Source organism: Streptomyces sp. NPDC041129 (assembly GCF_055592265.1).
The window spans coordinates 619,438-675,834 of record NZ_JBVIYV010000002.1; the positions used below are offsets into that span (position 1 = coordinate 619,438).

Sequence of the window (56,397 nt, forward strand, 5' to 3'; positions counted from 1 at the left end):
GCTCCCAGTTCTGAATCAGGTCACGCATGTGATCGCTGAAGAACAGCCACAGCAGATGGCGGTGTGCCGGAGTGGTCGCGGCCGGATCGCCGTACACATCGGCCCGCGCCTGGTTCCAGGCGATAATATTGAACCGGGGGCCGAGAGCGAATGCGGGATAAGGGAGTTGGCTGTCGAGGATGCGCTGGAGCGTCGGCGGCACACCATTCGTGGGTACGGTGGCGCTGGAACGGCCATCCTCGCTCGCCAGGGTCAGAAGATAGTCGTGTTCCTCGCCGTTGAGACGAAGGGCCCCGGCGAGCGAGTTGAGGACATGGTCGGAGACCCTGATGTCCCGGGCCTGCTCGAGTTGGGAGTACCAGCACGAGCTGATACCCGCCAGGTCGGCGACATCTTCGCGGCGCAGCCCGGGGGTTCGCCGCGATGTGCGTGGCGGAAGGCCGACCTCTTCCGGTTGGAGGGCCAGCCGACGCGTTCTGAGGAAGTCCGCGAGCTCCGCTCGCCGTGGGTCGTCATTCATCCGGCGTTCCCTCTGATGGGCTGCTGATGCGGAGGCTTCATAGCCAAATACCCCTACTCGTAGGATAGTCGGTTTCTGTGTTCCGCGCGTGCGAAGTCCCTGCTGGCGGGTGGCGGGTGGCGTCCGGCGATCCGGCCCCGGCCGTGGAACCGCTGCGCGCACGGCTGTCATGAAGGCCGTTATTCGCGGCGGTTGTTGTGGGGCGTTGTGCTTTCGCCGCCCCCGTCGAGCCGGATCGGGGACCGTAGTCACCGATAACCCAGAGTCCTATGATGTCCGGTTTCTTGATGCGGGATATGGCGCGTGTGATCCTGCTGCTGAAAGCGGCGTTCGACCGTTGCGTGGTGCTGATTCACGGGCGCCGGTCATGAACGAGCGACTGTCTTTCGTTCCGCTGGTCGAAGGGAGAAAGGTCATGCGTGGCAAGCGGTACCTCATCCGGCTCAGCCCAGCGCTCATCGCTGCTCTGGCGTTCCCGGCGAGCTTCGCCGGGGAAACGGCCGGTGCTGCACCTCCCGCGGCTGTGGTGGCATCGGCCCACCAGAAGGCGCCCGCGACCACGGACCTCGCTCCGGAGCGCCCGTGCACGCCTAACCGCCAGGGTCGGCAGCAGCAGCAACAGCAGCAGCAACAGCAGCAGCAGCAGCAGCAGCAGCAACAGCAGCAGCAGCAACAGCAGCAGCAGCAACAACAGCAGCAGCAACAGCAACAACAGCAGCAACAGCAGCAGCAGCAACAGCAGCAACAGCAGCAACAGCAGCAACAGCAGCAGCAGCAGCAACAGCAGCAGGGTGGAAAGGGGCAGCAGCAGCAGCAACAGCAGCAACAGCAGCAACAGCAGCAACAGCAGCAGCAGCAGCAACAGCAGCAACAGCAGCAGCAGCAGCAACAGCAACAGCAGCAGCAGCAACAGCAGCAACAGCAGCAGGGCGGCTGAGTCGCCTGGACCAGCTGTCTCGATGCACGAAGAAGGGCCGGGCTCCATCGAGCCCGGCCCTTCCGGCGTTCTCTGCTCGGCGCAGAGCCCGGACTGCGCGTGACAGCTCGGCAGAGGAGGCGGAAACGGGCGACCACGCCGACCGGGGCCGGCCCGGCGGGGCTTAACATGCGCGCAGTCCCATCAGCCCGGGCCTGTCCGCCGGCCCCGCGCTGCCGCCGCCCGAACCAGGAGCACGGTACCGGTGTCCATACCCCCGCCCCCCGGCCCCCCGCAGCCGCACGGGCCCTATCAGCCGCCCCAGCCGCAGCACCCGCAAGGGCCGTACGGGCCGCCGGCGTATCCGCAGGGACCGGGGTACCAGCCGTGGGCGCAGGGCTACAGCCCCTACAACCGGCCCGCCCCTGTCAACGGCCTCGCCATCACCTCCCTGGTGCTCGGCGCGCTGTGCTGTCTGCCGGGCGTGGGGCTGGTGTTCGGGCTGATCGCGCTGCGGCAGATCCGGCGGCGGGGTGAGCGCGGGACGGGGCTTGCGGTGGGCGGCTCGGTGCTGTCCGGGATCGGGCTCGCGCTGTGGGCGCTGATGCTCGCCACGGGCGGCGCGTCCAGCTTCTGGGAGGGAGTGAAGGAAGGGGCGCGTGACGGCGCGAACTCCTCGCTGGTGAAGGGGGAGTGCTTCGACGCGCCCGGCGGAACGCTGAGCGACGGGACCGGCGCCGTGACCGGGGTGCCCTGCTCCGGGGAGCACGACGGCGAGGTGTTCGCCTCGTTCCGGCTGCGGGACGGCGGCTACCCCGGCGAGGACTCGGTGGCCGGCACCGCCGACGAGCGCTGCTACGGACTGCGGGACACCTACGCCATGGACGCCTGGGCCGTCCCCGACGACGTCGACGTCTACTACCGCACGCCCACCGAGCGCGGTTGGTCGGCCGGGGACCGCGAGGTCACCTGCGTCTTCGGCAGCGTGACCGAGGGTGCGAACCTGACCGGCTCGCTGCGCAACGACGCGACCGTCCTCGACACCCACCAGGTCGCCTACCTGAAGGCCGCTCACATCCTGAACGCGGCCGTGGAGTCGGCCCCGGAAGCGGAGTACGTCGAGGACGACCTGCCGGGGCACAAGGCGTGGGCCGGGCGGATCTCCACGGCCCTCGGTGGACAGGCCCGGTCGCTGCGCGGACACGATTGGCCCGGCGGTTCCCGGAAGCCGGTCACCGCCCTGGCCGCCGATCTGGACCGGGTGCGTGCCGAGTGGGCGAAGGCCGCGAAGGCGGAGGACGCCGACGCGTTCTACCAGCACTACGACACCGGCCTGCGGCTGCTCGACCCGAAGGCAGGGGTTCCCGCGCGCAGGGCCCTGGGACTGGCGACCACTCCGCCCGCAGGTGGCGGTCGTGCCAGGGGTGACGCAAGGGACGACGGCTCAGCTGGCGGCAGCGGCATGGCGGTATGAGCCGAACCGCGGCCGTGGTGATCGCTCGGAGGTGTGGCTCCGGCCGCAGCGGGCAGAAAGTGCCTGGGTAGGGCCCTCCCCGGCCCGCTGTCATCACATCGAGTGATTCTCTGGCCTTTGCTTGCACGGGACAACCCACGGTTGCCAGGCTGTTGCTGTCTGTACAACCCGATGGGAGTGGCCAGTGACTTTCGGTGAGCAGCCGGCGTACTTGCGTGTCGCGGGTGATCTCCGCAAGAAGATCGTCGACGGTTCACTGCCTCCCCATACCCGGCTCCCCTCCCAGGCCCGCATCCGCGAGGAGTACGGAGTCTCGGACACCGTCGCGCTGGAGGCCCGCAAGGTCCTGATGGCCGAGGGTCTGGTGGAGGGGCGCTCCGGCTCGGGGACGTACGTGCGCGAGCGGCCGGTGCCCCGGAGTGTGGCCCGCTCCGGCTTCCGCCCCTCCTCGGGTGCCACGCCGTTCCGGCAGGAGCAGGCCGACGCCTCGGTGCGCGGCACCTGGGAGTCCAGCAGCGCGCAGGCCACGGCCGGGGCCGTCATCGCCGAGCGGCTCGGCGTCGAGCCCGGCGCGCGCGTCATGCGCACGAAGTACCTGTTCAGGGAGGCGGGGGAGACCATGATGCTCTCCACCTCCTGGGAACCCCTCGCCGTCACCGGTCGCACCCCGGTGATGCTGCCCGAGGAGGGGCCGCTCGGCGGCATGGGCGTGGTCGAGCGGATGCGGGCCATCGACGTCATCGTGGACAACGTCACCGAGGAGGTCGGCGCCCGGCCCGGCCTCGCCGAGGAACTGCACGTTCTCGGCGGCGTCCCCGGTCATGTCGTCCTCGTCATCCAGCGCACCTACTTCGCCTCCGGCCGTCCGGTGGAGACCGCCGACGTCGTGATCCCGGCCGACCGGTACCGGGCCGCGTACCACCTGCCCGTGAGGTAGCGCACACCCCGGCACGCGCCGCGAGCCGGTGCTCCGCCGCCCACGCTGGCACCCGGTGCCCTACCCGCCGCTGCAATCCGGCCGTTCTCCCAGGTGATCGCCGGTGCGGCCGAAATGCCCCCGGCCCACGGCAACAGCGCAGGGGGCGGCGCGTTCACGGTCGCGCGCCCCCTGCGTTCTGGCTGGTTGCGTACCTCTTTGTGAAAAGACGTATTCGCTCCGTGAAGGTTGGGCGTACGCTCGGGCATATGCGGACTGCGGTTTCCTTGGGCGGGGCTCGGCGGGCGCCCGAGTGCGAGGGAGGGCGGGGCGGTGCGAGAAGGAACGGTGGGGGCCATGAGTGAGGGCACGGGCGTCTCCCTGCCCTGGATCGTGATACGGCAGGACGACAACGGCAATCGCTACCGCGTGGGGCGGTACGCGACCCGGGCCGAGGCCCAGAAGATCGCCGACAGCCTCGACGACCACGGACACAAGCAGCTCTACTGGGTCGAGCGCATCGGTCAGAACGGGAACGGCGCCCACAACTGACCTTCTCCGCCTTCCCGTAGGCTCCACACCATGACGGATCGGCCCATGACGGATCGCCCCACGACAGACCGGATCGTGGTGGTGGGAGCCGCCCTGCTCGACGCCGGCCGACTGCTCGCCGCGCGCCGCAGCGCACCCCCCGAGCTGGCCGGACGCTGGGAACTGCCCGGCGGCAAGGTCGAGCCGGGCGAGCGGCCCGAGGACGCCCTGACGCGTGAACTGGCCGAGGAACTCGGCATCGACGCCGAGCCCGTCGAACGCGTACCGGGGGAGTGGCCGCTGAAGTCCCCGTACGTGCTTCGGGTGTGGACCGTCCGGCTGCGCGACGGCTCCGCCGCCCCCCGGCCCCTCCAGGACCACGACGAACTGCGCTGGCTCACCCCCGACCAGCTCTGGGAGGTGCCCTGGCTCGAGCAGGACGTACCCGCGGTCCGCGAGGTCGCCGCCCGTCTCGGCACGGGAGCGCGCTGAGCGGAGCCCGCGACAGCCGGGCATGGTACGGCGGAGCGCGCCCTACGCCGTTCGCACCACAGTGCGCCGTCCTGCGCGGTACTGCCCCCTGGATACCGGGTATGTGCCCATTAACCCCATGAAAACGGACATGGGTGGGCTCGCTGGCCTGGGAAGTGATCGGCGTGATCGACATCGATGGCGACTGCGCCGAGTGGATTTTCCCCGCGGAGCCGGACGTCGTGCGCACCGCCCGTGGCGCGGTCCGCGGCCAACTGCGCGGCTGGGACCTCGACTGTGTCGCCGACCTCGCGGCGCTGCTGGTGAGCGAGCTGGTGACCAACTCCCTGCGGCACGCCACCGGCCCCATCGGTGTGCGACTGGTGCGCCCCGCGCAGCTCCGCGACACGCTGCTGGTCGAGGTCTCCGACCCGCTCCCCGACCCGCCGCGCGAGCGTGTCGCCCAGCCCGAGGACGAGAGCGGCCGCGGCCTGCAGCTGGTGGCCGGCGCCGCGCGCCGCTGGGGAACGCGGCCCGGCGGTGGCGGAAAGACCGTCTGGTTCGAGCTCGCGGTGCCCGGCTGAGCGCGGTGTACATCCCGGCGTGCGCCGTCCATCCTGCGGGGCCGCCCGGCGACCGGGGCGCAAGTACGTGATTCGAGGCCGTGTTACCTGGTTAGAAGACTGGAAGTGTTGTCGCGGCCCGGTCCGAAAAGCACCTCGACCGAGCTGTGATCGTGAACACCGTGTTGTGCGGCGCCGTAGTGCTGGATACTGCGGGCAGCCGCCCCCGGTGACCGGTACCGGGTGCGGTGAGCTGGAGGGGACGGTTCGCGTGAGCGAGATACCAGCGAAGGCCACGGAGTCCGAGGACCCGTCGGACGGCGCGAGTGACCAGGCCGCACGCAACGCGGGCGGCCCGGGTGACGCCATGTGGCAGAGCAGTCCGCCCGGCTCCATCTACGACTACATCAGGGTCGCGTCCTTCTCCATCGGTCCCGGTGGGCTGGTCGACCAGTGGAGCCTGCGCGCCGAGCAGCTCTTCGGCATCCCCGCCGAACGCGCCGTCGGGATGGACCCGATCGAGGCCTTCGTCGACTACGACCTGCACGAGCGCAGCCAGCGGAAGATGGCCGAGATCCTCGACGGACGGGAGTGGACCGGGGTGGTGCCCTTCCGGATGCCGGACGGGTCGGACGGGGCCCCCGGCGAGGAGGGTCTCGCCGAGGTCTACGTCATGCCCACCCGGACCGCCGAGGGCGAGCGGGCCGCCGTCTGCATCGTGGTGGACGTCCGCACCCTGCGCAGCATCGAGACGGACCTCGCCGCCTCGCAGGCGATATTCGGTCAATCCCCGTTCGGATTCCTGTTGATCGACACCGATCTGAGGGTCCGTCGGGCGAACATGCGTTTCGCCTCCATCTTCGGCGGGACCCCGGACGACCACCGTGGCAAGGGAGTTCACGACTACCTGCCGCGCGCCGAGGCGGATCGGGTTTCGGCCACGCTGCGGCGGGTGCTGGAGACCGGTGACTCCATCACCGACATGCATGTGACCGGGTTCGTCCCGGGCTCCGAGGAGCGCCGGCACTGGTCCGTCAACCTCTACCGGGTGCACAGCGGAAGCGGCCGCCCCATCGGCGTCGCGTGGCTGGGTACCGACATCACCGCCCGCCGCGCGGCCGCCCGGGAGGCGGCGGCGGCCCGGCGCAACCTCGCCCTGCTCAACGAGGCCGGCGCCCGCATAGGAAACTCCCTCGACCTGGAGACCACGGCCCGCGAACTCCTCGACGTCGTCGTCCCCGGCTTCTGCGACCTCGCCACCGTCGACCTCTACCAGGGGCTCCTCATCGGCGACGAGACCCCACCCGGCCTCGCCGACGGCAGCGCCGAACTGCGCCGCGTCGCCTTCGCCAGCGCCGTCTCCGACGCGCCACTCAGCGGCTCCGGTGACACCGTCGCGGTCGGCGCGGTCCACCACTTCCCCTTCAACTCGCCCTGTGCGGACGCCCTGCGCACCGCCCGGCCGCAGCATGTGCCGCCGGAGGACGGGGGACTCGTGCAGTCCACGCTGGCGGTGCCGATGGTCGCCCACGACACCGTCGTCGGACTCGCGCGGTTCGCCCGTACGAAGGGCAGCGAGCCGTTCGGCGACCGGGACCGGGACCTCGCGGTCGAACTGGCCGCGCGCGCCGCCGTCTGTATCGACAACGCCCGCCTGTACCGGCGTGAGCACGAACGGGCGCTGATACTCCAGCGCTCCCTGCTCCCGCCCGGCGACCCGGAGGCCTCCGGGCTCGACATCGCCTGCCGCTACCTGCCCGGGAACGCGGCCACCGAGGTCGGCGGCGACTGGTTCGACGTCATAGAACTCCCCGGTCACCGCACCGCCCTGGTCGTCGGCGACGTCATGGGGCGCGGGCTGCGCGCGGCGGTCGCGATGGGCGAACTGCGCACGGCCGTACGCACCCTGGCGCTGCTGGACCTCGAACCTGCCGAAGTGCTCTCCGCGCTGGACGAGATCGCCCGCGGCCTCGGCACCCCCGGGGGCGTCCAGCAGGCCACCCGCGCCGCGCGCCAGCCCCGCGACGCCGACCTCTCCGAGGTCTACCTCGCGACCTGTGTGTACGCCGTCTACGACTCCGTCACCAGGCGCTGTACGTTCGCCAACGCCGGGCACCTGCCGCCGGTGCTGGTGGAGCCCGGCGAGGCGGCCCTGATGCTCGACGTGCCGCCCGGGATGCCGCTCGGTGTGGGCGGCGAGCCGTTCGAGGAGGTCGAGGTCGAACTGCCGGAGGGCGCACTGCTCGCCCTCTACACGGACGGCCTGGTCGAGTCCCGCGACCACCCCCTGGACGAGGGTCTCCAGGCCTTCGTGGGCGCGCTCACCGACCCCGCCCGGCCCCTGGAGGACGTCTGCGACCACGTCCTGAACACCCTCGACACCCATCACGGCGAGGACGACATCGCGCTGCTGATGGCCCGGGTCCAGGGGCTGCCCGCAGAGTCCGTCGGCGACTGGACGCTGCCGCGCGAGCCGCGCAGCGTGGGGCGGGCCCGTGAGTACGCCCGGGCCCAGCTGGTCGGCTGGGGACTTGAACCGCTGGTCGACACCACGGAGCTGCTGGTCAGCGAGCTGGTGACGAACGCGCTGCGCTACGGGGAGGGTGAGATCAGGCTGCGGCTGCTGCTGGACCGGACCCTGGTGTGCGAGGTGTGGGACTCCGGTCTCGTGCAGCCGCGCCGACGCCGGGCCCGGGACACCGACGAGGGCGGCCGCGGTCTGCAACTCGTCGGGCTGCTCAGCGCGGCCTGGGGTTCGCGGCGCACGCCACGCGGCAAGACGGTGTGGTTCGAACTCCCCCTCCCCGGCGGCGAAACCGGCCTGACCGACCCGGCCGAGGCTCTGCTCAGCCTGTTCTGAGAACCCGGCGCGTCACGGCAGGTGGCGGCGGGAGCGGGTGCGGGGGCCGCCGAAGCTCGCCGGGGGGCCGCCGTCCGGGTCCTCGGCCAGCAGGATGCCGCCGAGGACGGCGCCGGTGACGCCGGTGGCGTGGCCGTCGGCGAACGGGTTCCCGTGGGTGCGCACGTCCCGCTCGGCCAGTTCCCGGGCCTGCCCGGCGAGCACGTCCGCCTCGGTGCCCGAGCCCAGGGCCCGCACCGCCTGCGCCAGCCGGGCCCGCGCCGGTGCGCCCACCGCCCCCCGGTGCACGGCGACGAAGTCCTCCGTGGCGTCGACCGAGGCGCGCGAGACGAGCAGCGCGGCGGCCTCCAGCACTCCGGAACGCCCCGCCTCCAGGTGTTCCACGGCCCGGGTGATCCGCCGCAGCGCGTCCAGCGGGTCGTACGGGCCGCCGATCAGCTCGGCGCGCACAGCGGCCGGCGCCGCGTCGGCGTGCGCGAGCCGGGCCCGCAGCTCCCCGCCGGTCAGTGAGGTGCGCCCGCCCTCCTTCCGCACCCCGGCGATCTCCGCCTCCGCGCCGGTCAGCGCGGCCGGCACCAGCGCGGCCGCCTCCCGCAGCCGGGCCGCGAGCCGTTCCACCCCGCCCACCAGGACACCGGCCTGGGTGACACCGCCCTCGGCGGCGCGCAGCTGCCGGGCGGCCCGTGACTGCTCGCCCGAATCGGCCGCCTGCCGGGCCTCGTTGAGCCGCTCGGTGGCGAACACCAGCCGATCCTTTGCCTGTTCGACAAACCCGGTGACCGGTGCGCTCGCCGAGGGTGCGTACCGCTCCCGCAGTCCCGCCGCCGTCGCCTGCGCCGCCGCCGTCCGCGCGGCCAGTTCACGGAACCGCGCCTCCGCGAGCTCCAGGGCCGCGGTCGTCCCCTGTTCCAGCCCGCGCAGACGGTCCAGCTCCGCCGCCTCGGCGTCCAGCCGCCGGCCCGCCTCCGCGCACCGTCCGACCACCCCCACCAGTGCCTGCCGCCGGGCCGTCGCGTCCCCCGGAACCCCCTCCTCGTAGCGCCGCCACATCGCGAACGCGGCCGACAACTCGGTCTCCGCGGCCCGTAGGGCGGGCGCGAACGGCTCGACCGCCTCCGCCCCGAACAGCGCCTCGACGTAGGAGAGTTCCTCCCGACTGCCACGCACGCAGTCGTCGGCCAGTACCAGCGCGGCGCGGGCCTGCCGCTCGCTCTCGGCCGGAGTGGGCACGGGCGGCGCCGCCGGCACCACGCCCGGTGTGGTGCGGCTCCGGGCCCGCCGGGTGCGCCGCAGATACCCGTAACCGGCGAGCACCCCGGCCGCGCCCAGGGCGGCGAGCGGCAGCACGAGGTCGGTCGTGGAGGTCTCGTCCTGCCCCGGTGCGGCGGAGCCGGCGACCGGTCCGGCCGGGGCGGCGGGAACCGGATCACCGCTCCCCGCCGTCATCACCGGCAACACCAGCCACCCGGTTCCCACCAGCGCACCGGCCGCGGCGAGCGCCAGGCGCACCCGTATGGGCGCGCGGGTGCGCCTGGGCCGGCCGCGGATCGGGGAGGACGTCACATTTCGGAGCGTATGGGCAGGTGGACGCCCGCGCGAGTGGGGCGGACGCGGCCGGGGGAACGCGATGACAGGGGGTCGGGATGGACACGGAACGGCACGACGGGGAGACGGGACCGGACCAGGAGGCACCGCAAGGCCGGGCCTCCGAGGCGCCGCCCGCTCCCGCCGCCGACCAGCCGGCACCCGGCGACGGCGGAAAGCCCAGGCGCCGCCGTCTGCGCCGCGTCCTGCTCGCGGTCCTCCTGGCCCTGACCCTGCCCCTTCTCACCGCCGAGACGGCCCTCCGCCTCAACTACACCGGCACCCCGGCCCCCGGCACCCTCACCCGCCACAAGGACGCCCTCTGGCTGGGCCACGCCTGGGTGGACGGCCGCAAGACCGACGCGGACGTCAAGGCCCTCGCCGACCGCCTCCGGGGTACCGGAATCCGTGACCTGTACGTCCACTCCGGCCCCCTGGAGCACGACGGCACACTCCCGAAGTCAGCCTACAGAAGGGCGGGTTGGCTCACCGCGGCCGTGCACCGGGAACTCCCCGGCGTCCGGGTCCAGGCCTGGCTCGGCGACGTGCTGGCCAGCGAGGGCCCCTCCGGCCTGCACCTGGAGCGCGCCGCCACCCGCGAGGCGATCGTCGAATCGACCCGCGGCGTCCTCGCCGCCGGCTTCGAGGGCGCCCACTTCGACCTGGAGCCCCTCCACTCCGGCGACCGCGACTACCTCTCCCTCCTCGACGACCTGCGCGCCCTCACCCGCGACCGTCACGCCCTGCTCTCCGTCGCCGCCCACCAGATCGACCCGCTGCCCGGCTTCCACTCCTTCTGGGGCACGACCACCGGCCACCCCAAGTGGTGGTCGCAGGCCTACTTCGGGCAGGTGGCCCGCCGAGTGGACCAGATCGCCGTGATGTCGTACGACACCATGCAGCCGCTGCAGAGCCTGTACGGCGGCTATGTGGCCCAGCAAACCAGCCTCGCCCTGGAGGTCACGCCCAGGACCACCGACCTGCTGATGGGCCTGCCCTTCTACCACGAGAACCGCTTCGGCCACTGGGCCCACGCCGAGACGGTCCCGGCCGCCGTCCGCGGCGTCCGCCTCGGCCTGTCCCGCACCGACGCCGGCCGCACCCGCTTCGGCGTCGCCCTGTACGTCGACTTCGCGGCCACCGAGGACGACTGGACCGCCTATCGGAAGGACTGGGTGCGGGGGTAGTGCCGCCCGCTACCGGGAACGTCTCCTGATCTTCGATCCCAGCCAGACCAGCGGGTCGTACTTGCGGTCGACGGCGCGTTCCTTCAACGGGATCAGGGCGTTGTCCGTGATCCGGATGCCCTCCGGGCAGACCTCCGTGCAGCACTTGGTGATGTTGCAGTAGCCGAGGCCGTGCTCGTCCTGGGCCGTGCGCCCCCGGTCCAGGCCCTTCTCGGCGGCCGCGTCCAGCGGGTGCATGTCCAGCTCCGCGATGCGCATCAGGAACCGCGGGCCGGCGTACGCCCGCTTGTTCTCCTCGTGGTCGCGCACGACGTGACAGACGTCCTGGCACAGGAAGCACTCGATGCACTTGCGGAACTCCTGCGAGCGTTCCACGTCCTCCTGCGACATCCGGTACTCGCCCGGGCCGAGACCGGCCGGCGGCACGAACGCCGGGATCTCCCTGGCCTTGCGGTAGTTGTAGCCGACGTCCGTCACCAGGTCCCGGACCACCGGGAAGGCCCGCAGCGGGGTGATGGTGACCGTCTCGTCCCGGTCGAACACCGACATGCGGGTCATGCACAGCAGCCGGGGCCGTCCGTTGATCTCCGCCGAGCAGGAACCGCACTTGCCCGCCTTGCAGTTCCAGCGCACCGCGAGATCGGGGGCCTGGGTGGCCTGGAGGCGGTGCACGATGTCGAGCACCACCTCACCGTCGTTGACCTCGACCGTGAAGTCCGCCAGGCCACCGCCGCTGACATCGCCCCGCCACACCTTGAAGCGGGCCTCGTAGCTGCTCACTCGTACAGCTCCTCTTCGGCGAGGTACTTGACCAGCTCCTCCTTCTCGAAGAGGGCGAGCAGGTCCGGGCGGACGGGTTCGGTGGTCTCCCGGGTGAGCCGGATCTGGCCCCGGGCGGGATCGGTACCGGCGAGGGTGCCGCCGGGGTCGGCGAGCGCGCACAGCAGGTTCACGTTGCGCCAGCCGCGGTCCATGGCGGGGTGGTCCTCCCGGGTGTGCCCGCCGCGCGACTCGGTGCGCTCCAGCGCGGCCCGCGCCACGCACTCGCTGACCAGCAGCATGTTCCTGAGGTCGAGGGCCAGGTGCCAGCCCGGGTTGAACTGGCGGTGCCCCTCGACACCGGCCCGCCGGGCCCGTACCCGCAGCTCGGCCAGCTTGTGCAGGGCCTGCTCCATCTCGCCCTCCCGGCGGATGATGCCCACCAGGTCGTTCATCGTCTGCTGGAGCTCCTGGTGCAGGGTGTACGGGTTCTCCGGCGGTCCCGCCTCGCCCTCCGTCTGCGCGGAGAACGGGCGCAGGGCCTCCGCGGACGCCGTGTTGACCTGGGCGTCGTCGACCCGCGGACGCCGGTCCGCCAGTTCCCGCGCGTACTCCGCCGCGTGCCAGCCCGCCCGGCGCCCGAACACCAGCAGGTCGGAGAGCGAGTTGCCGCCGAGCCGGTTGGACCCGTGCATGCCGCCGGCCACCTCACCGGCCGCGAACAGCCCCGGCACCCCGCGCGCCGCCGCCGTGTCGGACTCGACGGCGATGCCGCCCATCACGTAGTGACAGGTCGGCCCGACCTCCATCGCCTCCGCCGTGATGTCGACGTCCGCCAGCTCCTTGAACTGGTGGTACATCGACGGCAGCCGGCGCCGGACGACCTCGGCGGGCATCCGGGTGGACACGTCCAGGAAGACCCCGCCGTGGGGCGAGCCGCGGCCCTCCTTCACCTCGGAGTTGATCGCCCGGGCCACCTCGTCGCGGGGCAGCAGCTCGGGAGGCCGGCGGTTGTGGTCGGGGTCGTCGTACCACCGGTCGGCCTCCTCCTCCGACTCGGCGTACTTCTCCTTGAACACGTCCGGGATGTAGTCGAACATGAACCGCTTGTTCTCGGAGTTGCGCAGCACACCGCCGTCGCCGCGCACCGACTCGGTGACGAGGATGCCCTTGACCGACGGCGGCCAGACCATTCCCGTCGGGTGGAACTGCACGAACTCCATGTTCAGCAGCGGCGCCCCGGCCAGCAGCGCGAGGGCGTGCCCGTCACCGGTGTACTCCCACGAGTTCGAGGTGACCTTGAACGACTTGCCGATCCCGCCGGTCGCGACGACCACGGCGGGGGCCTCGAGGACGAAGAACCGTCCGGTCTCGCGCTCGTAGCCGAAGACGCCGCCGACCTGATCGCCGTCCTTGAGGATCCGCGTGACCGTGCACTCCTGGAACACCTTCAGCCGTGACTCGTGGTCCCCGGTCTCCCTGGCGTCCTCCTGCTGGAGCGAGACGATCTTCTGCTGGAGGGTGCGGATCAGCTCCAGTCCCGTACGGTCGCCGACGTGCGCGAGCCGCGGGTACTCGTGGCCGCCGAAGTTGCGCTGCGAGATCCGTCCGTCCTTCGTCCGGTCGAACAGCGCGCCCCAGGTCTCCAGCTCCCACACCCGGTCCGGAGCCTCCCGGGCGTGCAGTTCGGCCATCCGCCACTGGTTGAGGAACTTCCCGCCGCGCATGGTGTCGCGGAAGTGGACCTGCCAGGTGTCGTGCTCGTTGGCGTTGGCCATCGCCGCCGCGATGCCGCCCTCGGCCATCACCGTGTGCGCCTTGCCGAACAGCGACTTGCAGATCACCGCCGTACGGGCGCCCCGCTCGCGCGCCTCGATCGCGGCGCGCAGCCCGGCGCCCCCGGCACCGACCACGACGACGTCCCACTCCTGCCGGTCGACCACGGACATCAATCAGTCCCTCACTGGAGTCACTAGAAGAAGCGCGGATCGTCGAAGACGCCGGACGCGACGAGATAGACGTAGAAGTCGGCGAGCGCCACGCTCACCAGGGACGCCCAGGCGAGCAGCATGTGACGGGCGTTCAGCCGCCCGACGAACTGCCACGCGCGGTAGCGCACGGGATGCCGGGAGAAGTGCTTGAGCTTGCCGCCGACGATGTGCCGGCAGGAGTGGCAGGAGATCGTGTACGCCCAGATCAGCACGATGTTGGCCAGGAACACCAGGGTGCCGAGGCCCATGTGGCCCCAGCGGTAGTGCGGGTCCCGGAAGGACAGCACGGTGTCGTAGGTCAGCACGCAGGCGACCAGCAGGGCGGCGTAGAAGAAGTAGCGGTGGATGTTCTGCAGGATCAGCGGGAAGCGGGTCTCGCCGGTGTACCCGCGGTGCGGCTCGGCCACCGCGCAGGCGGGCGGGGAGGCCCAGAAGCTGCGGTAGTACGCCTTGCGGTAGTAGTAGCAGGTCAGGCGGAAGCCGAGCGGGAAGATCAGGATGATGATCGCCGGTGAGACGCCCCACCAGCTCCCGAAGATCTCGGCGTTCGGCCCGGCGCGCATGGTGTGGCAGTTCTCCGCCAGGCAGGGCGAGTAGAACGGCGAGACGTACGGCGCCGCGTAGTAGTGCGCGTTGGCGAACGCCCGCCAGGTCGAGTAGACGACGAAGGCGAGCAGACCGGCCGCGGTGACGCCGGGCGCCAGCCACCAGCGGTCGGTCCGCAGATGCGGTGCGGCGATGGCGGCGCGGGTACCGCCGCGCACGCCACCGCTGTCCGGTTGGGATTCCGTACCAGTAGCCAAGACGGGACTCCGGTCGGTTCGGGGTTCAGGGGGCGTGCCGGTCGCGGGCGCCCAGACCCTCGTCGTCCGAGTCCGTCCACAGGCTGATGTCGTACGGCGTGTCGGAGATGGTGACGAGGTCGGGCCGGCTCGGGGCGGCCGGTTGGCTCGCCGCCTCGCGCAGCAGCCGCAGGCTGTCGCGCAGATGGTCGGCGTCCATCCGGACCCGGCGCATCTCCAGGCCACCGCTGCCGAGCTGCTGCTCCAGGCGTCCGATCGACCGGTGCAGGTCGTCCAGACAGCGTTGGACGGATGTCAGTTCGTCGTGCACGGACATGACTTGCCCTCACTTCCGCGGGTCTGCGGGCCTTGGGCGGCGACGTTCATGCGCCTTGGAGTGTTGCGCGTCACACCTGGTGCTGTGAAGAGATGTGCACCGATTGGCCGAGGCGTACGGATGCACTTTCGGTGTGTTGCGCCGCACGGGTGGGGTTCGTGTCCGTTGCCGCCGTGTCGCCCGCTGTTGCCGGATCCTTTCCTCTTCAGTGGGTGCATAGATCTGATCAGCTCCATATACCGCCAAAAGTGATCATAACGCCCGCGGCTTCCCGGAGGTAGCAGAGATGTCCCACCACGGCGTCGGCCTGCGCGCGGTCCTGCGCCCGGCCGCCATCCTCACCGCGGGTGCCCTAGCGGTGCCGCTCCTGGCCGGCTGCGGCTCCGACGAGGAGGCGAGCCGACCCCTGGCCGGACAGGACATCGGCCTCGTCGCCCGCGACAAGGTCACCGAGGGCGGCACGCTTAAGTGGGCCGTGGACGCCGTGCCGGAGACCCTGAACACCTACCAGGCCGACGCCGACGCGGGCACCACCCGCGTCGCGCAGGCGGTGCTGCCGTCGATGTTCCGGTCCGACGCGAACGGCCGGCCGGTGGCGAACCCCGCCTACCTGGAGTCCGCCAAGGTCATCGAGACCGAACCGCGCCAGGTCGTGCTGTACAAGCTGAACCAGCAGGCGGTGTGGAGCGACGGCCGGGAGATCGGCGCCGCCGACTTCGCCGCCCAGTGGCGCGCCCTGTCCGGCAAGGACAGCGCCTACTGGACCGCCCGCAACGCCGGCTACGACCGCATCGAGAAGATCGAGCGCGGCTCCGGCGACCTCCAGGTCCGGGTCACCTTCTCCCGCCCCTACGCCGACTGGAAGTCGCTGTTCTCCCCGCTGTACCCGAAGGACGTCATGGGCACCCCGGACGCCTTCAACGACGGCGCCCGCCGGAAGCTGAACGTCACCGCGGGCCCCTTCAAGGTGGAGAAGGTCGACACGGCCAAGAAGGACGTCGTCCTCACCCGCAATCCGCGCTGGTGGGGCAGCCCCACCAAGCTGAACGAGCTGGTGCTGCACGCGGTGGACCGCGACAAGCGGGTGTCCGCGCTCGCCGACGGAACCGTGCAGATCGCCGACATCGACTCCGCCGACGCCGAGCGGATCAAGGCGGCCTCCGGCTCGGGCGGCTCCCCGCTGCGGGGCGGCGGCAAGACCTCCGCGAGCAGGCTGCGGTCCTGGGCGCTGGCGCACGGCTTCGAAGCCGAGCAGGTGAAGGTCGGCAGGAAGAAGCTGCGCAAGGCGATCACCCGGTACCTGGAACAGCAGCAGGAACTGCGCGCCTTCGGCGTCCGCAAGTCGCTGGAGCCCGCCTACACCCAGCTCGCCCTCAACGGTGCCGGGGGCATGCTCGCCGACGAGCGGGTCCGCCGGGCCGTCGCGCGGGCCCTCGACCGCGAGGAGCTGGCCAAGGTCGTGCTGACCCCGCTCGGCCTGCCCGCCGTGCCGGTCGGCAGCCACCTCGCCCTGTCCGGGCAGGACGCGTACGCCGACGGCAGCGGCGCCCTGGGCGGCCCGGACGTCAAGGAGGCGCAGGCGCTGCTCACGGACGCCGGCTGGGTGGCCGGCGGCCCGGTGAAGGAGCAGAAGCAGGCCGAGAAGGCGGCCGGCGCCGAGCGCGGCAAGGGCGACAAGGAAAAGAAGTCCGACGGCGGCAAGGACGGCGAGTACATCGTCGGCGAGGACGACAAGGCCAAGCAGCACGAGTCGGCCGAGGAGCGGCGGGAGAAGGGCGACGAGGGCGGCAAGCACCTCGCCCAGGACGGCAGGCAGTACTCCGGCAAGGACCTGAAGCAGGGCGGTGCGCCGGGCGCCTACGCCCCGCGGGGCACCGCCGCCCCGGCCGGCGCCGTGACCGCGCCGCTGGCCAAGGACGGCAAGGCGCTCGACCTGCGCTTCGTGCTCCCCTCGGGGCCGGGATCCGAGACGCTGGACACCGTCGCCGCCCGAATCTCGGCGATGCTGACGAAGGTCGGCATCCGCACGACGATCACCAAGGTCTCGGACGAGAGCTACTTCAAGGACCACATCGCCTCCGGCGACTACGACCTCGCCCTGTACTCGTGGCCGTCCTCCGCCTTCCCCGCCACCGACGCCCGGCCGATCTACGGCAAGCCGATCCCGGCCGCCGACGGCTCGGTGAACATCGAGCAGAACTACACCCGGGTCGGCACCGACCAGGTCGACCAGCTCTTCGACCAGGCCGCGGCGACGCTGGACGAGGACGAGGCGCGCGACCTGATCCGCAAGGCTGACTCCCGTATCTGGGCCGCGGCCGCCTCCATCCCGCTCTACCAGCGGCCCGAGCTGGTGGGCGTGCGCAAGGACGTGGTCAACGCGGGCGCGTTCGGCTTCCGGACGCCGGTCTACGAGGACATGGGTTTCCTGAAGAAGGGCGCGAAGATCGCACCCGGCCCGACCGCCACGAAGTGAGGCCCGGCCTGTCCGGGCGGTGAACCGGAGACCGTCCGGAATGTGAACCCGAGCCGTCCGGCACCCGACCCCGTGGCCCTGCGGAGGCCTTCACCCGCAGGGCCACGTACCATGGGGTGAGGCCGTGGCGTGTCCAGCCCGGCAGGGCCCGCGCATCAGCAAGACGTCCGCGCAGGGCAATCCTCATACTCCGGGAGTACGCCGCACCATGGCTGTGACTGCAACGCGTCACGACATCCGCAACGTCGCCATCGTCGCCCACGTCGACCACGGCAAGACGACCATCGTCGACGGCATGCTGAAGCAGGCCGGCGCGTTCGCCGCCCACCAGCTCGAAGGCGTCGACGACCGCATGATGGACTCGAACGACCTGGAGCGTGAGAAGGGCATCACGATCCTCGCCAAGAACACGGCGGTCAAGTACCACCCGAAGGACGGTGGGGAGCCGATCACGATCAACATCATCGACACCCCCGGCCACGCCGACTTCGGTGGTGAGGTCGAGCGCGGTCTGTCGATGGTCGACGGCGTGGTGCTCCTCGTCGACGCCTCTGAAGGCCCCCTGCCGCAGACCCGCTTCGTGCTGCGCAAGGCCCTCCAGCAGCGCCTGCCCGTCATCCTGTGCATCAACAAGACGGACCGCCCGGACTCCCGGATCGACGAGGTCGTCAACGAGACGTACGACCTCTTCCTGGACCTGGACGCGGACGAGGACCAGATCGAGTTCCCGATCGTCTACGCCTGCGGCCGTGACGGCGTCGCCTCGCTGACCAAGCCGGAGGACGGCACGGTCCCGGCCGACAGCGACAGCCTGGAGCCCTTCTTCTCCACGATCCTGGAGCACATCCCGGCCCCCACGTACGACGAGGAGGCCCCGCTCCAGGCCCACGTCACCAACCTCGACGCCGACAACTTCCTCGGCCGCATCGCGCTGCTCCGCGTCGAGCAGGGCGAGCTGCGCAAGGGCCAGACGGTCGCCTGGATCAAGCGCGACGGGTCCATCAGCAACGTCCGCATCACCGAGCTGATGATGACCGAGGCGCTCACCCGCAAGCCCGCCGAGAAGGCCGGACCGGGTGACATCTGCGCCGTGGCCGGCATCCCGGAGATCATGATCGGCGAGACCCTCGCCGACACCGAGAACCCGGTCCCGCTCCCGCTGATCACGGTGGACGAGCCGGCCATCTCCATGGTGATCGGCACCAACACCTCCCCGCTGGTCGGCCGCGGCGGCACCGGCAAGGGCGCCGACGCGAAGGCGGCGGTCAAGGACCGCAAGGTCACCGCCCGCCAGGTCAAGGACCGCCTGGACCGCGAGCTGATCGGTAACGTCTCGCTGCGCGTCCTGGACACCGAGCGTCCGGACGCCTGGGAGGTCCAGGGCCGTGGTGAGCTGGCGCTCGCCATCCTGGTCGAGCAGATGCGCCGCGAGGGCTTCGAGCTGACCATCGGCAAGCCCCAGGTCGTCACCAAGGACGTCGACGGCAAGACCTACGAGCCGGTCGAGCGCATGACGATCGACGTGCCCGAGGAGCACATGGGCGCCGTCACCCAGCTCATGGGTGTCCGCAAGGGCCGGATGGACAACATGTCCAACCACGGCTCGGGGTGGGTCCGCATGGAGTTCGTGGTGCCCTCCCGCGGTCTCATCGGGTTCCGGACCGAGTTCCTGACCCAGACCCGCGGTACGGGTATCGGACACTCCATCCACGAGGGCTTCGAGCCGTGGTTCGGCACCCTGCAGACCCGTAACAACGGCTCGCTGGTCGCCGACCGCTCCGGTGCCGTCACCGCCTTCGCGATGACGAACCTCCAGGAGCGCGGCGTGCTGTTCACGGAGCCGGGCACCGAGGTGTACGAGGGCATGATCGTCGGTGAGAACTCGCGCTCCGACGACATGGACGTGAACATCACCAAGGAGAAGAAGCTCACGAATATGCGGTCCTCGTCAGCCGACTCGTTCGAGGCGATCGTGCCGCCGCGCAAGCTGTCGCTGGAGCAGTCCCTGGAGTTCTGCCGCGACGACGAGTGCGTCGAGGTGACCCCGGAGGCGGTTCGCATCCGCAAGGTGAACCTGGACGCCCGCGAGCGCGCCCGCGCCGCGAGCCGCGCCAAGCACGGCTGACGCCGGCGCTCCAAGCCCGTAGAACCCGGTCCTCCGCCGTCAGGAGGGCCGGGCTTTCGGCATGTATGTCCGGACCCCGCACGGGTAGCGACTCCGTGACCGGTTCGCCCGGACAGCCGCCGGTACCGAGTGTTCGGATACCGGGGACAAGCGCGTCAAGTTTCGGACATGTAACGAAAAAAAAGTAATGAGCTGTCCGATTTGCCGAGAACGCTTTGGGCGTGTCAAGCGCGCACAGGTGTCGATCTCTGCAATTTTTGCTCAAAATAATGACGGTAGGGAGATCCCTATGTCTTCCGCCCTTGACGCGCGTTGAACGCATTGGCGAAAGTTCCCCCAAACCGCAGAACTCTCCGGTATCTGCGCTGCGCTCAGCTCTCCAACCCCCCGGGGGAAGAACTCACATGTCCAGTCCTGCCAAGGCTGAAGGCTCCGGGCCGTCGGTTGCCCTGGAGCCCGAACTCGAGCCGGCTCCTGCGCCCGCCAAGGGCGAGACCAAGCTCGAGGGTCGCTCTCCCGGCCAGTTGATGTGGCAGCGCTTCAAGCGTGACCGTACCGGTGTCATCTGTGCGGTGATAGTGATTTTGTACTTCGTCATCGGTCTGGCCGCGCCGCTGCTGACGAAGCTCAGCGGGACGGACCCGTACACCCTGTACGGCCAGGACCCGACGTACCAGGACAACCCGGTCCTCGACGAGTTCGGTCTGCCGCTCGGCTACTTCGGCGGTCTGTCCGGGTCGCACTGGTTCGGCGTCGAGCCGCAGTACGGCCGCGACGTGTTCGCGATGCTGGTGTACGGCATGCGCACCTCGCTGTTCATGGCGGTGGGCATCACGGTCCTGATGATGGTGACCGGTGTCATCCTCGGTCTGATCGGCGGCTACTTCGGCGGCCGGACCGACTACTGGATCGGCCGGGTCACCGACTTCTTCCTCGCCTTCCCGCAGCAGCTGTTCTTCATCGCCTTCATGCCCGTGGTGACCGCGTTCTTCGTGGACCCGCGCGAGGAGACCCCCACGTACCTCCGTGCCGTGGCGATGCTGATCGTGCTCTGGCTCCTCGGCTGGATGGGCATGGCGCGCCTGGTGCGCTCGACCGTGCTGTCCCTGCGTGAGCGGGAGTTCGTGGAGGCCGCCAAGGTCTCCGGCGCCTCGCCCTGGCGGATCGTCCGCAAGGAGATCCTTCCGAACGTGGTGACGCCCATCCTGGTGCAGTTCACGTACACGCTGCCCAGCACCATCCTCACCATCGCGTTCCTGTCCTTCGCCGGTGTCGGCTTCGTCGAGCCGACACCGGACTGGGGAAAGCTGTTCGCCAACGGTGCCAAGTACACCGAGCAGGACCCGGCGTTCCTCTTCTTCCCCGGTCTCGCCTTGGTGATCTTCGTCCTTGCCTTCAACCTCCTCGGAGACTCGGTACGGGACGCGTTCGACCCCAAGTCCGGGCGGTAGATCGTCCACTTGTGGGGGGATGACTGCCACCCCCGGAGTCGGCCTACCAGCCGCGTAAGGCAGTACTTCAGGAATATCAACCGACAGGTAGGTGCATTCGCCTCATGAAGTCGTTCAGCTCGCGCAGAGCGCAGGCCATCGTCGTCGCGATAGCGGCCGGCTCCCTCGCGCTCACCGGGTGCTCCGAGAACAAGGGGGGCAACACCGGGCAGGACTCGAAGAAGGACCAGGAGCAGGCCTCGGTCCAGTCCAAGGCGGTCACCTACGCCGACGCCGCCGGCTCGACCGGTCCGGCCGAGGACGTCGCCGGTGCCCAGAGCGGCGGCACCATCACGGTCTACCAGGAGGCGGGCCTCTCGCACCTGGACCCGGGCCAGATCTACGTCTCCGACGCCGGTCAGGTCGCCAACCTGCTGTTTCGTCGCCTGACGCAGTTCAAGGAGGACGGCAAGGGCGGCGTCTCGGTCGTGGGTGACCTCGCCACCGACGCGGGCAAGATGTCCGACGGCGGCAAGACCTGGACGTTCACCCTCAAGGACGGCGTCAAGGACTCCAAGGGCAACGCCATCACGTCCGACGACGTCCGCCACACCGTCGAGCGCCAGTTCGCCAAGTTCATCTTCGACGGCCCGCCCTACCTGCACGACTGGCTGGCCGGCAAGAAGTACACGGGCAAGTACCGCGAGCTGCTGCCCGGCGGCGGCTTCGACGGCAAGCACCTGCCGAAGTCCGTCCTGGACACCCCGGACGACAAGACCGTCGTCTTCCACTTCGACCAGGCCCGCCCGGACCTGCCCCAGACGCTGGCCATGGCCGGCTACGGGATCGTCCCCAAGAAGGACGACACGAAGGAGAAGTACGACACGGCCCCGGTCGCCACCGGCCCGTACAAGATCCAGTCGTACAAGAACGGCAAGTCCCTGGTGCTCGTCAAGAACACCAACTGGGACCCGAAGACCGACTCCGTGCGTCACCAGTACGTCGACGGCTGGAACTTCCAGTTCGGCGTGACCGAGTCGACCCAGACCAAGCGTCTGATCGCCGACCAGGGCAACGACAAGAACGCCATCCAGCTCACCGGCGGTGTCGAGGCCACGCAGATCCAGGACGTCATCAAGAACCCGGCCGTCAGCAAGCGCACGGTCAAGGGCTACCAGCCCTACGTGATGCAGCTGTCGTTCAACCTGGACCGCGTGAAGAACGTGAAGGTCCGCAAGGCCATCACGTACGCCGTCAACTCGAAGTCGCTCATCGCCGGTGAGGGCGGTGTCTACGGCGGTGACGTGGCCCCGAACTTCTTCGCCCCGACCCTGCCGGGCTACGAGGCCAAGTACGACCCGTACGGCCGCCTGAAGACGCCGCAGGGCAACATCGAGAAGGCCAAGGAGCTCCTCAAGGGCGTCCCGGCGGCCGACAAGAAGGTCGTCTTCGCCTACGGCAACAGCGAGAACGGTCAGAAGCGCAAGGTCGCCATCGAGGACGCCCTCTCCAAGGTCGGCTTCGACGTCGTCTCCAAGGAGGTCGACGCGGCGAGCTACTACGAGCAGATCGGCAAGCTCGACAACCCGTACGACATGTACGTCACGGGCTGGGGCCAGGACTGGCCGAGTGCCTCCACCGTGGTCACCCCGGTCTACGACGGCACGCAGGTCGCGGACGGTTCGCCGAACTACTCGCACGTCAAGGACGCGAAGCTCGACGGCCTCATCCAGAAGGCTCTGTCCCAGAAGCCGACCGAGGCCGCGGCCACGTGGAAGGAAGCCCAGCACTACATGCTGGAGGACCTCGTCCCGGCGGCTCCGCTGTGGTACACCAAGCAGTTCCAGCTCTCGGGCTCCAACGTGGGCGGCGCCCGCTACGGCTCGGTGTCGAGCCTCATCGACATCAACCAGCTGTACCTGAAGAAGTCGTAACTCTCTACGGCTGAACGCGGGGACGCGCACCAGGCGGAGCGCGTCCCCGCACCTCCGTGAAACCTCCCACTCGTCTCCGCAGAGAGCAGCCCTCCCGCCATGCTTCAGTTCATCCTCCGGCGCACGGTCGGTGCCGTCGTCACTCTGTTCCTCATCGGCGCCGTCACGTTCTTCCTGTTCGTGGCCGCGCCCTCCGACTACGCCTCCCTGGCCTGTGGCAAGGACTGCTCTCCTCAGCGGCTGGAGGACATCCGCCAGGCCCTCGGTCTCAACCTCCCCATCACCCAGCAGTTCTGGGACTTCATGTCCGGCATCTTCGTCGGCCGTGACTTCCCGACCGGTCACTGCACCGCTCCGTGCCTCGGCCAGTCGTTCTACTCGGGCGACATGGTCTGGTCGACGATCATGGACCGCTTCCCGACCACGCTGACGCTCACCGCCGGCGGTGCGGTCGTCTTCCTCGTGGTCGGTGTGGGAGCCGGCATGATCGCCGCGTACAAGCGCGGCTCCTTTGTCGACAAGGCCGCCACCGGCGCCTCGATGGTGCTCAGCTCGTTCCAGATCTACCTCCTCGGCCCGATCGTCCTGTGGATCTTCGTCTACAGCACCGGCTGGATGGAGAACCCCGCGTACGTCCCGATCACCAAGGACCCCTGGGGCTGGTTCGTCGGCATGCTGCTGCCGACGCTCGTGATGGCCACGATCTTCACCGCGCAGTACACCCGTATGGCGCGCTCCTCGATGATCGAGCAGCTCGCCGAGGAGCACGTGCGCACCGCCCGCGCCAAGGGCATGTCGCGCAAGTACGTCTTCTTCCGCTACGCCTGGCGTGGCGCGCTCATCCCGATCGTCACCGTCCTCGGCATCGACCTGAGCAGCATGCTCGGCGGCGCCGTCGTCACCGAGCTGACCTTCTCGCTGCAGGGCATCGGCCGCCTGGCCGTGGACGGCGCGATCCACAAGGACCTCCCCATGACCATGGGCGTCATGCTGTTCGGTGCCTTCTTCATCCTGATCTTCAACATCCTCACCGACATCGCGTACGCCTGGATCGACCCGCGCGTCCGGCTCTCCTAGGAAGAACGAACCACCGTGACCACACTGACCAAGACCGAGGACGCGTCGGCCCCGACCGGTCCGGAGAGCTTCCTCTCGGTGCGCGATCTGAAGGTGCAGTTCTCCACCGAGGACGGCATCGTCAAGGCGGTCGACGGCCTCTCCTTCGACGTCGAGCGCGGCAAGACCCTGGGCATCGTCGGCGAGTCCGGCTCCGGCAAGTCCGTCACCAACCTGACGATCCTGGGCCTGCACAACCCGCGGACCTCCACCGTCGACGGCGAGATCGTCCTTGACGGCAAGGAGCTCGTCACCGCCGGCGAGCGGGAGCTCGAGCGGCTCCGCGGCAACAAGATGGCGATGATCTTCCAGGACCCGCTGACCGCGCTGTCGCCGTTCTACACGGTGGGCCGCCAGCTGTCCGAGCCGTTCATGAAGCACCGCGGCGCCTCCAGGAAGGAGGCCAAGGACCGGGCCATCCAGATGCTGGAGAAGGTCGGCATCCCGCAGCCCAAGGTCCGCTTCGACGACTACCCGCACCAGTTCTCCGGCGGTATGCGCCAGCGCGCGATGATCGCCATGGCGCTGATGTGCGACCCCGAGCTGCTGATCGCCGACGAGCCGACCACCGCGCTGGACGTGACGGTGCAGGCGCAGATCCTTGACCTGCTCAAGGACCTCCAGCAGGAGTTCGGCTCCGCGATCATCTTCATCACCCACGACCTCGGCGTCATCTCCCACATGGCGGACGACCTGCTGGTGATGTACGCGGGCCGGGCCGTGGAGCGCGGCAGCGTCCGCGAGGTGCTGCACGAGCCGAAGCACCCCTACACCTGGGGCCTGCTCAGCTCGATGCCGCGCCTGGACAGCGACCTCGACCAGCACCTGACGCCGATCCCCGGCAGCCCGCCCTCGCTGCTCAACCCGCCCGCCGGGTGCCGCTTCCACCCGCGCTGCGCGTTCAAGGAAGAGGTGCAGGGCAACCTCTGCTCGGAGGTGCGGCCGCCGCTCGCCGATGGTCGCGCGGCCGCGTGCCACCTCACGGCCGAGCAGAAGCAGACCATCTTCATCGACAAGATCCAGCCCCGGCTGCGCTAGGGAGAACTGAGACATGAGCGACAACCTCACCCTCCCGGCACCGCAGGGCACCTCCGGCACCCCGGCGGAGGCGCTTCTCGAGGTCAAGGGCCTCACGAAGCACTTCCCGATCTACGGCGGCTTCCCGATCAAGCGGCGGGTCGGCGCGGTCCAGGCCGTCGACGGCATCGACCTCACGGTCGGCGTCGGCGAGAGCGTCGGCCTGGTCGGCGAGTCCGGCTGCGGCAAGTCGACCACCGGCCGGCTCATCACCCGGCTGCTGGAGCCGACCGCCGGCTCGATCACCTACGCGGGGCAGGACATCACCCACGCCTCGCGCCGGCAGATCGCGCCCGTGCGGTCCGAGATCCAGATGATCTTCCAGGACCCGTACTCCTCGCTGAACCCGCGGCAGACCGTCGGCTCGATCATCAAGTCGCCGATGGAGGTCAACGGGATCGAGCCGGAGGGCGGCCGGGAGAAGAAGGTCCGGGAGCTGCTGGAGCTCGTCGGTCTGAACCCGGAGCACTACAACCGCTTCCCGCACGAGTTCTCCGGCGGTCAGCGTCAGCGCATCGGCGTCGCCCGCGCGCTGGCCCTGAACCCGAAGCTGATCGTGGCGGACGAGCCGGTCTCCGCGCTGGACGTCTCCATCCAGGCGCAGGTGGTGAACCTGCTCCAGGAGGTCCAGCGGGAACTGGGCATCGCCTTCCTGTTCATCGCCCACGACCTCGCCGTGGTGCGGCACTTCTCGCAGCGCGTCGCGGTGATGTACCTCGGCAAGATCGTCGAGGTCGGTGACCGTGAGTCGATCTACAACCGGCCGCGTCACCCCTACACGCACGCCCTGCTGTCGGCCGTGCCGGAGGTCGGCGTCGACACGGAGACCGCTGACCGGGAGCGCATCCGGCTCTCCGGCGACGTCCCCTCGCCGATCCACCCGCCGTCCGGCTGCCGCTTCCGCACCCGGTGCTGGAAGGCGCAGGACAAGTGCGCGACGGAGGAGCCGCCGCTGGTGCAGCTCTCCGGCAACCGTAACGGCCACCTGACGGCCTGCCACTTCCCGGAGGAGCCGACGACCGAGGCCCGTGACGAGGACATCGTCATGGACCCGGCGCTGCTGGCGCTGGAGGAGAGCGACACCCCGGAGGCCTAGGAAGCCGCCGTCCGGGCGACGGTGATGATCTCGGGGGCGGCGGGGGTCAGTGGCCTCCGCCGCCAGTCCCCGTAGCGCTCGGCGGCGGTCAGACCGGCCTCGCCGAGGAAGCCGTCCAGGGCGTCGGTGCCGAGGAACCGCAGGGTGCTGCGGCACACCAGTGGCTGCTCCCACCGAGCGCCCGCATAGGTCTCCGTGAATCCGAGCCGGTCCCCGACGGGGGCCGGCTCGGCGTCGTGCCATACCTTCACCACACCGCCGTCGCCGTCGGGGATCTCGTACACCTTCTCCGGCGTCCAGCGCTCCCAGGCGCGGGCCGCCGGATTCCGCGTCTCGAAAACGAAGCGGCCGCCCTCGCCGAGCGCCCGCCGGACTCCGCGCAGACAACCGCGCACGTCCTCGTCGCCGAGCAGTTCCTGGAAGGCGTGACCGGTCATCACGACCAGGTCGAACGCCCCTTCCCAGTGGTGCGTCGTGAGGTCCCCGAGCACCCATTCGGCCGTCGGCTGCGCCCGCCGCGCCTGTACGAGCATGGCGGCGGCCGGATCCAGTCCGGTGAGCCGGCCCCGGTGGCCCGCCTCCCGGGCGGCGCGCAGCAGCCGGCCGGTCCCGCAGCCGACGTCCAGGACCGACTCCGCCTCCATGACGAGCCCCAGGTAGAAGTCGTCGTCCGGGCCCCATCCGTTCAACTTGTCGTACAGCGAGGCGAGTTCCATGTCGGCGAATACGCGATCGACCATGCCGTGAGTCTGCCTGCTGATCCGTCGATCAGTAAGGGGATCGAGGAATCCGCCACGAGGCCTGAGTTTTATATGCCTTTTCATGTGATATGTCTGATTGCGTATCAGGAGGAGGTGCGATGCGCGGAGCCGGGCACTCCCGACGGGCCGCGGGCGCGGTGCTGCTGGCCCTCGCCGCGACGGCCTGCGGGGGCGGCGCCGGCGGCGCGGGCGGCGCCGGGGTGCTGAGCTCCTCCTGGGGCGACCCGCAGAACCCGCTGGAGCCGGCCAACACCAACGAGGTGCAGGGCGGCAAGGTGCTCGACATGATCTTCCGGGGCCTGAAGCGGTACGACCCGAGGACCGGCCAGGCGAAGGACATGCTCGCCGAGAGCATCGCGACCACGGACTCCACGAACTTCACGGTCAGGGTCCGGGACGGCTGGACCTTCTCCAACGGCGAGAAGGTGACCGCGAGGTCCTTCGTGGACGCGTGGAACTACGGGGCGAGCCTGCGGAACAACCAGAAGAACGCCTACTTCTTCGGCTACATCGAGGGCTACGACAAGGTCCACCCCGACAGCGGCAAGCAGACCGCGGACACCCTGTCGGGGCTCCGGGTCACCGGCCCCCTGACCTTCACCGTCAGGCTCAACCAGAAGTTCTCCAGCTTCCCAGACACCCTCGGCTACGTCGCCTTCGCCCCGCTCCCGAGGGCGTTCTTCACCGACCACGCGGCCTGGGTGAGCAAGCCGGTCGGCAACGGGCCGTACCGGGTCCGGTCGTACACCAAGGGCTCCGCCATGGCCCTGGAGAAATGGGACGCCTATCCGGGCCGGGACCGGGCCCGCAACGAGGGCGTCAGCCTGCTGGTCTACACGGACAACAACACCGCGTACACCGACGTGCTGGCCGGCAACCTCGACCTGGTCGACGACGTGCCCGCCACCCAGCTCAAGAACGTCAGCACCGACCTCGACGGCCGCTACATCAACACCCCGGCCGGCATCCTGCAGACCCTGGCCTTCCCGTTCTACGACCCCAAGTGGAACACCGACGGAGCCCGGAAGGTGCGCACGGGCCTGTCCATGGCGATCAACCGCGCGCAGATCACCCGGACCCTCTTCCGCGGCACCCGCACCCCGGCCACCGACTGGACCTCCCCGGTCCTCGGCACGAAGGGCGGCTACCAGTCCGGCCTGTGCGGTCACGCCTGCGAGTACGACCCCGACGGCGCCAAGAAGCTGGTCGAGGAGGGCGGCGGGATCCCCGGCGGGCAGCTGAAGATCACCTACAACGCGGACTCGGGCTCGCACAAGCAGTGGGTGGACGCCGTGTGCAACTCCATCAACAACGCCCTCGGCGACGACCGGGCCTGCGTCGGCAACCCGATCGGCACCTTCGCCGACTTCCGCAACCAGATCTCCCGGCACAAGATGCCCGGTCCCTTCCGGGCCGGCTGGCAGATGGACTACCCGTTGATCCAGAACTTCCTGCAGCCGCTGTACTACACGGGAGCCTCGTCCAACGACGGCACATGGTCGAACAAGCAGTTCGACCGTCTCGTCGACCGGGCCAACGCCGAGAGCGACACCGCCCGTTCGGTCACGCTCTTCCAGCAGGCCGAGGGCGTGGTGCGGGACAACATGGCCGCCATCCCCCTGTGGTACCAGAACGGCAGCGCCGGCTACTCCGCGCGCCTGTCCCACGTCGCGCTCAACCCCTTCAGCGTCCCGGTCTACAACGAGATCAAGGTCGGCTGAGCCGTCGTGGGGCGCTATGTCGCGAGGCGGCTGCTGCAGATGATCCCGGTGTTCATCGGGGCCACGCTGCTGATCTTCCTGATGGTGAACGTCATGGGCGACCCGATCGCCGGCCTGTGCGGCGAGCGGAGCTGCGACCCGGCGACGGCGGCCCAGCTCAAGAAGGAGTTCGGCCTCGACAAGCCCCTCTGGCAGCAATACCTGACCTACATGGCGAACATCTTCACCGGGGACTTCGGAACGGCGTTCAACGGCCAGCCGGTCACCGAGCTGATGGCGACGGCGTTCCCGGTCACCATCCGGCTGACGATCGTCGCGATCCTCTTCGAGATCGTCGTCGGCATCGCCCTGGGCGTGGTCACGGGGCTGCGGCGCGGCCGGCCGGTCGACACCTCGGTGCTCGTCGCCACCCTCGTGGTCATCGCCGTGCCCACCTTCGTCACCGGTCTGCTGCTCCAGTTGCTGCTGGGCGTCGAGTGGGGCTGGATCAAACCCTCCGTCTCCCCGGCCGCGACCTTCGACGAGCTGATCGTGCCCGGCCTGGTCCTGGCCTCCGTCTCGCTCGCCTACGTCACCCGGCTGACCCGCACCTCCATCGCCGAGAACAAGCGGGCCGACTACGTGCGCACGGCCGTCGCCAAGGGCCTGCCCCGGCACCGGGTGATCACCCGGCACCTGCTGCGCAACTCCCTCATCCCCGTGGTCACCTTCATCGGCACCGACGTCGGCGCGCTGATGGGCGGCGCCATCGTCACCGAGCGGATCTTCAACATCCACGGCGTCGGCTACCAGCTCTACCAGGGCATCCTGCGGCAGAACACCCAGACGGTCGTCGGCTTCGTGACCGTGCTCGTGCTGGTCTTCCTGGTCGCCAACCTGCTGGTGGACCTCCTGTACGCCGTACTCGACCCGAGGATCCGCTATGCCTGAACAGCGACGGGAGCACGACGGCGCGATCGCGGGCACCGGCATGGGGGGCGCCATGGACCTCGCGGCCAGCGAGGCGACGACGCTCGAACGGCCCCCGGGCGGCCCCGGCGGCACGCCGGACACCGGCAGGCCGCGTTCGCTGTGGTCCGACGCCTGGCGGGACCTGCGCCGCAACCCAGTCTTCCTGGTCTCCGCCCTCGTCATCCTCTTCCTGGTCTTCATCTCCCTGTGGCCCTCGGCGATCGCCCCCGGCAGCCCCCTGAGCTGCGACCTGGCCAAGGCCCAGGACGGCCCCGCACCCGGCGCCCCCTTCGGGTACGACGGCCAGGGCTGCAACGTCTACACCCGGACCGTCTACGGCGCCCGTACGTCCGTCACGGTCGGCGTCTGCGCCACGCTCGGGGTCGCGCTGCTCGGGTCGGTGCTGGGCGCCCTGGCCGGATTCTTCGGCGGTGTGTGGGACTCGGTGCTCTCCCGGGGCACCGACATCTTCTTCGCCATCCCGGTCGTCCTCGGCGGTCTCGTCCTGCTGTCCGTGGTCACCAGCAACACGGTCTGGCCGGTCATCGGGTTCATGGTGCTGCTGGGCTGGCCGCAGATCTCCCGGATCGCGCGCGGCTCGGTCATCACCGTCCAGCAGAACGACTACGTCCAGGCGGCCCGCGCCCTCGGCGCCTCCCACTCCCGGATCCTGCTGCGGCACATCGCCCCGAACGCCGTCGCCCCGGTGATCGTCGTCGCGACCATCGCGCTCGGCACGTACATCGCGCTCGAGGCGACCCTGTCCTACCTCGGCGTCGGCCTCAAGCCGCCCAGCGTCTCCTGGGGCATCGACATCTCCGCCGCCTCGCCCTACGTCCGCAACGCCCCGCAAGCGCTGCTGTGGCCCGCGGGCGCCCTCGCCGTCACGGTCCTCGCCTTCATCATGCTCGGCGACGCGGTGCGCGACGCCCTCGACCCGAAGCTGAGGTGACGGACGGCATGCTGCTCGAAGTGCGCGACCTGCACGTGGAGTTCCGTACCCGGGACGGGGTCGCCAGGGCCGTCAACGGGGTGTCGTACGCCGTCGACGCGGGAGAGACCCTGGCGGTGCTCGGCGAGTCCGGCTCGGGGAAGTCGGTGACCGCGCAGGCCGTGATGGGCATCCTCGACATGCCCCCGGGCCGGATCACGGGCGGGGAGATCCTCTTCCGGGGCCAGGACCTGCTGCGGCTGAAGGAGGAGGAGCGGCGCGGTGTCCGGGGCTCCGGGATGGCGATGATCTTCCAGGACGCGTTGTCCGCCCTCAACCCCGTCCTCTGCGTGGGCGACCAGCTCGGCGAGATGTTCGTGGTGCACCGGGGCATGTCGAGGAAGGACGCCCGGGCCAGGGCGGTCGAGCTGATGGACCGGGTGCGCATCCCCGCCGCCGCGCAGCGGGTGCGGGACTACCCGCACCAGTTCTCCGGCGGCATGCGCCAGCGCATCATGATCGCCATGGCGCTGGCCCTGGAGCCGGCGCTCATCATCGCCGACGAGCCCACCACCGCCCTGGACGTCACCGTGCAGGCCCAGGTCATGGAGCTGCTGGCCGAGCTGCGGCGCGAGTACCGGATGGGCCTGATCCTCATCACCCATGACCTCGGGGTCGTCGCGGACGTCGCCGACCGCATCGCGGTGATGTACGCGGGGCGGATCGTGGAGTCGGCCCCCGTGCACGACATCTACAAGGCGCCCGCGCACCCCTACACCCGCGGGCTGCTGGACTCCATCCCGCGCCTGGACCAGAAGGGCCGGGAGCTGTACGCCATCAAGGGCCTGCCGCCGAGCCTGACGCACATCCCGCCCGGCTGCGCCTTCCACCCCCGCTGCCCGATGGCCCGCGACGTCTGCCGCACCGACGTACCCCCGCTCCACCCGGTCGCCGAGGAGCGCGGCAGCGCCTGCCACTTCTGGAGGGAGTGCCTGGATGACCGCGACCACTGAGCCCGTCCTGGAGGTCGGCGGCCTCGTCAAGCACTACCCCCTGACGCGGGGCATCGTCTTCCGGAGACAGATCGGCGCGGTGAAGGCGGTCGACGGCGTCGACTTCCACCTGGGCCGGGGCGAGACCCTGGGCATCGTGGGGGAGTCGGGCTGCGGCAAGTCGACGGTCGCGAAGATGCTGTGCAACCTGGAACGGCCGACGGCGGGCACGATCCGGTTCAAGGGCGAGGACATCACCGGGCTGTCGGGCCGGGCCCTGAAGGCCGTCCGCCGCAACATCCAGATGGTCTTCCAGGACCCCTACACCTCGCTCAACCCCCGTATGACGGTGGGGGACATCATCGGGGAGCCGTACGAGATCCACCCGGAGGCGGCCCCCAAGGGCGACCGCCGGCGCCGGGTCCGGGAACTGCTGGACGTCGTGGGCCTCAACCCGGAGCACATCAACCGCTACCCGCACCAGTTCTCCGGCGGGCAGCGCCAGCGCATCGGCATCGCGCGGGGCCTGGCGCTGCGCCCGGAGGTGATCGTCGCCGACGAACCGGTCTCCGCCCTCGACGTCTCCGTGCAGGCGCAGGTGATCAACCTCATGGACCGCCTCCAGTCGGAGTTCGACCTCTCCTACGTGTTCATCGCGCACGACCTGTCGATCGTCCGGCACATCTCGGACCGGGTCGGGGTGATGTACCTGGGGCGCATCGTGGAGACCGGCACGGACACCGAGATCTACGACCATCCGACCCACCCGTACACCCAGGCGCTGCTCTCGGCGGTCCCGGTGCCCGACCCGGAGGCCAGGGAGGAACGCGAGCGGATCATCCTGTCCGGTGACGTGCCCTCGCCCACGGACATCCCCTCCGGCTGCCGCTTCCGCACCCGCTGCTGGAAGGCCCGGGAGCGGTGCGCCCGGGAGGTCCCGGCGCTGGCGGTCCCGGCCGTCTTCCGCGAAGCACCGGGGCCGACGGCCCATGACTCGGCCTGCCACTTCGCCGAGACGCTGCCCGCGCGGCCCTCCGGCCCCGGCCGGGCGGAGGAGGCGGGAGAGCCCGCGGGCAACGGCAGCGGGCCGGGATGACATGGAGCATCCCGGCCCGCTTACGGCACCCGCACGGCCGTACGCTGTTCAGCCTCGCGCGCCCGTATATCGGCACCGCTTCCGTGAAGTTGCCTGCTCGTTAACGCAGTTCACGCAGATTTGCCGGGCTGGGGCAGCGAGCGGCGGAGGAAGTCGAGCTGCAGGCGCAGCAGGTTCTCCGCGACGGTCTCCTGCGGGGTCATGTGGGTCACCCCGGACAGCGGCAGGACCTCGTGCGGGCGGCCCGCCGCCAGCAGGGCGGAGGACAGGCGCAGGGAGTGGGCGACGACCACGTTGTCGTCCGCCAGACCGTGGATGACCATCATCGGCCGGTGCGGCTCGGCCGCGTCGACCAGTCCCGCGTCGTCGATCAGCGAGTTGCGGCGGTACACCTCCGGCTGCTCGTCCGGCAGGCCGAGGTAGCGCTCCTGGTAGTGGGTGTCGTACAGCCGCAGATCGGTGACGGGCGCGCCCACCACCGCGGCGTGGAAGACGTCCGGGCGGCGCAGTACCGCCAGCGCGGCCAGATAGCCGCCGAAGGACCAGCCCCGGACGGCCACCCGGCCGAGGTCGAGCGGGAAGTCCTGGGCGAGGGCGTGCAGCGCGTCGACCTGGTCCTGGAGCACGACGGCCGCGAGGTCGTCCCGGATCTCCTTCTCCCACGCCGGCGAGCGGCCCGGCGTGCCCCGCCCGTCGGCCACGATCACCGCGAACCCCTGATCGGCGAACCACTGCGAGGTCAGGTACGCGTTGTGCGCGGCGACCACCCGCTGGCCGTGCGGGCCACCGTAGGGGTCCATGAGCACGGGGAGGGGAGTGTCACCGTGGTAGTCCGTAGGCATAAGCACGGCGCACGGAATTCGGCGTGCGCCCCCCTGGGTGAGCGTCACGCGGGGGGACAAACCGGGATCTTCGGCGTACGAGGTGACAGTGGCCGTCCGTTTTCCGTCACACAGCACCTGGACACGGGTCCCCGGACTGTCCGGCGTCGCGGACACCAGCACCGTCACGTCCCCGGCCCGCACCGCCGAGTGCACACCGGGCTCCTGCGACACGCGCTCCACGCCGAGCTCGTTCACCCGGTAGACATGGATCTCGCCGATCTCCGGCGACGCGGCCTCCTCGCCCGCCGAGGCCGTGACCAGCACGTCGTCGGCCGTCACATCCAGAACCGAACGGATGTGCAACTGCGGTCCCGTCAGGGGCCTTTCGCCCACCGTGAGCACCCGCGCGCCACCCTCGTCCGCGATCCGGACAAGCTGCCCGGACGGGCTCCAGCAGGGCACTCCGGCGAAAAGTTCCAGCCATGTTGGATCTTCGTCGGCATGCACCATCCGGGTCGAGCCGGTGTCCGGGTCCACCGCCAGGAAGAGCTGGCTGCGCTGGTCCCTGGCCTGCACCAGGATCAGTGGCGCCCCCGCCTCTGACCAGTGCACTCGCGCCAGGTACGGATAGCGCGCCCGGTCCCACGTGACCTCCGTGCGCCCCCCGTCGAGGCCGAGGACGAACAACCGTACCTCCGCGTTAGGAGTCCCCGCGGCCGGGTACGCGACGTGGTTCGGGTCACGCTCCGGGTGGGCCGGGTCGGCGATCCACCAGCGCCGCACCGGCGTGTCGTCCACCCGCGCCACCAGCAGCCGGTCCGACCCCGGCGCCCACCAGAAACCCCGGCTGCGGCTCATCTCCTCGGCCGCGATGAACTCCGCGAGCCCGTAGGTCACCTGCTCGGCCTCCGGCACCGCCAGCGCCCGGTCGCCCTCGCCCTCGGCGCCCGTCACCCGCAGCGCGCCCCGCGCCACGTACGCGATGTGCCGTCCGTCCGGCGACGGGCGCGGGTCGATCACCGGTCCCGGCACGCGGAGTTCGCGTGCCGTACCGGCCCGCAGCTCGGCCGTGAAGAGCCGCCCTGACAAGGCGAAAGCCGCCAACTCCACGGCGGCGTCCGTGGCGTGGCCGACGATGCCGGCCCCGCCCTCCCGGCTGCGCTCCCGGCGCGCCCGCTCCTCGGGCGGGAGCTCCTCGGAGGCGCCCTGCAGCAGGGCGGCCGGATCGGCCGCCAGGCGTTCCGAGCCGTCCGCCGGATCCAGGACCCAGAGGGAGTTGGCCCGGTCGGTACCGGAGTTGGAACGCAGGAACGCGACACGCGAACCGTCGGGTGCCACCGCGAACGCACGCGGCGCGCCGAGCGTGAACCGCTGGGTGCGGGCGTGCCGACGGGGGAAGGAGTGAGCCTCGGTCGTCATACCCCGACCATATTGGCCATGCGCCCCCTTGTGCGGCCGTGCGCCGAGCGATGCGCGAGTACGCATAGTTATGATCACTACCGCTGAGTGGGTATGAACCCGCTGGCGTCCGCATGGACTTGCCGTACGGATCGACGCCCGGCATACGACCGGGTCACAACCCCCATAGTCCGAACCCCCCGCGTCCCTGGGATTTTTGGAGGTGAGCCGCCGTGGCACTCTCGATTTCGGCGGTGGTGCTGCTGGCGATCGTCGTCTTCTTGCTGATCAAGAAGTCGGGACTGAAGGGCGGTCATGCGGTCGTCTGCATGCTGCTCGGGTTCTACCTCGCCTCCTCCACCGTGGCCCCCACGATCAGCGAGCTGACGACCAACGTCGCCAGCATGATCGGCAGCATCAAGTTCTGACGGCGCCCGGGACCGGGCGGCGGCAGCGTCCGGGGCAGCCCTCGACCGCGTACGGCACGAAGCGGGACCACGCGGCGGGGGCGAAGGCGAGGCGCGGCGCCTCGTAGGGTGGTCCCATGACGGAACTGCCCGACCGGCGTCTGCTGCTGGTGCACGCGCACCCGGACGACGAGTCGATCAACAACGGCGCGACCATGGCCCGGTACGCGGCCGAGGGCGCCCATGTGACCCTGGTCACCTGCACCCTCGGTGAGCGGGGCGAGGTCATCCCGCCCGAGCTGCGGCATCTGACCGGCGCCGCGCTGGGCGCGCACCGCCGCGGTGAGCTGGCCGCGGCCCTGCGCGAGCTGGGCGTGACGGACTTCCGGCTGCTCGGCGGCGCGGGCCGCTACGGCGACTCCGGGATGATGGGCATCCCCGACAACGAGGACCCCGGCTGCTTCTGGCGGGCCGACCTGGACACCGCCGCCGGGTCGCTCGTGGAGGTGATCCTGGAGATCCGCCCGCAGGTCCTGGTCACCTACGACGACAACGGCGGCTACGGCCACCCGGACCACATCCAGGCCCACCGCGTCGCCATGCGCGCCGTCGAACTGGCGGCCGAACAGGGGCACCGGATCGAGAAGGTCTACTGGAACCGCGTGCCGCGCTCCGTCGCCGAGGCCGCCTTCGTCCGCCTCCAGGACGAACTGCCCGCGCTGCCCTTCGCCAAGGGCGCCTCCCTGGCCGACGTACCCGGAGTGGTCGACGACGAGCGGATCACCACCGCCGTCGACGGCTCCGCCCACGCCTCCGCCAAGGCCGCCGCTATGCGCGCCCACGCCACCCAGATCGAGGTGGCCGAGCCCTACTTCGCGCTCTCCAACGAGCTGGCCCAGCCGCTGTTCGCCACCGAGTACTACGAGTTGGTGCGCGGTACCGCCCGGCCCGGGGAGACCGACCTGTTCGCCGGTGTCACCGGCGACCCCGAGGAGGCGTCATGAGCACCGCCGGACGCGGGTCCGCGCTGGCCCAGCCGTTGCGGCGCCCCTCGGCCGGGCGGACCGCCGCCTGTGCCGGGCTGTTCCTGCTCGGCGCGGTCGTCGGCCTCGCCGGCGCCCTGGTCCAGGGCGCCTGGTTCCCCGGGGGCCTGCTGCTCGCCCTCGCGGGCGCGGCCGGACTGTTCCTCGGCGGCGCCTACGCGCTGCGCGGGCGGGGCGGGGCGGTGGCGCCGGTGGCAGGCTGGATCATCGCCGTCATCCTGCTCACCGCCAGCCGCCCGGAGGGCGACTTCCTGTTCAGCGCGGGACTGGGCTCCTACCTCTTCCTGTTCGGCGGCATGGCGGTGGCTGTGATCTGCGCCACCCTTGGTCCGGGACGGCAACCCGGCGGCGACGCTGCCCGACTTGGCAAGTGACGTACCACTTCGCCGTACGGCGCACGTGCGAGTCCGGTGTGTATTTCCTCAGCGGTCATGGGATACGCGCCAGAAGTGGCCAGTATGGTGGTGCGCGCCGCCGAACTGCCCGCTGAGGTCGTAACGGGCGGTGGAGCCAACCGGGAGAACCTGCCTTGAGTCGTGAAACTGACACTCCGTCCTCCGGGCCCAACGGGCGCGGCGGTGCCGCATACCCCTCCGGGACGCCTCCGTACGGAACCCCCGTCGCCTCCGAAGCCGGTGCGGACGCGGGCCGTTCGGCCGCGCAGCCGGAGGAACGCAAGACCGAGACCACGCTGACGACCCGGATCCGGATCAACATTCCCGGGTCGCGGCCCATCCCGCCGGTCGTGGTCCGCACGCCCGTCGGCGACGCCGAGGGCAGCAAGGACGACGCGGCGTCCGACCGGCGGCCGGCTCCGGCCGCCCCGGCGCCCGCGGCCGCCGAGACGCCCGCCGAGCCCGCGCCGCAGGCCGAGGAGAAGACCAGCGACTGGTTCGCGCCCCGCAAGTCGTCCGCGCCCAAGGGCGGTCCGGGCGGCGGCGGCGCGAACGGCGCCGGGCAGCCCGGCGGTTCGGCCGCGGCACCGTCCGCCCCCGCCGCACCGTCCGCACCGGCCCCGCGGCCGGGTGCCACCGGCGGCCGCCCCGGCGGTGTGGTCGGCGCCATGGGCGCACCGGGCGGCTCCCGCCCCGGCGGCACCAACGGCTCCGGCCTGCCCGGCGCCACCGGCGGCCCCGTGGCCCCGGGTCACGGCGGCGGCACCGGCTCCTTCGACGTGACCGAGGCGCTGGCCGCCGGCCCGCGCGGCGGCGCCCGTTCCGGCGGCGACGAGCCGAGCCGCGACGACCTCCCGTTCTTCTCCGAGGGCGGACCGAGCGGGTTCGACGGCCCCGGTGGCCCCGCCGGTACCAGCGGACTCGGCGGCCCGGGCGGCCCCAGCGGCTTCAACGGACCGAACGGCCAGGGCGGCCGCGGCCCCAAGGGCCCCGCGGGCCCGACGAGCGGACCGGTCACCGGCGACGGGCCGAGGATTCCGCCGGCCGCGCCCAGGAGCTCGCTCAGCGACCTGGACCGGGATCTGGGCGAGTCCTTCGGCGGCTACGGCGACACCGGCAGCCACCCGCTGCCCGGGGACACCGGCAGTCACCCGCTGCCCGGCGGTGCGAACGGCCAGGGCCGCCAGGGCGGCCCGCTGGCTCCCGGGGCTCTCGCCGGCCCCGGCGGCGGCCTCAGCGACGACACCGCGATCCTCACCCCGCAGAAGCCGGCCCCCGAACCGGGCACGCCCGGATACCGCGCCGCGGGCAACGTCTCCGGGCATACCGTCACCAGCGGCATCCCGGTGGTCCCGTCCGCCGGGAACTCCCCGTTCGGACCCGGCACCCCCACCGACGGACCGGTGCCGCACCAGGCACCCAGGCTGCCCGACCCGGCCCCGCAGCCCAAGGCGGCGGCCCGGCCGAAGAAGAAGGGCCGCAGCAAGCTGGTGCTGCTCGCCGTGGGCGTGGTCGTCGTCGCGGCCGGTGCCTACGGCGCCGGGCTGCTGATGAACCACACCGACGTGCCCAAGGGCACCACCGTGCTCGGCACCGACATCGGCGGCGGCACCCGCGACGAGGCCGTCAAGAAGCTCGACGACGCCTTCGGCGACCGTGTGAACAAGCCGCTGAAGCTGGCCGTGGGCGGCAAGACCGTCACCGTCGAGCCCGACAACGCGGGTCTGCAGTTCGACTTCGCGGCCACGGTGAGCAACGCCGCCAAGAGCGACTACAACCCGGTCTCCGTGATCGGCTCCCTCTTCGGGCAGAAGCGCGAGGTCGAGCCGGTCATGCCGGTGGACGAGGAGAAGCTGCAGGCAGCCCTCCAGCAGACCGGCGGTGGCTCCGGCTCCGTGGTCGAGGGCGGCGTCGAGTTCCGCGCCGGCAAGGCCGTCGCCGTCTACGGCAAGGAGGGCAAGGCCATCGACGCGGCGGGCTCGACCCGGGCCGTCGAACAGGCCTACCGCACGCTGGTGGAGACCGGCACCGCCACCCCCGTCACCGTACCGACCGCCACCAAGCAGCCGACGGTGTCCAAGGCCGAGGTCGACCGGGAGATGAAGGAGTTCGCGGAGCCGGCGATGTCGGCCAACGTGACGGTGCAGACCGACGCCGCGCACTCGATCCCCCTGAGCCCGCAGAAGTCGCTGTGGAAGTTCCTCAGGGTCACGGCCACGCCCGACGGCAAGCTGACCGACAAGCCGGACCTGGACGCCCTGAAGCAGCTGTACGGCCAGACCTTCGACGGCGTGCTCATCACCCGGGGCAACGGCAAGAAGACGGCGGTCACGCCCCAGGACGTGTACGTCGCCCTGCGCCAGGCGCTGACGAGCACGACGAACCGGGTCGCGGTCATCGACACGAACCCGAGCTAGCGGGGCCGGACGGGAACCGGGGGCGTCCGCCGGCCGGACGCCCCCTTCCGTCATGTCACCGCAACCGCATGACATCTGTCATCCGGCAACGAGGACCGCCGACACTGCCGGCACCCCGCCCCGCCCGGCCAGCATGGGGGCATGACAACGACAGCGGCACCGGCCACCACCACCCCGGTGGTCGGGTTCGACCAGGTGACCAAGACGTACGGGAGCGTGCGGGCCGTCGACGGCCTCTCGCTCCGGCTGTACCCGGGGGAGACCGTCGCCCTTCTCGGCCCGAACGGCGCCGGCAAGTCCACCACGCTCGACCTCCTGCTCGGGCTCAAGCACCCCGACAGCGGCACGGTCGGCGTGTTCGGCACCAGCCCGCGCGAGGCCATCGTCGCCGGGCGGGTCGGGGCCATGCTGCAGAGCGGCGGGCTGATGGACGAGGTCACCGTGGCCGAGCTGGTGAAGCTCGCCTGCTCACTGCACCCCAAGCCGTACAAGGCCGCGGACGTCCTCGCCCGCGCGGGAATCACGCAGATCGCCGACCGCAAGGTCAACAAGCTCTCCGGCGGCCAGGGCCAGCGTGTCCGCTTCGCCCTCGCCACCGCCGGCGACAGCGACCTGATCGTCCTGGACGAGCCCACCACCGGCATGGACGTCTCCGCCCGCCAGGCCTTCTGGGCCACCATGCGCGAGCAGGCCGACCAGGGCCGTACGGTCCTCTTCGCCACCCACTACCTGGAAGAGGCCGACGCCATCGCCGACCGGGTCCTGGTGCTGCACCGGGGCCGGCTCCTCGCCGACGGCACCGCGGCCGAGATCAAGGCGCGTGCCGGAGCCCGCCGGATCTCCTTCGACCTGGAGGGGAGCATCGACGAGGCGGCCCTGCGCGGCCTTCCCTTCCTCACCTCGTTCGACGTCTCAGGGCAGACCGTCCGCATCCAGTCCTCCGACGCCGACGCCACCGTCCACGGCCTGTACGGCCTCGGTGTCTACCCCCGCAACCTCGAGGTCGCCGGGCTCGGCCTGGAGCAGGCCTTCGTCGCCATCACGGAGGCCGAGGAGGCCAAGCAGTCATGAACTCCCTCATCAAGCTGGAACTGACCCGCTCCCTGCGGAACAAGAAGTTCCTGTTCTTCTCGGTGCTCTATCCCTCGTTCATCTACCTGATCTTCTCCAGCAGCGCGGGCTCCGGCGAACGGGTCGACGAGACCGGCCTGACCGTCGCCACCTACCTGATGGTCTCCATGGCCTCCTTCGGCGCCCTGACCGCCGTCCTCATGGGCAACAGCGAGCGCATCGCCAAGGAGCGCGAGAGCGGCTGGGTGCGGCAGCTGAGGCTGACCCCGCTGCCCGGGCGCGGCTACGTCCTCGCCAAGACCGCGAGCGCGGCCGTGGTGAGCCTGCCGTCCATCATCGTGGTGTTCGTCGTCGCCGCCGCCTTCAAGGACGTGCGCCTGGACACCTGGCAGTGGCTTGCCCTCACCGGGGTCATCTGGGCGGGCAGCCTGGTCTTCGCCGCGCTCGGCGTCGCCATCGGCTACGTCGCCTCCGGAGACGCGGTCCGCCCGATCACGATGATCGTCTACTTCGGTCTGTCGATCCTCGGCGGCCTCTGGATGCCCTCCACCACCTTCCCGCAGATCCTGCAGGACATCGCCAAGTGGCTCCCGACCCACGCGTACGCTGCACTGGGGCGGGCGATCGAGCAGAGCCAGGCCCCGCACACGACGGACATCGCCGTCCTGGCCGTCTACTTCGTCCTTTTCGCGGGCGGTGCGGCCTGGCTGTACCGGAAGGACACGCTGAAGGCGTGAGCGCCATGACGACCGAGGACCGACCGCGCGGGCCGCAGCGGCCGACGGGCCTGGGGCAGCCGCCCCGCAACCGCCGGGAGCTGCTGCGCAAGCTCGTCTGGATCGGCGTCTGGCTGGTCTTCATGAGCTCCCCGGTCCACGACCTGGCCGCCGGCCACCACACGCCTTCCGGGACGGCGGCCGGCTGGCTGGGCCTGGCGGTGTTCGCCGGGGTCTACCTGCTGCTGGTATTCCGCAACATGGGGCACCCGATGCGCCGCCCCCTGGTCGTCGGCCTCATCGTCGTCCTCTGCCTGCTGGCCGTCACGCTCTGCCTCACGCTCGGTGCCGCCTGGCTCGGCCTGTTCTGCTACGTCTCCGTCGCCTGTGGGGCGGCCCTGCCGCTCAGGGCGGCCTACTGGGCCGTCCCGGCGACCGGCGTGGTGATGATGCTGGTCGGCCTCGCCACGGACGTCGCGACGGCGTGGAACCTGGTGCTGGTGGTGGTGCTCATCGGGTTCGCGATGACGGGCGTCGTCCAGCTCATCCGCACCACGGTCGAGCTGCGTGAGGCCCGGGCCACCGTCGCCCATCTCGCCGCCAACGAGGAGCGGCTGCGGCTCGCCCGGGACCTGCACGACCTCCTCGGCCACTCGCTCTCCCTGATCACGCTGAAGAGCGAGCTGGCCGGGCGGATGCTGCCCGGGCACCCCGACAAGGCGGCCCAGCAGGTCGCCGACATCGAACAGGTCAGCCGCCAGGCCCTGGTGGACGTCCGGGAGGCCGTCACCGGGTACCGTCGCCCCCGGCTGTCCGCCGAGCTGGCCGGTGCCCAGGTCGCGCTGACCGCGGCCGGGGTGAGCGCCGAACTGCCCGCCGAGCCGGACCTCGCCGGCGCCGGGGAGGACAGCGAGGCCGCGCTCGCCTGGGCGCTGCGCGAGGCGGTCACCAACGTGGTCAGGCACAGCGGCGCCCGCCGCTGCGTCGTCCAGCTCCTGCACCGCCAGACCCTGGACGGCCCGATGCTCGAACTCTCCGTGGAGGACGACGGGTCCGGCGGCTCAGGCGGCGCCGCCGGCAACGGTCTGACCGGCCTGACGGAGCGGCTGGAGAAGGCCGGCGGCATGCTGGAGGCCGGGCGCGCCAGGCAGGGCTTCCGGCTGGTCGCCCGCGTCCCGCTGACGCCCTGAAGGCACGTAGGATCCGGGCATGAGCAGCCCGATCAAGGTCCTCCTCGCCGAGGACCAGTCGATGGTCCGTGAGGCGCTGGCCGCCCTGCTCGGCCTCGAGGACGACATCGAGGTCGTCGCCCAGGTGGCGCGCGGCGACGAGGTGCAGGCGGCCGTCGGCGCGCACGGCGTGGACGTGGCGCTGCTCGACATCGAGATGCCCGGCTGCACCGGCATCGAGGCGGCGGCCCGGGTGCGCCGGGAGTTCCCCGAGGTGAAACTCGTCGTCCTCACCACCTTCGGCCGCCCCGGCTATCTGCGCAGCGCGATGGAGGCCGGCGCCGACGCCTTCCTGGTCAAGGACGCACCGGCCGCCCAACTCGCCGCCGCGGTGCGCAAGGTGCTCGCCGGGGAACGGGTCATCGACCCCACCCTGGCAGCGGCCGCCCTGGCGGAGGGCGCCAACCCCCTCACCGACCGCGAACGCGAGATCCTGCGCGCGGCGGCCGACGGCTCCACCAACGCGGAACTGGCGGCGGCCCTGCACCTGTCCCAGGGCACGGTCCGCAACTACCTCTCCACGGCCATCCAGAAACTCGCGGTCCGCAACCGGGCGGAGGCGGTCCGCATGGCCCGCGAGAAGGGCTGGCTCTGAGTTCCGGCCGGGCCCCGCTTCCTAGTTGAGCATCGCCCGGGCGGTCCGGGCCTGTCGGCGCACCCGGTCGGCGGCCGGTTCGTCGACCACCTCGATCAGATGCGCGTACGCGTCCAGCTCCGTGGCGCCGTCCTCGAACTCACCCCGCTGCACCAGCAGTTGACCGCGCTCGTAGCGCAGCCGGGCCGGATGGGCGGGCAGCAGCAGGCTCAGCTCCACGGCCCACAGCGCGACGTCCGACCGCTCGGGACGGGCGGAGGCCCACGCACGGACGTTGTTGAGGATGCGCTGCACGACCTCCAGCGGTGTCGCGGGCTCCAGCATCGACGGCTGCAGCGGCGCCCCGGTGGCCCCGGCCACGAGCAGCTCGGCGTCCGTACCGGTCAGCACCCGCCCGCCGTCGAACGGATCGGCCAGCACCTGCTCCCGCGCCGCCCCGAACCCGACCACGAAGTGCCCCGGCAGCGCGACCCCGTAGACCGGTGCCCCCGCCCGCCGGGCGACCTCCAGCCACACCACCGACAGCAGGATCGGCAGCCCGCGCCGCCGCCGCAGCACCTCGTGCAGCAGCGAGGACTCCAGCCGCTGGTAGTCGGCGGGGACGCCGCGGAACTTTTCGCCCTCGCCCAGGAGCCGGCACACCGCCTCCGCCCACGCCCGCGGCCCGCCCGGCCGGTACGGCAGCCGCCCGGCCAGCCCGTCCAGCTCGAGCTGGGCCGCGTCGATGCCGTCCTCGTCCAGCGAGCCGTCCGCCTCCGCGCCGATCAGCAGGCACAGCGCCGACAGGTCCGGCCGCTCGGACCGGGCCTCGGCGCCGAACCGCCGCCGCAGCTCCGCGGACCGCTCCGGCGGGGGCGGGTACGGGGGCGGGAGGCGAGGGTGCCGCATGTCTGGGTCATGCCCTCCCACGGCGATCGCTACGACCCTCCGATGCCACCGGTGTCCGGCCGGCGGTAGTGGTGGTATGCGTGGTGGGGAGCGAAGCCCAGACGGGCGTACAGCCCCCGCGCCCCCTCGTTGTCGCTCTCCACCTGCAGCCAGGCAGCCGAGGCGCCCTCGTCCAGGGCCTGCCGGGCCAGCGCGGACATCACCTCGGTGGCGAGACCCTGCCGGCGGCGGGCGGGATCGACCTCCACGGCGGCGAACCCGGCCCAGCGCCCGTCCACCACGCACCGTCCGATCGCCGCCGGGGCCTCGCCGGCGGCACCGGGCACCGTCGCGAACCACACCGACGGACCACCACGGAGCACTCGCAGGGCCACCTCGCTCACCCCCTTGCGCTGGTACCGGGCGAGCCACGCCTCGTCGATCTCCCGGGACAGCACCACCCCGGCGCCCTCGGCGGCGTCCGCGACCGGCGCCAGCTCCCCGGTCCACAGCCCGGCGGTCACCTCGCGCACCCAGCCGCGCCGCTCCAGCTCCGCGCACAGCAGCTCCTGCGTGCCCTCGGCGCCGGTCGCGGTCTGCACGTAGGCGGGCAGGCCCCGCTCGGCGTACCAGCGCCGTACGGCCTCCAGGGCGGCGTCCAGACCGAGCCCCGGATCACCGAGCGGCAGCACGCTGTTGGCGCGCCGGGTGAACCCCTGGGCCGCGCGCAGCTCCCACTCGCCCAGCCGCTCGCTCTCCACCGGCCGCCACGCCCGGGCGGTGACCCGGGCCAGCTCCGCATAGGTGGCGGCGGGGCCCCGCCGGCGGGACGGCGCGGCCGGGATCACCTTGCCCGCGACCAGCGCGGACTCCGCGATCCGGACACTCCGCCCGTCCCGCGATGTGATCATGAGCACGCCGTCGTCCCATGATGTGAGAACACCGACCGTGTCGGTGAACTTCTCCGGCCCCGCCCCGGGCTCGCTCAACCGCCGTACGGAGACACGTTTGCCCACGTCAGCAGTGGTGATACGGACCTCGAGGCGTCCGTGCGCCGAGATTTCCACTGGTCAGTTCACCCCTCCTGTTCGGATCTTGCCCCAGAACGGAGATACTAGGGGCGGGCATCGACGACGCCGCGCTCCCGCGCGCCAGGCGGCGGAGCCTACGGAGGCCCGCCAGCGCCCTATCGAGGAGGAACGACAGCGTGACCTACGTCATCGCGCAGCCTTGTGTCGACGTGAAGGACAAGGCGTGCATCGAGGAGTGCCCGGTCGACTGCATCTACGAGGGCCAGCGGTCCTTGTACATCCACCCGGACGAATGCGTCGACTGTGGTGCCTGTGAGCCGGTCTGCCCGGTCGAGGCGATCTTCTACGAGGACGACACTCCGGAGGAGTGGAAGGACTACTACAAGGCGAACGTCGAGTTCTTCGACGAGCTGGGTTCCCCCGGCGGGGCCAGCAAGCTGGGCCTGATCGAGCGGGACCACCCCTTTATCGCCGCGCTGCCGCCGCAGGCCTAGTGACCCGCTGGGCGGCGGCCCAGCGGCCCGCAGCGCGCCGCCCCGGTCCCGTACGGCCGATCGCACCGATCCGCGCCGTACGGGACCGTGGCGTTCGCCGAAGCAGAAAGTGAGCCAGCACCCGTGTCCGCAGTCTCCGACCGGCTTCCGACCTTCCCCTGGGACAAGCTGGAGCCGTACAAGAAGACGGCCGCGGCCCACCCCGGCGGCATCGTCGACCTGTCCGTCGGCACCCCGGTCGACCCGGTCCCCGAACTGATCCAGAAGGCGCTGGTCGACGCGGCCGACTCGCCGGGCTACCCGACGGTCTGGGGCACCCCGGCGCTGCGCGACGCGATCACCGGCTGGCTCGAGCGCCGGCTGGGCGCACGGGACGTCACCCACCGGCACGTCCTGCCGATCGTCGGCTCCAAGGAACTGGTGGCCTGGCTCCCCACCCAGCTCGGCCTCGGCCCCGGCGACAGGGTCGCGTACCCGCGCCTGGCCTACCCGACGTACGAGGTCGGCGCCCGCCTGGCCCGCGCCGAATACGAGGTCTACGACGACCCGCGCGACCTGGACCCGGCGAACCTCAGGCTCCTGTGGCTCAACTCCCCGTCGAACCCGACCGGCAAGGTCCTGTCCAAGGACGAGCTGACGGCGATCGTCGCCTGGGCCCGCGCCCAAGGCGTGCTCCTCGTGTCCGACGAGTGCTACCTCGAACTGGGCTGGGAGGCCGACCCGGTCTCGGTCCTGCACCCGGACGTCAACGGCGGCTCCTACGAAGGCATCGTGGCCGTCCACTCGCTCTCCAAGCGGTCCAACCTGGCCGGCTACCGCGCCGCCTTCCTGGCGGGCGACCCGGCCGTCCTGGGCCCGCTGCTGGAGATCCGCAAGCACGGCGGCATGATGACCTCGGCGCCGACGCAGGCCGCGGTGGTGGCGGCCCTGGGCGACGACGAGCACGTCCGCGTCCAGCGCGAGCGCTACGCCGCCCGCCGCGCGCTGCTGCGCGAGGCCCTGCTCGGCCACGGCTTCCGCATCGAGCACAGCGAGGCCAGCCTCTACCTGTGGGCCACCCGCGACGAGTCCTGCTGGGACACCGTCGCCCACCTGGCCGGCCTGGGCATCCTGGTCGCGCCGGGCGACTTCTACGGCGAGGCCGGCGACCGGTTCGTACGCGTGGCCCTGACCGCGACGGACGAGCGGGTACGCGCGGCGGTGGAGCGCCTGGCCGCGTAGCGGTCGGACACACGAACGCGGCGGCTCCGGACATGCGAACGGGGTCCGGGGAGCTTCCCCGGACCCCGTCGGCCGTCCGCCGGTGACGGCGGAACTCAGCCGCCGAGCGGGAGCTGAGCGGCCGGCAGGGACGACGTCGGCAGCCCGCCCTCGGTGAGCGAGCCCGTGGACAGCCCGCCCGCCGCGCCGGTCGCGGTGCGCCCGATGACACCGCCGGCCGTGCGGGCCGCGTTCCCGGCCGCGTTCTTCGCCGCGGGTGCCGCCTTCTTCACGGCACCGGCGCCGGTCCTGGCCACGGACGGGGCCGCCTTCTTGACCGTCTTGCCGCCCGTGTTGCCGGCGACACCGGTGACGTGCTGCGTCGCACCGTCGAGGGTGCTGCCGACGCTCGCCGCGCTGTCCAGCGCGGTCAGGCCGCCCAACTCCGGGGTGGCCGCCGGCTGGTTCGTGGCCGCGCCGGCAGAGCCGGCCGCACCGACCCCGGCGGCCGCTCCCGCTGCGACGAGCAGCGCGGCACGGGCGATCCGGCGGGTCAGGGGGAGGGACATGGTGCTCCATTCGACGGGAGGAACGGTGGTGTGCCCGGGCCGGGCCCGGACGCCGTGCTTACCGCTCGAGGCCGACGAAGGTTGCGGACGCCGAAGGTAAAGAATGGGTAACGCATCGCATTATCGTTTGTGGATAAAAACGGGCAAAGGGGCTTCGTCGGGGGTGGTGCAGAATCCTTACGGCCCTTGATTCCCAAGGGCCGTCGAAGCGCCGTCCGCCCCCGGCGGGAAACGCGCCCGCTTCGCAGCCGCGCAACCCGGGCGGGTGAGTCGCCGTACTACTGTCCGGCCACGATCCGGACCGACCCGGCGGCCTTCTCCGCACCCCCGGCGCCGTCCGCGCCGACCCGGTGCCAGCTGCCGCCGCCGTCCCTCGCCGTCCACTCCCGGTCCGCGTAGAACACCCGCTGGATGTGCAGCGCCGAGGAGTTGGCCACCGCCCAGTGCGCCAGCTGCCAGCCCCGTTCACGCTCTCGCTCGCCCGTCGCGCCCGCGTCCCTGCGCGCGCCCTCGGACACCGGTACGGTCACCGTCCGCCCGTGCGCGGTCGCGGTCACGCTCGGCGACGGCGAGGGCGAGGGCACCGGAGTACCGCCCACGACGGCGTTCGTCTCCCGCAGCGCGTCCCGCCCGAAGTCCCGTACCAGCGCCTCCCGTACCGCGTCCGGGCCCGTCGCCGTCGCGGTGCGCTCCGGGCGCCCGGCGCAGGTCAGCGTGGCCGCCGCGCGGCCGGTCAGCGCGGCCGCCAGCAGCTCGGCGTCCGGCTCGTGCTTGGCGTACGCCTCCGGGTAGCCGCTGCGCTGCACCCGCTGGGCCGCCACCGTCAGCGGCAGGCCGGCGTAGTCCGGCACCTTGGCCAGGTGGGCGTAGAAGATGCCCGCCGCGTAGGCCGGGTCCATGATCTGCCGTTCGGTGCCCCAGCCCTGCGAGGGCCGCTGCTGGAACAGGCCGAGGGAGTCCCGGTCCCCGTGCTCGAGGTTGCGCAGCCCCGACTCCTGGAGAGCGGTCGCCAGCGCGATCGTTATGGCCCGCTCGGGCATGTTCCGTCCGGTGCCCACGGCGGTGATCGTCGCCGCGTTCACCGCCTGCTCGGGCGTGAACTCGTAGGACGCCCCGTCCCCGCCCGCGGCGACCACCTTGCAGCCGCGCGCGCCCGGGCCGCCGGTGACGTACTGCACCACGAGGTAGGCGGCGACACCGCACAGGACCAACAGCGCCGCCCCGAAACGCAGGAGGCGGCCGCGACGCTTGGGACGGGTGGGGGACGGCTCTGGCACGCGTACAAGGTACTGGAGGGCCTCCCGCCCCGGGCGGCGGGTCCGGGCAGCGCGGCGCGGAGCCGCCACGACGCCATGGCCTAGGGTCTGAGCCATGGCCGACACCTCGCTTGATCTCACGCTGGACGCCGCCGAGCTCACCGCCCGGCTCGTGGACTTCCCCTCCGAGAGCGGCACCGAGAAGCCCCTCGCGGACGCGATCGAGACCGCCCTGCGCGCCCTGCCGCACCTGACGGTCGACCGCCACGGCAACAACGTGATCGCCCGCACCGACCTGGGCCGCGCCGAGCGGGTCGTGCTGGCCGGCCACATCGACACCGTCCCGATCGCCGGCAACGTGCCGTCCCGGCTGGACGAGGACGGCGTGCTGTGGGGCTGCGGCACCTGCGACATGAAGTCGGGCGTGGCGGTGCAGCTCCGCATCGCGGCGACGGTCCCCGCCCCCAACCGCGACCTGACCTTCGTCTTCTACGACAACGAGGAGGTCGCCGCCGAGCTCAACGGCCTCCGGCATGTCGCCGAGGCCCACCCGGACTGGCTGCGCGGTGACTTCGCGGTGCTGCTGGAGCCCTCCGACGCCCAGGTCGAGGGCGGCTGCCAGGGCACGCTGCGGGTGCTGCTCAAGACCCGGGGCGAGCGGGCGCACTCGGCGCGCGGCTGGATGGGCTCCAACGCCATCCACGCGGCCGCCCCGATCCTGGCCCGGCTCGCCTCCTACGAGGCCCGGTGGCCGGTCATCGACGGCCTGGAGTACCGCGAGGGCCTGAACGCGGTGGGGATCTCCGGGGGAGTGGCGGGCAACGTCATCCCCGACGAGTGCGTGGTGACGGTCAACTTCCGCTACGCCCCCGACCGCACCGAGGAGGAGGCGATCGCGCACGTCCGCGAGGTCTTCGCGGACTGCGGGGTGGAGGAGTTCGTGATCGACGACCACAGCCCCGGCGCGCTGCCCGGCCTCTCCCACCCGGCGGCCGCGGCCTTCATCGAGGCCGTGGGCGGCACCCCGCAGCCCAAATTCGGCTGGACGGACGTCTCCCGCTTCTCCGCCCTCGGCGTGCCTGCGGTCAACTACGGTCCCGGTAACCCGCATCTGGCACACAAGCGGGACGAGCGGGTAGAAGTGGCCAAGATCCTCGCGGGCGAGGAGCGGCTGCGGTCCTGGCTCTCCGCGTAGCGGACGCCACCGGGCGCCGCACGCCGGACATGCTCACGTCCCCCGTCCGAAACCCGGGTGGATCTAGGCTGAGGCCGTACTACCCGCAAGCGGAGGGAGCGCACATGGCGACCGGCAACCCCCTGGGGAAGAAGCAGCCGCCGGACGAGCAGCGACTCGGACCGGTCCTCCGGCGGCGGGGACAGGTGACGGCCAGCACGACCGACCAGCGGCTGCTGGACGAGCGCGCCCCCTCGGACTGGGTCCACACCGACCCCTGGCGGGTCCTGCGGATCCAGTCGGAGTTCATCGAGGGCTTCGGCACGCTGGCCGAACTCCCACCCGCCATCAGCGTGTTCGGCTCGGCCCGGACGCAGGCGGGCTCACCGGAGTACGAGGCGGGCGTGCGGCTGGGCCGCGGGCTGGTCGAGGCCGGCTGGGCCGTGATCACCGGCGGTGGCCCGGGAGCCATGGAGGCGGCCAACAAGGGCGCGTGCGAGGCCGGCGGCACCTCGGTCGGGCTCGGCATCGAGCTGCCCTTCGAGCAGGGGCTGAACCCCTACGTCGACATCGGCCTCAACTTCCGCTACTTCTTCGTCCGCAAGATGATGTTCGTCAAGTACGCGCAGGGATTCGTGGTGCTGCCGGGCGGCCTCGGCACCCTGGACGAGCTCTTCGAGGCCCTCACCCTGGTCCAGACCCAGAAGGTGACCCGCTTCCCGATCGTCCTGTTCGGCACCGAGTACTGGGGCGGTCTCCTGTCCTGGCTGAAGAACACGCTGGTGGCCCAGGGGAAGGCGACGGAGAAGGACCTGCTGCTCTTCCACGTGACCGACGAGGTCGAGGAAGCGGTGGCACTGGTCTCCAAGGAGGCCGGGCGCTGACGCGCCCCTGAGAGGGCTAGGCCAGGCCGCGGCGGGCCACTGCCGGGGGGCGGTGGCCCGCGATGGACGCGACCATGTCCAGCACCTGGCGGGTCTCGGCGACCTCGTGCACGCGGTACACCTGTGCCCCGAGCCACGCCGACACCGCGGTCGTCGCCAGCGTGCCGATCAGCCGTTCCTTCACCGGCCGGTCCAGCGTCTCGCCCACGAAGTCCTTGTTGGACAGCGACACCAGCACGGGCCACCCCGTGGCGACCATCTCGTCCAGCCGCCGCGTGGCCTCCAGGCTGTGCCGCGTGTTCTTGCCGAAGTCGTGCCCGGGATCGATCAGCACCGACTCCCGGGGTACCCCCAGGGCGACGGCACGCTCCGCCAGCCCCAGGGTCACCTCCAGGATGTCGGCGACCACGTCGTCGTAGGTCACCCGGTGCGGGCGGGTCCGGGGCTCGGCCCCGCCCGCGTGCGTGCACACCAGCCCCGCCCCGTGACGCGCGGCGACCTCCGCGAGGGCGGGATCGACGCCGCCCCACGCGTCGTTCAGCAGATCCGCGCCCGCCTCGCACACCGCCTCGCCGACCTCGGCCCGCCAGGTGTCCACGCTGATGATCACATCGGGGAAGCGGCGGCGTACCTCGGCGACGAAGCCCACCGTCCGCCGTGCCTCCTCCTCGGCCGTGACCTCCTCGCCGGGCCCCGCCTTCACCCCGCCGATGTCGACGATCGCGGCACCCTCGGCCACCGCCCGCTCCACGCGCGCGAGGGCCGCCTCGTCGCGGAAGGTGGCTCCCTGGTCGTAGAAGGAGTCCGGGGTCCGGTTCACGATCGCCATGATCACGGGCTCGTGCGGCCCGAATTCCCGCTTGCCCAGCCTGAGCATCCGCTGTGACCTCTCCTAGTACGTCCCTCGGTACAGCCGCCTGCGACCCTAACCGTCCGGCGGGCATGGCACGATCGGAGCCTGACAGATCCGTCTTCCGGCACAGTGTCCGGTACCGAGCGTGGGGACTCCTGGCGATGATGATGTTCTTGTTCCTGGTCGTCGCCCTGGCCGTCGTGGTGGCCGCGGTGACACTCGCCGTGGTCAGCGGCGGTGAGCGCGGCCCGTTGCCGGAGGCCGGTCCGGAGCGGCTGCGGGACCCCCTGCCTCCGGACCGCCCGGTCGGCGGCCAGGACGTGGAGAACCTGCGCTTCCCGCTCGCGCCGCGCGGCTACCGCATGTCCGACGTGGACGACGCCCTCGGCCGGCTCGCCGCCGAACTCGCCGAGCGGGACGCCCGTATCGCCGACCTGGAGTCCGCGCTGGCCGGCGCCCGCGCCGCCGCGCACGCCCGGCTGGACAAGCCGGGCCGGGAGGAGCAGCGATGAGCGCCGGAGCCGCCCTCGCCGGGCCCGACGGCAGGGCCCGCTGCCCGTGGGCACTGTCCGCAGCGGACTACGTCTCGTACCACGACGAGGAGTGGGGCCGGCCGGTCCACGGCGACGACGCCCTCTTCGAGCGGGTCAGTCTGGAGGCCTTCCAGTCGGGCCTGTCCTGGATCACGATCCTGCGCCGCCGCCCGGGCTTCCGCGCCGCGTTCGCGGGCTTCCACATCGAGAAGGTCGCCGCGTTCACGGACGAGGACCGCGAGCGGCTGCTGGCCGACCCGGGCATCATCCGGAACCGCGCCAAGATCGACGCGACGCTCGCCAACGCGCGTGTGCTCGCCGGCTGGGCCGAGGGCGAGCTGGACGAGTTGATCTGGTCGCACGCCCCCGACCCGGCGGGCCGCCCGGTGCCGCGGACCCTGGCCGACGTCGCCGCCGTCACCCCCGAGTCCACGGCCCTTTCCAAGGCGCTGAAGAAGCGGGGCCTGAAGTTCGTCGGCCCCACGACGGCGTACGCGCTGATGCAGGCCTGCGGGCTGGTCGACGACCACCTGGAAGGGTGCGTGAGCCGCACCGCCTAGGCGGTCCGGCCGCACAGCGGCCCGGCCGGCCGGGCCGCTCAGCGGCCCAGGTACTTCGGCTTCTCCTTGTTCACGAAGGCCTGGACCGCGATCGCGTGGTCCTCGGAGCTGCCCGCGCGGGTCTGCAGCTCGTCCTCCTTGTCCAGGGTCTCGGCGAGGGAGTGCGTCAGGCCGTAGGCCACCGCTTCCTTGATCGCCGAGTACGCCACCGTCGGGCCCTCGGCCAGGGCCCGGGCCACCTTCTCGGCCTCGGCCCGCAGCTCGGCGGCGGGCACCAGCCGGTTGGCGATGCCCAGCTCCAGGGCGTCCTGCGCGCTGATGTTGCGCGGGAAGAGCAGCAGATCGGCGGCGCGGCCCGGGCCGACCACCCGGGGCAGCGTCCAGGAGATGCCGGAGTCGGCGGTGAGCGCGACACCCGCGAACGAGGTGTTGAAGGCCGCCGTGTCGGCCACCACCCGGTAGTCGGCGGCCAGCGCGAAGCCGAACCCGGCCCCGGCGGCGACCCCGTTCACCGCGGCGACCACCGGCTTCGCCGCTCCGGTCAGCGCCCGCACGATCGGGTTGTAGTGCTCCCGGACCGTGGTCATGGTCTGCCCGGACCCGGTCTCGCGGTCCGCCACCAGCAGCCCGATGTGCTCCTTGAGGTCCTGGCCCACGCAGAACGCCCGGTCCCCGGCCGCGGTGAGCAGGATCGCCCGTACGGCGCTGTCCCCGGCCGCGGATTCCGCCGCCTCCCGGAGGGCGACCTTGGTCGCGACGTTCAGCGCGTTCATCGCCTCCGGGCGGTTCAGCGTGATCGTCGCGAGTCCGTCGGTCACCTCGTAGAGAACGGTGTCGGCCATGGGGCATCCCCTCCGGTCAGTAGTGGTGACGTACCGCTCAGTACGCCACGGTCCGAAGGACAGCATGGCGGACATCGCCGCGCGGGGGCCGGACCGGAGGTGTGACCTGCGTCAAACAAAAACGGAGCGCCACCGCTCGCCGTGCGTCCGTGCGGTGGCGCAGTATCGCAGCCACATCGCCGAATTGGGTGGTTTTGCTCGCGCGCGTTGCGCAAGCGATGCCGACTGATGTTGGTCATCGGGTCCTGCGATGCGGGATAATGGCCTGGAAGCAATGTGTTCGATGCCGGTGTCGCGTGTCCGGTACTAGGACCGCGGGGTGCCCTTCGTGGGGCTTCGGCAGACGATGAGCCTGGTTTCAGGAAGGGGAACGAGCATGGCGGCCATGAAGCCGCGGACGGGTGATGGCCCGCTCGAGGTGACCAAGGAGGGGCGGGGCATCGTCATGCGCGTTCCGCTCGAAGGCGGCGGTCGACTCGTCGTCGAGCTGACCCCTGACGAGGCCGAGGCGCTCGGCGACGCCCTCAAGAAGGTCGTCGTCTGACGGGCCGGCGATCCTGTCCTTCCGTCCGCCCCGGCATCGTAAGCGGTGCCGGGGCGGACGTGTGTCCGGGCCCCGCGGGGGTCCGTCTCACCGCTTGACGGCGCACAGCAGTCCGTCGCCCACCGGCAGCAGCGACGTGACCAGTTCCTGGCTCTCCCGCACCGTGCGCAGCAGCTCACGCAGCCGCAGCACCTCCGAGGGCTGCGGCCCCGAGTCGACCGTACGGCCGTTGGCGAAGACGCCCTCGAAGACCACCAGCCCGCCCGGACGCAGCAGGCGCAACGATTCAGCTAGGTAGTCCGAATACTCCTGCCGGTCCCCGTCGCAGAAGACGAGGTCGTAGCCCGCGTCCGCGAGCCGGGGCAGCACGTCCAGCGCGCGGCCCGGGATGAACCGGGCCCGGTTGCTGGCGAAGCCGCAGGCCCGGAAGGCCTGCCGGGCGAACTGCTGGTGCTCCGGCTCCGGGTCGACCGTGGTGAGCACGCCGTCCGGGCGCATGCCGTGCAGCAGATGGATTCCGGACACCCCGCAGCCGGTGCCGATCTCCGCGACCGCCTTCGCGTCCACGGAGGCGGCGAGCAGGCGGAGCGCGGCACCCGTGCCGGGCGACACCGAGCGCAGCCCTGCCTCGCGGGCCCGGTCGCGGGCCCAGCGCAGCGCTTCGTCCTCGGCGACATAGGCGTCGGCGAACGCCCAGCTAGTCTGCCGGTTGCCGGTAATGACGCTCTCCTGTCCCCGTGGGTGCCTGGGCGTGACTGTATCCGTTGGCGTCGGGAACCCGCAGATGGGACCGCGCGTTTACAGGGTTGAGACGAAGGGCCCGGACGCGATGGGGGGCGAGCGGTGGATCGGGACGCCGAGCACATGCTGACGCAGCCGTATGAGCCGTATCAGCCCAGATCAATTTCTCGTAAAACCGCTTATCCGGTCCTAACGGGCGAGGTGGCTATGGTAGGGGCTCCACTGGACACCACCAGAGCTGACAGGGGAGGTGCGGCTGCGCCTGTTGACCGGAGAGGGATGCTGAGGCGTCTTCTCGGGGCGGCGGGGAAGCCGAAATCCGTGACCGACACTGCTGCTGACCACAGCCGGACCGCCGGCGCCGCCGCCGGCGACGCCCCGACCGCGACCTTCTCCACCGACGCGGACGGGCAGGCGTGGACTCCGCCCACCTGGGAGGAGATCGTCAGCACGCACAGCGGCCGGGTCTACCGCCTGGCCTATCGCCTCACGGGCAACCAGCACGACGCCGAGGACCTCACCCAGGAGGTCTTCGTCCGTGTCTTCCGTTCCCTGTCGACGTACTCGCCGGGCACCTTCGAGGGCTGGCTGCACCGCATCACCACCAACCTGTTCCTGGACATGGTCCGGCGCAAGCAGCGCATCCGCTTCGACGCCCTCGGCGAGGACGCGGCCGAGCGCCTGCCCAGCAAGGAGCCGTCCCCGCAGCAGGTCTTCAACGACGCGCACTTCGACGCCGACGTGCAGCAGGCGCTGGACACCCTCGCGCCCGAGTTCCGCGCCGCCGTCGTGCTCTGCGACATCGAGGGGCTGTCGTACGAGGAGATCGCCGCGACCCTCGGCGTGAAGCTCGGCACGGTCCGCTCCCGCATCCACCGCGGCCGCTCCCAGCTCCGCAAGGCCCTCGCCCACCGGTCGCCCGAGGCCCGCAGGGCCGAGCGGCGCTCCTTCGTGGCCCGTGTCCCCGCTCTGGGGGGAGGGGGCGCGACCGCGTGAACGGATCCCGTCCGAAACCCGCTCAGCCGCACCTTGCCGAGCAGCACCTGGGAGACCGGCTCTCCGCCCTGGTGGACGGGGAGCTGGGTCACGAGTCGCGCGAGCGCGTCCTCGCCCACCTGGCCACCTGCGCCCGGTGCAAGGCGGAGGCGGACGCCCAGCGCCGGCTGAAGAACGTGTTCGCCGAGGCGGCCCCGCCGCCACCCTCCGAGAGCTTCCTGGCCCGCCTCCAGGGGCTTCCCGGGGGAGGTGACCTCGACGGCGGCGGCACGCCGGCGCCCGGGGGAGGCTTCCTCGGACGGGGCTCCGACACCGGGGTCTTCGGGATGAGGCGCGAGGAGCGCTTCGAGTTCGGCTACGTCCCCGCCGCATCCGCCCATGCCGTGGTCCCCGCTCCCGAAGAGCGTGGTTTCCGCATCCATCCCGTCGGCCGCCCGGACGCCGACCGCTCCGCCTCGCGCGGACTGCGGTTCGCGGCCGCCGCCGCCGGTGCGGTGTCGCTGGCCGCGGTCGCCCTCGGCGGCGTCACCACCGCCATCCCCGGCGACCTGGCCGCGGACGCCCGCGGCGGCTCCGGCACCGGCAACGTGGTCCCGGCCCGTTCGGCGGGCGCGGGCGCGGGCCCGGTCCCCGGCGCGGCGACGCCGGACACGCAGCGCCGCCGCGCGGTGGGACCGCTGCTCGCCCAGGGCAGCAGCACGCTCGGCCCCGGCCCGGCGGCGCCGACCTCCCTGTCGGCCCCGCTGCTGCCCGGCGACCAGCCACCCTTCGCCGGGCAGGGCCAGGACGTCATGCGCGACCTGACGACGCCGGTGATGGCCGGTGCGGCCGCGGTCTCTCCGCTGATACGCCCGCTGGACGACATCACGCCGCCCCGGCTGAACGGCCCGGACACGCCCTCGGCCTCGGGCAGTCCCCCGGTCGCCCCTCCGGCCCCGTCCGCACGGAACTGACGCAAGTCTCACCACCGGGCGGTACCCGTCCGACAGGTGGGCCGGGTACCGTTGGGCGACCGAGGATCGCAAGGAGCGTCAGGTGTTCAATGACATAGGACCACTCGAGCTGGTGACCATCATTGTTCTCGCCGTGCTCGTCTTCGGTCCGGACAAGCTCCCCAAGGTCATCCAGGACGTGACGCGGACGATCCGGAAGATCCGCGAG

Annotated in this window: 53 protein-coding genes (2 of these 53 cut by a window edge); 37 read left to right on the plus strand and 16 right to left on the minus strand. The window is 71.4% G+C overall.

Translation table 11 applies throughout. The annotated features are described in order from the left end of the window. A protein-coding gene (locus ACZ6B1_RS11010) for a helix-turn-helix transcriptional regulator (RefSeq protein ID WP_468776910.1) crosses the window boundary here: on the minus strand, positions 1-520 show its 5' portion. The gene continues 359 nt to the left of window position 1, outside the view; only the first 520 of its 879 coding nucleotides appear in the window; its start codon is at positions 518-520; its stop codon lies beyond the left edge, outside the window. 352 nt (positions 521-872) lie between these two features. Continuing rightward, positions 873-1,439, minus strand: a complete 567-nt coding sequence (locus ACZ6B1_RS11015; RefSeq protein WP_468776913.1) for a hypothetical protein — start codon at positions 1,437-1,439, stop codon at positions 873-875. 262 nt (positions 1,440-1,701) lie between these two features. Between ACZ6B1_RS11015 and ACZ6B1_RS11020 the strand changes: the two genes are divergently transcribed. From ACZ6B1_RS11020 to ACZ6B1_RS11045, 6 genes are all read left to right on the plus strand, one after another. Then, positions 1,702-2,910, plus strand: a complete 1,209-nt coding sequence (locus ACZ6B1_RS11020) for a DUF4190 domain-containing protein (protein ID WP_468776915.1) — start codon at positions 1,702-1,704, stop codon at positions 2,908-2,910. Between the two features lie 184 nt (positions 2,911-3,094). Further along, positions 3,095-3,847: a GntR family transcriptional regulator gene (locus tag ACZ6B1_RS11025; protein ID WP_468776917.1), complete on the plus strand. Its 753-nt coding sequence runs from the start codon at positions 3,095-3,097 to the stop codon at positions 3,845-3,847. Between the two features lie 336 nt (positions 3,848-4,183). Then, positions 4,184-4,378, plus strand: a complete 195-nt coding sequence (locus tag ACZ6B1_RS11030; protein WP_358927442.1) for an SPOR domain-containing protein — start codon at positions 4,184-4,186, stop codon at positions 4,376-4,378. 30 nt (positions 4,379-4,408) lie between these two features. Continuing rightward, on the plus strand, positions 4,409-4,849 hold the full coding sequence (locus ACZ6B1_RS11035; protein WP_468776919.1) for a (deoxy)nucleoside triphosphate pyrophosphohydrolase: 441 nt from the start codon (positions 4,409-4,411) through the stop codon (positions 4,847-4,849). Between the two features lie 134 nt (positions 4,850-4,983). Then, the gene (locus ACZ6B1_RS11040; protein ID WP_468776921.1) at positions 4,984-5,412 is read left to right on the plus strand and encodes an ATP-binding protein; all 429 of its coding nucleotides are present in this window, start codon (positions 4,984-4,986) and stop codon (positions 5,410-5,412) included. A 250-nt stretch (positions 5,413-5,662) separates the two neighbouring features. Beyond that, positions 5,663-8,251, plus strand: a complete 2,589-nt coding sequence (locus ACZ6B1_RS11045) for a SpoIIE family protein phosphatase (RefSeq protein ID WP_468776923.1) — start codon at positions 5,663-5,665, stop codon at positions 8,249-8,251. Between the two features lie 12 nt (positions 8,252-8,263). Here ACZ6B1_RS11045 and ACZ6B1_RS11050 read toward each other — a convergent pair whose 3' ends face one another. After that, positions 8,264-9,814, minus strand: a complete 1,551-nt coding sequence (locus tag ACZ6B1_RS11050) for a hypothetical protein (protein WP_468776925.1) — start codon at positions 9,812-9,814, stop codon at positions 8,264-8,266. Positions 9,815-9,894: 80 nt separating this feature from the next. Between ACZ6B1_RS11050 and ACZ6B1_RS11055 the strand changes: the two genes are divergently transcribed. Next, on the plus strand, positions 9,895-11,022 hold the full coding sequence (locus tag ACZ6B1_RS11055) for a hypothetical protein (protein ID WP_468776927.1): 1,128 nt from the start codon (positions 9,895-9,897) through the stop codon (positions 11,020-11,022). A gap of 9 nt (positions 11,023-11,031) precedes the next feature. Here the strand turns inward: ACZ6B1_RS11055 and ACZ6B1_RS11060 are convergent, their stop codons facing one another. From ACZ6B1_RS11060 to ACZ6B1_RS11075, 4 genes are read right to left on the minus strand one after another with little or no spacing between them, the layout of a single operon-like run. Beyond that, entirely contained in the window at positions 11,032-11,802 is a 771-nt protein-coding gene (locus tag ACZ6B1_RS11060) for a succinate dehydrogenase/fumarate reductase iron-sulfur subunit (RefSeq protein WP_468776929.1), read from the minus strand. Further along, a complete protein-coding gene (locus tag ACZ6B1_RS11065) occupies positions 11,799-13,730 on the minus strand; it encodes a fumarate reductase/succinate dehydrogenase flavoprotein subunit (RefSeq protein ID WP_468776931.1) in 1,932 nt (643 codons plus the stop codon). Before ACZ6B1_RS11065 ends, ACZ6B1_RS11060 begins: the two co-directional genes overlap by 4 nt. Positions 13,731-13,753: 23 nt before the next feature. Beyond that, the gene (locus tag ACZ6B1_RS11070) at positions 13,754-14,575 is read right to left on the minus strand and encodes a hypothetical protein (protein WP_468776932.1); all 822 of its coding nucleotides are present in this window, start codon (positions 14,573-14,575) and stop codon (positions 13,754-13,756) included. 25 nt (positions 14,576-14,600) lie between these two features. Continuing rightward, a complete protein-coding gene (locus ACZ6B1_RS11075; protein WP_468776934.1) occupies positions 14,601-14,891 on the minus strand; it encodes a hypothetical protein in 291 nt (96 codons plus the stop codon). A gap of 286 nt (positions 14,892-15,177) precedes the next feature. Here ACZ6B1_RS11075 and ACZ6B1_RS11080 point away from each other — a divergent pair, with 286 nt between their 5' ends. The 7 genes from ACZ6B1_RS11080 (at position 15,178) to ACZ6B1_RS11110 (ending at position 26,145) form a co-directional block, all read left to right on the plus strand. Then, complete coding sequence (locus ACZ6B1_RS11080; RefSeq protein WP_468776936.1) at positions 15,178-17,367, plus strand: ABC transporter family substrate-binding protein; 2,190 nt, start codon at positions 15,178-15,180, stop codon at positions 17,365-17,367. Positions 17,368-17,575: 208 nt separating this feature from the next. Next, a complete protein-coding gene (gene typA, locus ACZ6B1_RS11085; protein WP_468776938.1) occupies positions 17,576-19,492 on the plus strand; it encodes a translational GTPase TypA in 1,917 nt (638 codons plus the stop codon). Between the two features lie 404 nt (positions 19,493-19,896). Then, positions 19,897-20,943, plus strand: a complete 1,047-nt coding sequence (locus ACZ6B1_RS11090; RefSeq protein WP_392292172.1) for an ABC transporter permease — start codon at positions 19,897-19,899, stop codon at positions 20,941-20,943. A 104-nt stretch (positions 20,944-21,047) separates the two neighbouring features. Further along, complete coding sequence (locus ACZ6B1_RS11095) at positions 21,048-22,856, plus strand: ABC transporter substrate-binding protein (protein WP_468776940.1); 1,809 nt, start codon at positions 21,048-21,050, stop codon at positions 22,854-22,856. A gap of 99 nt (positions 22,857-22,955) precedes the next feature. Continuing rightward, on the plus strand, positions 22,956-23,933 hold the full coding sequence (locus tag ACZ6B1_RS11100; RefSeq protein ID WP_468776942.1) for an ABC transporter permease: 978 nt from the start codon (positions 22,956-22,958) through the stop codon (positions 23,931-23,933). 15 nt (positions 23,934-23,948) lie between these two features. Continuing rightward, entirely contained in the window at positions 23,949-25,010 is a 1,062-nt protein-coding gene (locus ACZ6B1_RS11105; protein WP_468776944.1) for an ABC transporter ATP-binding protein, read from the plus strand. Between the two features lie 13 nt (positions 25,011-25,023). Continuing rightward, a complete protein-coding gene (locus ACZ6B1_RS11110) occupies positions 25,024-26,145 on the plus strand; it encodes an ABC transporter ATP-binding protein (protein WP_468776946.1) in 1,122 nt (373 codons plus the stop codon). Here ACZ6B1_RS11110 and ACZ6B1_RS11115 read toward each other — a convergent pair. Beyond that, positions 26,142-26,885: a class I SAM-dependent methyltransferase gene (locus ACZ6B1_RS11115; protein ID WP_468776948.1), complete on the minus strand. Its 744-nt coding sequence runs from the start codon at positions 26,883-26,885 to the stop codon at positions 26,142-26,144. The two genes, ACZ6B1_RS11110 and ACZ6B1_RS11115, sit on opposite strands and share 4 nt — an antisense overlap. 119 nt (positions 26,886-27,004) lie before the next feature. Between ACZ6B1_RS11115 and ACZ6B1_RS11120 the strand changes: the two genes are divergently transcribed. The 5 genes from ACZ6B1_RS11120 to ACZ6B1_RS11140 are packed head-to-tail and all read left to right on the plus strand — an operon-like array spanning position 27,005 to position 32,597. Beyond that, positions 27,005-28,627: a peptide ABC transporter substrate-binding protein gene (locus tag ACZ6B1_RS11120; protein WP_468776951.1), complete on the plus strand. Its 1,623-nt coding sequence runs from the start codon at positions 27,005-27,007 to the stop codon at positions 28,625-28,627. A gap of 6 nt (positions 28,628-28,633) precedes the next feature. Beyond that, positions 28,634-29,557, plus strand: coding sequence for an ABC transporter permease (locus ACZ6B1_RS11125; RefSeq protein WP_468776953.1), 924 nt, complete (start codon positions 28,634-28,636; stop codon positions 29,555-29,557). Then, positions 29,550-30,530, plus strand: a complete 981-nt coding sequence (locus ACZ6B1_RS11130; RefSeq protein ID WP_468776956.1) for an ABC transporter permease — start codon at positions 29,550-29,552, stop codon at positions 30,528-30,530. The genes ACZ6B1_RS11125 and ACZ6B1_RS11130 overlap by 8 nt, the downstream gene beginning before the upstream one ends. Before the next feature lie 8 nt (positions 30,531-30,538). Further along, positions 30,539-31,522 (plus strand): ABC transporter ATP-binding protein, encoded by a 984-nt coding sequence (locus ACZ6B1_RS11135; protein WP_468776959.1) that lies wholly within the window; start codon positions 30,539-30,541, stop codon positions 31,520-31,522. Next, positions 31,506-32,597 carry an ABC transporter ATP-binding protein gene (locus tag ACZ6B1_RS11140; protein WP_468776961.1) on the plus strand — a complete coding sequence of 364 codons (1,092 nt, stop codon included), beginning with the start codon at positions 31,506-31,508 and terminating at the stop codon, positions 32,595-32,597. The genes ACZ6B1_RS11135 and ACZ6B1_RS11140 overlap by 17 nt, the downstream gene beginning before the upstream one ends. 110 nt (positions 32,598-32,707) lie before the next feature. Here ACZ6B1_RS11140 and ACZ6B1_RS11145 read toward each other — a convergent pair whose 3' ends face one another. Next, positions 32,708-34,840, minus strand: a complete 2,133-nt coding sequence (locus ACZ6B1_RS11145) for a S9 family peptidase (RefSeq protein ID WP_468776962.1) — start codon at positions 34,838-34,840, stop codon at positions 32,708-32,710. A 212-nt stretch (positions 34,841-35,052) separates the two neighbouring features. Between ACZ6B1_RS11145 and ACZ6B1_RS11150 the strand changes: the two genes are divergently transcribed. The 8 genes from ACZ6B1_RS11150 to ACZ6B1_RS11185 all read left to right on the plus strand — a co-directional run bounded on the left by ACZ6B1_RS11150 (position 35,053) and on the right by ACZ6B1_RS11185 (position 42,692). Then, complete coding sequence (locus tag ACZ6B1_RS11150; RefSeq protein ID WP_358927465.1) at positions 35,053-35,247, plus strand: hypothetical protein; 195 nt, start codon at positions 35,053-35,055, stop codon at positions 35,245-35,247. Between the two features lie 116 nt (positions 35,248-35,363). Further along, positions 35,364-36,230, plus strand: coding sequence for an N-acetyl-1-D-myo-inositol-2-amino-2-deoxy-alpha-D-glucopyranoside deacetylase (gene mshB, locus ACZ6B1_RS11155; RefSeq protein WP_468776963.1), 867 nt, complete (start codon positions 35,364-35,366; stop codon positions 36,228-36,230). Next, entirely contained in the window at positions 36,227-36,643 is a 417-nt protein-coding gene (locus ACZ6B1_RS11160; protein ID WP_468776965.1) for a DUF6113 family protein, read from the plus strand. The genes mshB and ACZ6B1_RS11160 overlap by 4 nt, the downstream gene beginning before the upstream one ends. Positions 36,644-36,798: 155 nt before the next feature. After that, on the plus strand, positions 36,799-39,081 hold the full coding sequence (locus tag ACZ6B1_RS11165) for a collagen-like domain-containing protein (protein WP_468776967.1): 2,283 nt from the start codon (positions 36,799-36,801) through the stop codon (positions 39,079-39,081). 141 nt (positions 39,082-39,222) lie between these two features. After that, entirely contained in the window at positions 39,223-40,152 is a 930-nt protein-coding gene (locus ACZ6B1_RS11170; protein WP_468776969.1) for an ABC transporter ATP-binding protein, read from the plus strand. After that, complete coding sequence (locus tag ACZ6B1_RS11175) at positions 40,149-40,889, plus strand: ABC transporter permease (RefSeq protein ID WP_468776971.1); 741 nt, start codon at positions 40,149-40,151, stop codon at positions 40,887-40,889. Before ACZ6B1_RS11170 ends, ACZ6B1_RS11175 begins: the two co-directional genes overlap by 4 nt. A gap of 5 nt (positions 40,890-40,894) precedes the next feature. Beyond that, positions 40,895-42,058: a sensor histidine kinase gene (locus tag ACZ6B1_RS11180; protein WP_468777488.1), complete on the plus strand. Its 1,164-nt coding sequence runs from the start codon at positions 40,895-40,897 to the stop codon at positions 42,056-42,058. Positions 42,059-42,077: 19 nt separating this feature from the next. Then, positions 42,078-42,692: a response regulator transcription factor gene (locus tag ACZ6B1_RS11185; protein WP_468776973.1), complete on the plus strand. Its 615-nt coding sequence runs from the start codon at positions 42,078-42,080 to the stop codon at positions 42,690-42,692. A 21-nt stretch (positions 42,693-42,713) separates the two neighbouring features. Here the strand turns inward: ACZ6B1_RS11185 and ACZ6B1_RS11190 are convergent, their stop codons facing one another. Together ACZ6B1_RS11190 and ACZ6B1_RS11195 are read right to left on the minus strand one after the other, a co-directional pair. After that, positions 42,714-43,580, minus strand: a complete 867-nt coding sequence (locus ACZ6B1_RS11190; RefSeq protein WP_468776975.1) for a transglutaminase family protein — start codon at positions 43,578-43,580, stop codon at positions 42,714-42,716. A 29-nt stretch (positions 43,581-43,609) separates the two neighbouring features. After that, positions 43,610-44,626, minus strand: a complete 1,017-nt coding sequence (locus ACZ6B1_RS11195) for a GNAT family N-acetyltransferase (RefSeq protein WP_468776977.1) — start codon at positions 44,624-44,626, stop codon at positions 43,610-43,612. Positions 44,627-44,766: 140 nt separating this feature from the next. On the opposite strand from ACZ6B1_RS11195, the gene fdxA reads away from it, so the two are divergent. Further along, entirely contained in the window at positions 44,767-45,084 is a 318-nt protein-coding gene (fdxA, locus tag ACZ6B1_RS11200) for a ferredoxin (RefSeq protein ID WP_004926152.1), read from the plus strand. A 123-nt stretch (positions 45,085-45,207) separates the two neighbouring features. Beyond that, positions 45,208-46,305 carry a bifunctional succinyldiaminopimelate transaminase/glutamate-prephenate aminotransferase gene (locus ACZ6B1_RS11205; RefSeq protein ID WP_468776979.1) on the plus strand — a complete coding sequence of 366 codons (1,098 nt, stop codon included), beginning with the start codon at positions 45,208-45,210 and terminating at the stop codon, positions 46,303-46,305. 95 nt (positions 46,306-46,400) lie between these two features. Here ACZ6B1_RS11205 and ACZ6B1_RS11210 read toward each other — a convergent pair whose 3' ends face one another. Continuing rightward, on the minus strand, positions 46,401-46,853 hold the full coding sequence (locus ACZ6B1_RS11210; RefSeq protein ID WP_468776981.1) for an ATP-binding protein: 453 nt from the start codon (positions 46,851-46,853) through the stop codon (positions 46,401-46,403). Positions 46,854-47,131: 278 nt separating this feature from the next. Beyond that, positions 47,132-48,130: a VldE C-terminal domain-containing protein gene (locus ACZ6B1_RS11215; RefSeq protein ID WP_468776983.1), complete on the minus strand. Its 999-nt coding sequence runs from the start codon at positions 48,128-48,130 to the stop codon at positions 47,132-47,134. Between the two features lie 94 nt (positions 48,131-48,224). On the opposite strand from ACZ6B1_RS11215, the gene dapE reads away from it, so the two are divergent. Both dapE and ACZ6B1_RS11225 read left to right on the plus strand, forming a co-directional pair. After that, positions 48,225-49,304 (plus strand): succinyl-diaminopimelate desuccinylase, encoded by a 1,080-nt coding sequence (gene dapE / locus ACZ6B1_RS11220; protein ID WP_468776986.1) that lies wholly within the window; start codon positions 48,225-48,227, stop codon positions 49,302-49,304. Between the two features lie 104 nt (positions 49,305-49,408). Then, positions 49,409-50,167 carry an LOG family protein gene (locus tag ACZ6B1_RS11225; protein WP_468776987.1) on the plus strand — a complete coding sequence of 253 codons (759 nt, stop codon included), beginning with the start codon at positions 49,409-49,411 and terminating at the stop codon, positions 50,165-50,167. 16 nt (positions 50,168-50,183) lie between these two features. Here ACZ6B1_RS11225 and folP read toward each other — a convergent pair whose 3' ends face one another. Further along, positions 50,184-51,044: a dihydropteroate synthase gene (gene folP / locus ACZ6B1_RS11230; RefSeq protein ID WP_468776989.1), complete on the minus strand. Its 861-nt coding sequence runs from the start codon at positions 51,042-51,044 to the stop codon at positions 50,184-50,186. Positions 51,045-51,181: 137 nt separating this feature from the next. On the opposite strand from folP, the gene ACZ6B1_RS11235 reads away from it, so the two are divergent. Both ACZ6B1_RS11235 and ACZ6B1_RS11240 read left to right on the plus strand, forming a co-directional pair. Further along, positions 51,182-51,532, plus strand: a complete 351-nt coding sequence (locus ACZ6B1_RS11235; protein WP_468776991.1) for a DivIVA domain-containing protein — start codon at positions 51,182-51,184, stop codon at positions 51,530-51,532. Then, positions 51,529-52,113 carry a DNA-3-methyladenine glycosylase I gene (locus ACZ6B1_RS11240; RefSeq protein WP_468776992.1) on the plus strand — a complete coding sequence of 195 codons (585 nt, stop codon included), beginning with the start codon at positions 51,529-51,531 and terminating at the stop codon, positions 52,111-52,113. Before ACZ6B1_RS11235 ends, ACZ6B1_RS11240 begins: the two co-directional genes overlap by 4 nt. Before the next feature lie 38 nt (positions 52,114-52,151). On the opposite strand, the gene chcB is transcribed toward ACZ6B1_RS11240, so the two are convergent. Next, complete coding sequence (gene chcB, locus ACZ6B1_RS11245; RefSeq protein WP_468776994.1) at positions 52,152-52,955, minus strand: 2-cyclohexenylcarbonyl CoA isomerase; 804 nt, start codon at positions 52,953-52,955, stop codon at positions 52,152-52,154. A gap of 376 nt (positions 52,956-53,331) precedes the next feature. Here chcB and ACZ6B1_RS11250 point away from each other — a divergent pair, with 376 nt between their 5' ends. Next, a complete protein-coding gene (locus ACZ6B1_RS11250; RefSeq protein WP_018544333.1) occupies positions 53,332-53,499 on the plus strand; it encodes a DUF3117 domain-containing protein in 168 nt (55 codons plus the stop codon). An 87-nt stretch (positions 53,500-53,586) separates the two neighbouring features. Here the strand turns inward: ACZ6B1_RS11250 and ACZ6B1_RS11255 are convergent, their stop codons facing one another. After that, entirely contained in the window at positions 53,587-54,285 is a 699-nt protein-coding gene (locus ACZ6B1_RS11255; RefSeq protein ID WP_365121028.1) for an O-methyltransferase, read from the minus strand. Between the two features lie 234 nt (positions 54,286-54,519). Here ACZ6B1_RS11255 and sigE point away from each other — a divergent pair, with 234 nt between their 5' ends. From sigE to ACZ6B1_RS11270, 3 genes are all read left to right on the plus strand, one after another. Then, entirely contained in the window at positions 54,520-55,236 is a 717-nt protein-coding gene (sigE, locus tag ACZ6B1_RS11260; RefSeq protein WP_468776995.1) for an RNA polymerase sigma factor SigE, read from the plus strand. After that, positions 55,233-56,189: an anti-sigma factor family protein gene (locus tag ACZ6B1_RS11265; RefSeq protein ID WP_468776997.1), complete on the plus strand. Its 957-nt coding sequence runs from the start codon at positions 55,233-55,235 to the stop codon at positions 56,187-56,189. Before sigE ends, ACZ6B1_RS11265 begins: the two co-directional genes overlap by 4 nt. 82 nt (positions 56,190-56,271) lie before the next feature. Continuing rightward, positions 56,272-56,397: the 5' portion of a sec-independent translocase gene (locus tag ACZ6B1_RS11270; protein ID WP_468776999.1), read on the plus strand. 303 nt of this gene lie beyond the right edge of the window; the window shows 126 of its 429 coding nt (coding positions 1-126); the start codon lies at positions 56,272-56,274; the stop codon falls past the right edge of the window.

What these genes read in the sequence shown, in the direction of transcription:
- ACZ6B1_RS11030 (WP_358927442.1), top strand. Translation starts at nt 4,184, where the DNA reads ATGAGTGAGGGCACGGGCGTCTCCCTGCCCTGGATCGTGATACGGCAG.
- ACZ6B1_RS11035 (WP_468776919.1), top strand. Translation starts at nt 4,409, where the DNA reads ATGACGGATCGGCCCATGACGGATCGCCCCACGACAGACCGGATCGTG.
- ACZ6B1_RS11055 (WP_468776927.1), top strand. Translation starts at nt 9,895, where the DNA reads ATGGACACGGAACGGCACGACGGGGAGACGGGACCGGACCAGGAGGCA.
- ACZ6B1_RS11065 (WP_468776931.1), bottom strand. Translation starts at nt 13,730, where the DNA reads ATGTCCGTGGTCGACCGGCAGGAGTGGGACGTCGTCGTGGTCGGTGCC.
- ACZ6B1_RS11075 (WP_468776934.1), bottom strand. Translation starts at nt 14,891, where the DNA reads ATGTCCGTGCACGACGAACTGACATCCGTCCAACGCTGTCTGGACGAC.
- ACZ6B1_RS11080 (WP_468776936.1), top strand. Translation starts at nt 15,178, where the DNA reads ATGTCCCACCACGGCGTCGGCCTGCGCGCGGTCCTGCGCCCGGCCGCC.
- typA (WP_468776938.1), top strand. Translation starts at nt 17,576, where the DNA reads ATGGCTGTGACTGCAACGCGTCACGACATCCGCAACGTCGCCATCGTC.
- ACZ6B1_RS11090 (WP_392292172.1), top strand. Translation starts at nt 19,897, where the DNA reads ATGTCCAGTCCTGCCAAGGCTGAAGGCTCCGGGCCGTCGGTTGCCCTG.
- ACZ6B1_RS11095 (WP_468776940.1), top strand. Translation starts at nt 21,048, where the DNA reads ATGAAGTCGTTCAGCTCGCGCAGAGCGCAGGCCATCGTCGTCGCGATA.
- ACZ6B1_RS11100 (WP_468776942.1), top strand. Translation starts at nt 22,956, where the DNA reads ATGCTTCAGTTCATCCTCCGGCGCACGGTCGGTGCCGTCGTCACTCTG.
- ACZ6B1_RS11110 (WP_468776946.1), top strand. Translation starts at nt 25,024, where the DNA reads ATGAGCGACAACCTCACCCTCCCGGCACCGCAGGGCACCTCCGGCACC.
- ACZ6B1_RS11115 (WP_468776948.1), bottom strand. Translation starts at nt 26,885, where the DNA reads ATGGTCGATCGCGTATTCGCCGACATGGAACTCGCCTCGCTGTACGAC.
- ACZ6B1_RS11120 (WP_468776951.1), top strand. Translation starts at nt 27,005, where the DNA reads ATGCGCGGAGCCGGGCACTCCCGACGGGCCGCGGGCGCGGTGCTGCTG.
- ACZ6B1_RS11130 (WP_468776956.1), top strand. Translation starts at nt 29,550, where the DNA reads ATGCCTGAACAGCGACGGGAGCACGACGGCGCGATCGCGGGCACCGGC.
- ACZ6B1_RS11135 (WP_468776959.1), top strand. Translation starts at nt 30,539, where the DNA reads ATGCTGCTCGAAGTGCGCGACCTGCACGTGGAGTTCCGTACCCGGGAC.
- ACZ6B1_RS11140 (WP_468776961.1), top strand. Translation starts at nt 31,506, where the DNA reads ATGACCGCGACCACTGAGCCCGTCCTGGAGGTCGGCGGCCTCGTCAAG.
- ACZ6B1_RS11145 (WP_468776962.1), bottom strand. Translation starts at nt 34,840, where the DNA reads ATGACGACCGAGGCTCACTCCTTCCCCCGTCGGCACGCCCGCACCCAG.
- mshB (WP_468776963.1), top strand. Translation starts at nt 35,364, where the DNA reads ATGACGGAACTGCCCGACCGGCGTCTGCTGCTGGTGCACGCGCACCCG.
- ACZ6B1_RS11160 (WP_468776965.1), top strand. Translation starts at nt 36,227, where the DNA reads ATGAGCACCGCCGGACGCGGGTCCGCGCTGGCCCAGCCGTTGCGGCGC.
- ACZ6B1_RS11170 (WP_468776969.1), top strand. Translation starts at nt 39,223, where the DNA reads ATGACAACGACAGCGGCACCGGCCACCACCACCCCGGTGGTCGGGTTC.
- ACZ6B1_RS11175 (WP_468776971.1), top strand. Translation starts at nt 40,149, where the DNA reads ATGAACTCCCTCATCAAGCTGGAACTGACCCGCTCCCTGCGGAACAAG.
- ACZ6B1_RS11180 (WP_468777488.1), top strand. Translation starts at nt 40,895, where the DNA reads ATGACGACCGAGGACCGACCGCGCGGGCCGCAGCGGCCGACGGGCCTG.
- ACZ6B1_RS11185 (WP_468776973.1), top strand. Translation starts at nt 42,078, where the DNA reads ATGAGCAGCCCGATCAAGGTCCTCCTCGCCGAGGACCAGTCGATGGTC.
- ACZ6B1_RS11190 (WP_468776975.1), bottom strand. Translation starts at nt 43,580, where the DNA reads ATGCGGCACCCTCGCCTCCCGCCCCCGTACCCGCCCCCGCCGGAGCGG.
- ACZ6B1_RS11210 (WP_468776981.1), bottom strand. Translation starts at nt 46,853, where the DNA reads ATGTCCCTCCCCCTGACCCGCCGGATCGCCCGTGCCGCGCTGCTCGTC.
- dapE (WP_468776986.1), top strand. Translation starts at nt 48,225, where the DNA reads ATGGCCGACACCTCGCTTGATCTCACGCTGGACGCCGCCGAGCTCACC.
- ACZ6B1_RS11225 (WP_468776987.1), top strand. Translation starts at nt 49,409, where the DNA reads ATGGCGACCGGCAACCCCCTGGGGAAGAAGCAGCCGCCGGACGAGCAG.
- folP (WP_468776989.1), bottom strand. Translation starts at nt 51,044, where the DNA reads ATGCTCAGGCTGGGCAAGCGGGAATTCGGGCCGCACGAGCCCGTGATC.
- ACZ6B1_RS11235 (WP_468776991.1), top strand. Translation starts at nt 51,182, where the DNA reads ATGATGATGTTCTTGTTCCTGGTCGTCGCCCTGGCCGTCGTGGTGGCC.
- ACZ6B1_RS11240 (WP_468776992.1), top strand. Translation starts at nt 51,529, where the DNA reads ATGAGCGCCGGAGCCGCCCTCGCCGGGCCCGACGGCAGGGCCCGCTGC.
- chcB (WP_468776994.1), bottom strand. Translation starts at nt 52,955, where the DNA reads ATGGCCGACACCGTTCTCTACGAGGTGACCGACGGACTCGCGACGATC.
- ACZ6B1_RS11250 (WP_018544333.1), top strand. Translation starts at nt 53,332, where the DNA reads ATGGCGGCCATGAAGCCGCGGACGGGTGATGGCCCGCTCGAGGTGACC.
- sigE (WP_468776995.1), top strand. Translation starts at nt 54,520, where the DNA reads ATGCTGAGGCGTCTTCTCGGGGCGGCGGGGAAGCCGAAATCCGTGACC.